The sequence below is a fragment of the Aeromonas sp. 602396 genome (assembly GCF_049173735.1).
Classification (GTDB): domain Bacteria; phylum Pseudomonadota; class Gammaproteobacteria; order Enterobacterales; family Aeromonadaceae; genus Aeromonas; species Aeromonas veronii_A.
In genome coordinates this window covers 1-57,671 of sequence record NZ_JAAKSD010000010.1, presented here as the reverse complement: position 1 = coordinate 57,671, position 57,671 = coordinate 1, and the positions used below count along the sequence as shown (strand labels likewise).

General features: G+C 55.6%; 45 protein-coding genes, 3 tRNA genes and 2 pseudogenes (1 of these 50 running past the window's edge). 25 read left to right on the top strand and 25 right to left on the bottom strand.

What is annotated here, in order from left to right:
• The 11 genes from G5229_RS13070 to pspA all read right to left on the bottom strand — a co-directional run.
• Nucleotides 1-215: the start of a gamma-aminobutyraldehyde dehydrogenase gene (locus G5229_RS13070; RefSeq protein WP_325793800.1), read on the bottom strand. Its footprint begins 1,216 nt before the window's first position; only the first 215 of its 1,431 coding nucleotides appear in the window; its start codon is at nt 213-215; its stop codon lies off the left edge, out of view.
• Between the two features lie 29 nt (nt 216-244).
• Nucleotides 245-1,072 (bottom strand): ABC transporter permease, encoded by an 828-nt coding sequence (locus G5229_RS13065; protein ID WP_005352644.1) that lies wholly within the window; start codon nt 1,070-1,072, stop codon nt 245-247.
• Nucleotides 1,073-1,107: 35 nt separating this feature from the next.
• Entirely contained in the window at nt 1,108-2,076 is a 969-nt protein-coding gene (locus tag G5229_RS13060; protein WP_421209249.1) for an ABC transporter permease, read from the bottom strand.
• Complete coding sequence (locus G5229_RS13055; RefSeq protein WP_368209312.1) at nt 2,073-3,086, bottom strand: ABC transporter ATP-binding protein; 1,014 nt, start codon at nt 3,084-3,086, stop codon at nt 2,073-2,075. The genes G5229_RS13060 and G5229_RS13055 overlap by 4 nt, the downstream gene beginning before the upstream one ends.
• A gap of 90 nt (nt 3,087-3,176) precedes the next feature.
• Nucleotides 3,177-4,322: an ABC transporter substrate-binding protein gene (locus tag G5229_RS13050; protein WP_139735155.1), complete on the bottom strand. Its 1,146-nt coding sequence runs from the start codon at nt 4,320-4,322 to the stop codon at nt 3,177-3,179.
• A gap of 197 nt (nt 4,323-4,519) precedes the next feature.
• The gene (locus G5229_RS13045; protein WP_042083334.1) at nt 4,520-5,443 is read right to left on the bottom strand and encodes a LysR family transcriptional regulator; all 924 of its coding nucleotides are present in this window, start codon (nt 5,441-5,443) and stop codon (nt 4,520-4,522) included.
• A 190-nt stretch (nt 5,444-5,633) separates the two neighbouring features.
• On the bottom strand, nt 5,634-6,665 hold the full coding sequence (locus G5229_RS13040; RefSeq protein ID WP_139740384.1) for a YcjF family protein: 1,032 nt from the start codon (nt 6,663-6,665) through the stop codon (nt 5,634-5,636).
• A gap of 65 nt (nt 6,666-6,730) precedes the next feature.
• Nucleotides 6,731-8,137, bottom strand: coding sequence for a YcjX family protein (locus tag G5229_RS13035; protein WP_204479488.1), 1,407 nt, complete (start codon nt 8,135-8,137; stop codon nt 6,731-6,733).
• Nucleotides 8,138-8,282: 145 nt separating this feature from the next.
• Nucleotides 8,283-8,687: an envelope stress response membrane protein PspC gene (pspC, locus tag G5229_RS13030; protein WP_005333670.1), complete on the bottom strand. Its 405-nt coding sequence runs from the start codon at nt 8,685-8,687 to the stop codon at nt 8,283-8,285.
• On the bottom strand, nt 8,684-8,920 hold the full coding sequence (gene pspB, locus G5229_RS13025) for an envelope stress response membrane protein PspB (protein WP_005333672.1): 237 nt from the start codon (nt 8,918-8,920) through the stop codon (nt 8,684-8,686). The genes pspC and pspB overlap by 4 nt, the downstream gene beginning before the upstream one ends.
• 3 nt (nt 8,921-8,923) lie before the next feature.
• A complete protein-coding gene (pspA, locus tag G5229_RS13020) occupies nt 8,924-9,610 on the bottom strand; it encodes a phage shock protein PspA (RefSeq protein WP_005361184.1) in 687 nt (228 codons plus the stop codon).
• Nucleotides 9,611-9,806: 196 nt separating this feature from the next.
• Here pspA and pspF point away from each other — a divergent pair, with 196 nt between their 5' ends.
• The 6 genes from pspF to G5229_RS12990 all read left to right on the top strand — a co-directional run bounded on the left by pspF (nt 9,807) and on the right by G5229_RS12990 (nt 16,248).
• Nucleotides 9,807-10,835, top strand: a complete 1,029-nt coding sequence (pspF, locus tag G5229_RS13015; protein ID WP_201939609.1) for a phage shock protein operon transcriptional activator — start codon at nt 9,807-9,809, stop codon at nt 10,833-10,835.
• 108 nt (nt 10,836-10,943) lie between these two features.
• Nucleotides 10,944-12,539, top strand: a complete 1,596-nt coding sequence (sapA, locus tag G5229_RS13010) for an ABC transporter substrate-binding protein SapA (RefSeq protein ID WP_421209290.1) — start codon at nt 10,944-10,946, stop codon at nt 12,537-12,539.
• A 2-nt stretch (nt 12,540-12,541) separates the two neighbouring features.
• A complete protein-coding gene (locus G5229_RS13005; RefSeq protein WP_158109240.1) occupies nt 12,542-13,501 on the top strand; it encodes an ABC transporter permease in 960 nt (319 codons plus the stop codon).
• 35 nt (nt 13,502-13,536) lie between these two features.
• The gene (locus tag G5229_RS13000; RefSeq protein WP_216953434.1) at nt 13,537-14,430 is read left to right on the top strand and encodes an ABC transporter permease subunit; all 894 of its coding nucleotides are present in this window, start codon (nt 13,537-13,539) and stop codon (nt 14,428-14,430) included.
• A complete protein-coding gene (locus G5229_RS12995) occupies nt 14,430-15,428 on the top strand; it encodes an oligopeptide/dipeptide ABC transporter ATP-binding protein (RefSeq protein WP_227342654.1) in 999 nt (332 codons plus the stop codon). The genes G5229_RS13000 and G5229_RS12995 overlap by 1 nt, the downstream gene beginning before the upstream one ends.
• 34 nt (nt 15,429-15,462) lie before the next feature.
• The gene (locus G5229_RS12990) at nt 15,463-16,248 is read left to right on the top strand and encodes an ATP-binding cassette domain-containing protein (RefSeq protein ID WP_421209248.1); all 786 of its coding nucleotides are present in this window, start codon (nt 15,463-15,465) and stop codon (nt 16,246-16,248) included.
• A gap of 104 nt (nt 16,249-16,352) precedes the next feature.
• Here the strand turns inward: G5229_RS12990 and htpG are convergent, their stop codons facing one another.
• Nucleotides 16,353-18,266 (bottom strand): molecular chaperone HtpG, encoded by a 1,914-nt coding sequence (gene htpG, locus G5229_RS12985; protein WP_139746660.1) that lies wholly within the window; start codon nt 18,264-18,266, stop codon nt 16,353-16,355.
• A 165-nt stretch (nt 18,267-18,431) separates the two neighbouring features.
• Nucleotides 18,432-19,034 (bottom strand): recombination mediator RecR, encoded by a 603-nt coding sequence (gene recR, locus G5229_RS12980; protein ID WP_019444931.1) that lies wholly within the window; start codon nt 19,032-19,034, stop codon nt 18,432-18,434.
• 214 nt (nt 19,035-19,248) lie between these two features.
• Between recR and G5229_RS12975 the strand changes: the two genes are divergently transcribed.
• Entirely contained in the window at nt 19,249-19,974 is a 726-nt protein-coding gene (locus tag G5229_RS12975) for a DUF2982 domain-containing protein (RefSeq protein ID WP_266134807.1), read from the top strand.
• A gap of 468 nt (nt 19,975-20,442) precedes the next feature.
• Complete coding sequence (locus G5229_RS12970) at nt 20,443-21,474, top strand: LacI family DNA-binding transcriptional regulator (RefSeq protein ID WP_266134806.1); 1,032 nt, start codon at nt 20,443-20,445, stop codon at nt 21,472-21,474.
• 145 nt (nt 21,475-21,619) lie between these two features.
• Here G5229_RS12970 and G5229_RS12965 read toward each other — a convergent pair whose 3' ends face one another.
• The 3 genes from G5229_RS12965 to G5229_RS12955 form a co-directional block, all read right to left on the bottom strand.
• Complete coding sequence (locus tag G5229_RS12965) at nt 21,620-22,039, bottom strand: GNAT family N-acetyltransferase (protein WP_227342647.1); 420 nt, start codon at nt 22,037-22,039, stop codon at nt 21,620-21,622.
• Nucleotides 22,040-22,135: 96 nt separating this feature from the next.
• Nucleotides 22,136-24,157, bottom strand: a complete 2,022-nt coding sequence (locus G5229_RS12960) for an alpha-glucosidase (protein WP_266134805.1) — start codon at nt 24,155-24,157, stop codon at nt 22,136-22,138.
• Between the two features lie 103 nt (nt 24,158-24,260).
• Complete coding sequence (locus G5229_RS12955; protein ID WP_227342643.1) at nt 24,261-24,464, bottom strand: hypothetical protein; 204 nt, start codon at nt 24,462-24,464, stop codon at nt 24,261-24,263.
• On the opposite strand from G5229_RS12955, the gene G5229_RS12950 reads away from it, so the two are divergent.
• From G5229_RS12950 to G5229_RS12910, 9 genes are all read left to right on the top strand, one after another.
• On the top strand, nt 24,447-25,835 hold the full coding sequence (locus G5229_RS12950; protein ID WP_041234289.1) for a glycoside-pentoside-hexuronide (GPH):cation symporter: 1,389 nt from the start codon (nt 24,447-24,449) through the stop codon (nt 25,833-25,835). The genes G5229_RS12955 and G5229_RS12950 overlap by 18 nt on opposite strands.
• Before the next feature lie 62 nt (nt 25,836-25,897).
• Nucleotides 25,898-27,355, top strand: a complete 1,458-nt coding sequence (locus G5229_RS12945) for a glycoside-pentoside-hexuronide (GPH):cation symporter (RefSeq protein WP_421209247.1) — start codon at nt 25,898-25,900, stop codon at nt 27,353-27,355.
• A gap of 64 nt (nt 27,356-27,419) precedes the next feature.
• Nucleotides 27,420-29,174 (top strand): L-arabinonate dehydratase, encoded by a 1,755-nt coding sequence (gene araD, locus G5229_RS12940; protein ID WP_421209246.1) that lies wholly within the window; start codon nt 27,420-27,422, stop codon nt 29,172-29,174.
• A gap of 11 nt (nt 29,175-29,185) precedes the next feature.
• A complete protein-coding gene (locus G5229_RS12935) occupies nt 29,186-29,974 on the top strand; it encodes an HpcH/HpaI aldolase family protein (RefSeq protein WP_216978945.1) in 789 nt (262 codons plus the stop codon).
• Complete coding sequence (locus G5229_RS12930) at nt 29,974-30,867, top strand: aldose 1-epimerase (protein WP_421209245.1); 894 nt, start codon at nt 29,974-29,976, stop codon at nt 30,865-30,867. Before G5229_RS12935 ends, G5229_RS12930 begins: the two co-directional genes overlap by 1 nt.
• Entirely contained in the window at nt 30,860-31,747 is an 888-nt protein-coding gene (locus G5229_RS12925) for an SMP-30/gluconolactonase/LRE family protein (RefSeq protein ID WP_421209244.1), read from the top strand. Before G5229_RS12930 ends, G5229_RS12925 begins: the two co-directional genes overlap by 8 nt.
• Nucleotides 31,744-32,610, top strand: a complete 867-nt coding sequence (locus tag G5229_RS12920) for an NAD(P)-dependent oxidoreductase (protein ID WP_421209243.1) — start codon at nt 31,744-31,746, stop codon at nt 32,608-32,610. The genes G5229_RS12925 and G5229_RS12920 overlap by 4 nt, the downstream gene beginning before the upstream one ends.
• A 95-nt stretch (nt 32,611-32,705) precedes the next feature.
• Complete coding sequence (gene ompL / locus G5229_RS12915) at nt 32,706-33,395, top strand: porin OmpL (protein ID WP_421209242.1); 690 nt, start codon at nt 32,706-32,708, stop codon at nt 33,393-33,395.
• Nucleotides 33,396-33,437: 42 nt separating this feature from the next.
• Entirely contained in the window at nt 33,438-34,205 is a 768-nt protein-coding gene (locus G5229_RS12910; RefSeq protein ID WP_266134800.1) for an SDR family NAD(P)-dependent oxidoreductase, read from the top strand.
• A 360-nt stretch (nt 34,206-34,565) separates the two neighbouring features.
• On the opposite strand, the gene G5229_RS12905 is transcribed toward G5229_RS12910, so the two are convergent.
• Together G5229_RS12905 and dauA are read right to left on the bottom strand one after the other, a co-directional pair.
• Nucleotides 34,566-34,653 (bottom strand) — tRNA-Ser (locus G5229_RS12905).
• Nucleotides 34,654-34,836: 183 nt separating this feature from the next.
• Nucleotides 34,837-36,573 (bottom strand): C4-dicarboxylic acid transporter DauA, encoded by a 1,737-nt coding sequence (dauA, locus tag G5229_RS12900; RefSeq protein ID WP_421209241.1) that lies wholly within the window; start codon nt 36,571-36,573, stop codon nt 34,837-34,839.
• Between the two features lie 487 nt (nt 36,574-37,060).
• On the opposite strand from dauA, the gene G5229_RS12895 reads away from it, so the two are divergent.
• Together G5229_RS12895 and G5229_RS12890 are read left to right on the top strand one after the other, a co-directional pair.
• Nucleotides 37,061-37,136, top strand: a tRNA-Asn gene (locus tag G5229_RS12895).
• A 2-nt stretch (nt 37,137-37,138) separates the two neighbouring features.
• Nucleotides 37,139-37,214 (top strand) — tRNA-Asn (locus G5229_RS12890).
• Between the two features lie 202 nt (nt 37,215-37,416).
• Here the strand turns inward: G5229_RS12890 and G5229_RS12885 are convergent.
• The 3 genes and pseudogenes from G5229_RS12885 to umuD form a co-directional block, all read right to left on the bottom strand.
• A pseudogene (locus tag G5229_RS12885) lies at nt 37,417-37,473 on the bottom strand (DUF4113 domain-containing protein); the annotation flags it as partial.
• Complete coding sequence (gene umuC, locus G5229_RS12880; RefSeq protein ID WP_421209240.1) at nt 37,474-38,676, bottom strand: translesion error-prone DNA polymerase V subunit UmuC; 1,203 nt, start codon at nt 38,674-38,676, stop codon at nt 37,474-37,476. It abuts the pseudogene before it with no gap.
• Nucleotides 38,657-39,099, bottom strand: a pseudogene (gene umuD / locus G5229_RS12875) (translesion error-prone DNA polymerase V autoproteolytic subunit). The gene umuC and the pseudogene umuD overlap by 20 nt, the downstream one beginning before the upstream one ends.
• 359 nt (nt 39,100-39,458) lie before the next feature.
• On the opposite strand from umuD, the gene G5229_RS12870 reads away from it, so the two are divergent.
• The 6 genes from G5229_RS12870 (at nt 39,459) to dndE (ending at nt 47,138) form a co-directional block, all read left to right on the top strand.
• Complete coding sequence (locus tag G5229_RS12870; protein WP_279485670.1) at nt 39,459-39,908, top strand: hypothetical protein; 450 nt, start codon at nt 39,459-39,461, stop codon at nt 39,906-39,908.
• Nucleotides 39,908-41,932: a DNA phosphorothioation-associated putative methyltransferase gene (locus G5229_RS12865; protein WP_421209239.1), complete on the top strand. Its 2,025-nt coding sequence runs from the start codon at nt 39,908-39,910 to the stop codon at nt 41,930-41,932. The genes G5229_RS12870 and G5229_RS12865 overlap by 1 nt, the downstream gene beginning before the upstream one ends.
• Before the next feature lie 134 nt (nt 41,933-42,066).
• Nucleotides 42,067-43,152: a DNA sulfur modification protein DndB gene (gene dndB / locus G5229_RS12860; protein ID WP_041209432.1), complete on the top strand. Its 1,086-nt coding sequence runs from the start codon at nt 42,067-42,069 to the stop codon at nt 43,150-43,152.
• The gene (gene dndC, locus G5229_RS12855; RefSeq protein ID WP_421209238.1) at nt 43,149-44,783 is read left to right on the top strand and encodes a DNA phosphorothioation system sulfurtransferase DndC; all 1,635 of its coding nucleotides are present in this window, start codon (nt 43,149-43,151) and stop codon (nt 44,781-44,783) included. Before dndB ends, dndC begins: the two co-directional genes overlap by 4 nt.
• Nucleotides 44,773-46,791, top strand: coding sequence for a DNA sulfur modification protein DndD (dndD, locus tag G5229_RS12850; protein WP_216979221.1), 2,019 nt, complete (start codon nt 44,773-44,775; stop codon nt 46,789-46,791). Before dndC ends, dndD begins: the two co-directional genes overlap by 11 nt.
• Nucleotides 46,791-47,138 (top strand): DNA sulfur modification protein DndE, encoded by a 348-nt coding sequence (gene dndE / locus G5229_RS12845; protein ID WP_216979222.1) that lies wholly within the window; start codon nt 46,791-46,793, stop codon nt 47,136-47,138. Before dndD ends, dndE begins: the two co-directional genes overlap by 1 nt.
• Before the next feature lie 308 nt (nt 47,139-47,446).
• Here the strand turns inward: dndE and G5229_RS12840 are convergent, their stop codons facing one another.
• Genes G5229_RS12840 through dptF form a run of 4 tightly spaced genes read right to left on the bottom strand, consistent with a single transcriptional unit; the run spans nt 47,447 to nt 57,253 of the window.
• Nucleotides 47,447-49,195, bottom strand: coding sequence for a DUF262 domain-containing protein (locus G5229_RS12840; protein WP_421209237.1), 1,749 nt, complete (start codon nt 49,193-49,195; stop codon nt 47,447-47,449).
• A 15-nt stretch (nt 49,196-49,210) separates the two neighbouring features.
• Nucleotides 49,211-54,322, bottom strand: coding sequence for a DNA phosphorothioation-dependent restriction protein DptH (gene dptH, locus G5229_RS12835; RefSeq protein ID WP_421209236.1), 5,112 nt, complete (start codon nt 54,320-54,322; stop codon nt 49,211-49,213).
• On the bottom strand, nt 54,303-55,631 hold the full coding sequence (dptG, locus tag G5229_RS12830) for a DNA phosphorothioation-dependent restriction protein DptG (RefSeq protein ID WP_421209235.1): 1,329 nt from the start codon (nt 55,629-55,631) through the stop codon (nt 54,303-54,305). Before dptG ends, dptH begins: the two co-directional genes overlap by 20 nt.
• A 2-nt stretch (nt 55,632-55,633) precedes the next feature.
• The gene (gene dptF, locus G5229_RS12825) at nt 55,634-57,253 is read right to left on the bottom strand and encodes a DNA phosphorothioation-dependent restriction protein DptF (protein ID WP_421209234.1); all 1,620 of its coding nucleotides are present in this window, start codon (nt 57,251-57,253) and stop codon (nt 55,634-55,636) included.
• Between the last annotated feature and the right edge of the window lie 418 nt (nt 57,254-57,671).

Sequence of the window (57,671 nt, the reverse complement as noted above, 5' to 3'; positions counted from 1 at the left end):
AGACGCAGCAGCAGGTTGCTGCGGCTTGCCGGGGTGGTGCGGCTCCACTGGGCGAAGGCGCGCTGGGCACCGTTCACCGCCCGGTTCACCTGTTCGAACGAGGCTTCGGGCACGGCGGCGATCTGTTCGCCGTTGGCCGGGTTGAGAATGGGTTCGGCCTGCCCCTCGCCGGTCACAAACTGGCCATCAATCAAGAGTTGGGTAGAGAGTTTCATGGTTGCATCCTTGCGCACGCGTTGAGTCATCATTTGCCACTGCCAGCGACATCATGGGTGTCGCGAGTGAGGTAGTAGGCAAGCAAAATAGGGATAGTGGTGAAGGCCACTATGATGAGGGCCACCACGTTGGTGACCGGCCTGTCACGGGGACGGATCAGCTCCTGATACATCCAGATGGGCAGGGTGGTCTGCTGGCCCGCCGTAAAGGTGGTGACGATCACTTCGTCAAAACTCAGGGCAAAGGCCAGCATGCCCCCCGCCAGCAGCGCCGTGGCCAGATTGGGCAGGATCACGTAGCGCAGGGTCTGGAAGCCGTCTGCCCCGAGATCCATCGACGCCTCGATGAGGCTCTGGTTGGTGCGGCGAAAACGGGCCAGCGCATTGTTGTAGACCACCACCACACAGAAGGTGGCGTGGCCGATAACGATGGTCCAGAAGCTGAACGGGATCTCCATCAAGCCGTAGGCAGAGCGCAGCGCGATACCGGTGACGATACCGGGCAGCGCGATGGGCAGCACCAGCAGCAGTGACACCACCTCCTGACCGAAGAAGCGGCTGCGAGCAATGGCCCCTGCTGCCAAGGTGCCGAGGATCATGGCCGCCAGTGTCGCCAGCCCCGCGACCTCCAGTGACAGCTGGATGGCACGCCACACATCGGGGCGATTGAGGGTCACCTCGAACCACTTGAGGGTGAGCCCGGGGGGCGGAAACTGGTAACTCTTGCTCTCGCTGGTGAAGGCGTAGAGGAAGATAAACAGAATGGGAAAGTGCAGGAACAGAAGGCCACCGATGGCGGCGTACTTGAGCAGCCCCGAAGGGCGCTCTCCCTGACGGCTCACTGAGCTAGCTGACATGACGGCCTCCTTGCTGCCGGTTCAAAGCGATTGATTCAAAGCGCATCAAAAGCCCCCAGTCTTTTCGCAATCGCCAGATAGATGGCGATGATAAGGATCGGCACCAGCGAGAAGGCGGCGGCAAAGGGCAGATTGCCCGCCGTTCCCTGCTGCATGTAGACCACCTGACCGATATACATGGTCGAGTTGCCGATGATGCCGGGGATGATGTAATCACCGAGGGTCAGCGAGAAGGTGAAAATGGAGCCCGCCACCACACCGGGCAACGCCAGCGGCAGGATCAGGTTGCGAAAGGTCTGGGCGGGTGTCGCCCCCAGATCGCTGCTCGCCTCCAAGAGGGATCGCGGTATACGCTCCACCGCCGCCTGAATGGGCAGGATCATGAAGGGCAGCCAGACATAGACGAACACGATAAAGGTGCCGAGCCGCGAGAAGGAGAGCGACGGGCCACCTATCACCGGCAAGGAGAGGATGGCATCGAGCAGCCACTCCAGCCCCATGCTGTCGGCCAGCCAGCTCACTACCCCCTCCTTGGCCAAAACAAGCTTCCAGGCGTAGACCCGCACCAGATAGCTGGACCAGAGCGGCAGCATGATCCCTACATAGAACAGCGCCCGGGTCTTGCCACTGGTGTAGCGTGCCATGTAGTAGGCCACCGGAAAACCGAGCAGGGCACAGGCCAGGGTCACCAGCAGCGACATGCCGACGGTGCGGCCGATCACATCCAGATTCTCCGGTCGCAGCAGGGCGACGAAGTTTTGCAGGCCCAGCTCGTGGCGCACCTGACCGCTGAACTCGTCCAGCCCGAACAGAGAGTTGGAGAGCAGCATCAGCAAGGAGCCGACATAGATGATGCCGAGCCACAGCAGCGGCGGCCCCAGCAGGATCGCCAGCAGCAGGCCGGGTCGACCATAGAGCAGGGTCGAGAGGCGCCGCAGCGGCCTGAAACGGGCAGGTTCGGGCTGATGGTTCATGGCAAGACTCGCACTGTGAGGGGTACTCATGGCAGAGCCCCTTGATGGGCGGCGCTCAGGCGATGGATGGCCTGCTCCGGCCAGCTGAGGCTGACCCTGCTGCCACGGGCCAGACGGGCCTGCCCCTCATTGGGGTGGTTGACGATGATCTCGAGCTGCTCCCCGAGATCAACCCGATAACGGACGAAGGGGCCCAGATACTCCACCTCGCGGATCTCTCCCGACCAGCCCGGCGCACCCGCCTCAGCGAGCCGGATCCGCTCCGGGCGCACCATCATCTGGCTGCCGTCACCGCACAGCCGTCTGGCCTGCTCCCCTTCGAACAGATTGACGGTGCCGACAAAGCGGGCCACAAACGGCGTCGCCGGAGCGTCGTAGATGGTATCGGGGGCGGCTATCTGCTCAATCTTGCCCTGACTGAAGATGCAGATCCGGTCGCTCATGGAGAGCGCCTCCTGCTGATCGTGGGTGACGAAGATAAAGGTGATGCCCAACTGGCGTTGCAGCGCCTTGAGCTCAAGCTGCATCTGCTCGCGCAGTTTGAGATCGAGGGCCCCCAGCGGCTCGTCCAGCAGCAGGATGCGTGGCTGGTTGATAAGCGCCCGGGCGATGGCGATGCGCTGGCGCTGGCCGCCGGAGAGCTGGCTCGGGCGGCGCTTGCCGACCCCGGGCAGTCGCACCAGCTCCAGCATCTCGTCCACCTTGCGGTAACGCTGTGCCTTGGCGACCCCCTTGAGCATCAGGCCATAGCCGATGTTGTCGCGCACATCCATGTTGGGAAACAGGGCATAGTCCTGAAACACGGTGTTGAGGTTGCGATCATAGGGCGGCACGGTGGAGCAGGGTTCGCCAAACAGGCGGATCTCCCCGTCACTCGGGTACTCGAAGCCCGCGATCATCCGCAGGCAAGTGGTCTTGCCGGAACCGCTCGGCCCCAGCAGGGTAAAGAATTCCCCGGAGGGGATCTGGAAAGAGATGTCATCGACCGCCTTCACCTCGCCATAGTGGCGGCTGACCCGGTCAAATTGTACGGCGTTCATGGGGCGTCCTTGTCTGTGCTGGGATGGGCCGGACTCCTGTCCGGCCCGCTTGATTATCCGCTCTCGGCAGTCATGCAGAGTCGGAGCGCCTTAGCGACCGCCCAGAATGGCGATATAGTCGGAGACCCAGCGGTAATAGGGCACGCAAGTTCCCTGGCTCTTGCACTGGGAGACCGGAGTGCGCCAGAAGCGAACCCGATCGAAGTTGTCGATACCGTTGGTTTTGCACCCGGTCGGGCCCAGCAGGGCATTGCCTTCGCAGGCGGCAGGCACTACAGGCACCGAGCCAAACCAGGCGGCGAGATCCCCCTGCAGCTTGTTGCTCAGGGAGTGCTCCAGCCACTTGTAAGCGCAGGTGAGGTTCTTGGCATCGCTGTGCACCATGCTGGTATCGGCCCAACCGGTCACTCCCTCTTTCGGCACAGTGGTGGCGATGGGCTGCTTGTCGGCAATCAGGGCATTGGCCTGGAACGGCCAGGAGCCTGACGCAACCACCCCTTCGTTCTTGAAGTCATCGATCTGGACGAAGGCATCATGCCAGTAGCGTCCCACCAGCTGGCGCTGCGTGCGCAGCAGATCGAGGGAGGCCTTGTACTGCTCCTCGTTCAGCTCGTAAGGGTCTTTGATGCCCAGGGCGGGCTGATGGGTCATCAGATAGAGGGCGGCATCGGCGATGTGGATCGGGCCGTCAAAGGCCTGCACCCGCCCCTTGTTGGACTTGCCATCCGCCAGGATCTGCTCCTCGAACACCACGTTCCAGGAGTCCGGTGCCTTGGGGAACACCTTGGTGTTGTACATCAGGATATTGCCGCCCCACTGGTAGGGCACGCCATAGTGCTTGCCATCCACAGTGTGCCAGGGGGCATTTTGCAGCCGGGGATCAATCTTGCTGTAACTCGGGATGAGCGCCAGATTGAGCGCCTGCACCTTGCCACCGGCAATCAGACGCAGACTGGCATCGCCGGAGGCGGTCACCAGATCGAAGCCCCCCTCGTTCATCAACGCCACCATCTCGTCCGAGGTGGCCGCCGTTTTGACGTTCACCTTGCAGCCGGTCTCTTTCTCGAAGCCGGTCACCCAGTCGTAGTTCTTGTCGGTCTCGCCACGCTCAACGTAGCCAGCCCAGGCCACGATATTGAGCTGGCCTTCACCCTTGCCGAGCTCGGTCGGGGCAGCCTGGGTCTGGCCTGCCAGCAGCGCCGGAACAAGAGCCAGCATCAGAGGGGTCAATTTCATCATGCACTCCTTGCATTGTGTTGACTTGCATCAGGTGAAGGAACGCCACCATAGGCGTTAACATCCTGTTAACCAGCAATGAGCTTAGGGGAGTGGCAATACGATGAATATTTCAATTTTTGGTGGCTCAGGTATCAGCTAAATCGATATCGAGTGCAGATGAATCTGATTTTTGGTGGCTACCCCGCAAGAGATGGCTAGCGAGGGAGCGCCTGACGGGCCCGCAACCGGCTCTGATCCCGCGCAATATCGATAAATTCCCGCGCCGTCCAATCCAGCCGAGAGCCACGGCGCCACACCAGCCCGATATCGATGGCGGGAATGGGCTCCTTGATGGAGCGCGCCTCGACCCGCTCCTGCTCCAGCGACCAAGGGCGATAGGCAAAATCGGGCAGCAGGGCGACCCCGAGCTGACTCGCCACCAGACTGCGCACCGCCTCCACCGACGCGGTGCGCAGTACGATGCGGGGGGAGATGCCGTAGCGGCGCAGGCCGCCACCGATGATCTGATCGAGCTGATCGGCGGTCAGCGAGATCATCGGCTCCTCCCCCAGCGCGGTGAGCGAGAGGGTCGACTCGGCGCAGAGCGGGTGGTTGGCGGCCAGCCAGAGCCGCAGCGGCGAACGGGTCAGCAACTCGGTATCAAACGCCTCTTGCCGGATGGTGCGGTTGGTCATCAGGATCCCCACATCCACCTCGCCGTTGACGATCTGGTGCTCCAGAAAAGGCTGTTCATCCTCCTTCACCTCGATCTGTACCGCCGGAAAGGCACGGCGAAAGCGGCCAAGCGCCTCTGAGAGGTAGTAACCCGCCACCAAGGTGGTCACGCCGATGGTGAGTCGCCCCTGATCCTGCTGGGCCACCGCTTTGAGGGAGTGGCTCGCCTCGGTCATGGCGCCGAGAATGCGGCGGGCGTGGAGCAAAAACTGGTGCCCCTGAGTGGTGAGGGTGACGCCGCGCGGATTGCGCTCGAATAGCGGGGCGCCGAGCTCGGTCTCCAGCTCGCGAATGGCGCTGGTGACCGCCGACTGGGAGATATGCAACTCGGCGGCGGCACGACTCACTGAGAAGCTGTCGGCCACGGCCACAAAATAACGGATCTGGCGAAAGGTAAAGTTCATCGGGCATCCTTGCCGATTGGTACTATTGGTGTGATTGGTAAGATTGACTGCCAGCTTAACCGTAAACGGGCGTCTCGCCAAAACCGGGCACTGCTGCCAACTCAATGATCTGCCGATTAAAACCATGCCCCTGCGGCTTGGCGAGCACGACAGGGGCATGGGTCATCGCAGCAAGGTGCAGACAGGGCTATCAGGATTTGTTGAGATACCCCGCCAGCTGGCCGATCAGCCGCTTGCGCAGCTCGCCGAGTTTGGGTTTCTCGTCCGCACACCAGGGCAGCGGGCGGCACGCCTCTATGGTGCGCAGGCCAAGGCGAGCGGTGAGCAGCCCGGCCCCCACCCCTTGTGCGGCGCGGGCAGAGAGCTTGGCGGCAAACTCGGCGCCCAGCAAGTCCATCCCCACCTCGGTCACCAGCTCGGTGGCACCGGCGTAGAGCATGTTGCGAAACACCTGACGAATAAGGCGAATACGGCTCCAGTAGCCAAGTTCGATGGCATAGACATCGGCGATATCTTCGATCATCCGCAGGTTGCGCCACAGCATCAGCATCATGTCGACGGTGGCGAGCGGGCTGAGCGCCACCAGCACGGCGGCCTCCCCCGACCATTTGGCCACCCGCGCCTGCGCCAGCTTGTCGCGTTCGCTCAATACCAGCTGACTGTAAAGGGTCAGCACCTCCCGATCGCTGTGGCTCTCGTCGAGCTGGGCCAGCCAGGTTTGATACCCCTCGCGCCCCTTGTCGCCACTTTTGACCGCCAACCCTTCGCAAAAGGCCTGCCCCTGCCCGACTCCCTGATGGGCCAGCAGATCTTCTGCCCGCGAGCGCACATCCTGGCGCCGCTTGAGGGTGCGCAGCCGCAGCCACTCGCGCCCCACCACGCTGGCGGTCCCCGCCGCCACCAGCGCCGAGGCCGCCAGCCAGGCGCTGCCCCAGAGCGGGGTGGTGAGGAATTGATCGTAAAGAAAGGCGCCATACTGGCCCAACGAGAGCAGACCGACTGCCCCAAGCCCCCAAGCCAGCAGCCGATGGCGGCGGCGCGGTTTGCTGACGAGGGCGCTCTCCACCTCGGTGAACTCGTCCAGCTCGTCGAGGCGCTCGAAGCTCGCCTCCTCCAGCCGCTGGGCCGGTGCGGGCGGTCGCTCGTCACTGGCCACCGTCAAGGCTGGCTCAAGGATCACCTTGCCCTGCAACGGTGGCCGCTCTTTTATCTGATCGTTCATCGCCTTATTCTCCTGAAAACAGTCTCCTGCGGGCGGCGCAGGAAACAAACCCGAGCCGCACACCGTTATTCGAGGTGATCCCCGAGCAGAAACTCCAGCGCCGCATCGAGCCGGATATGGGGCAGCGCCTGATGGGCGCTCATGGGCATGGGGCGAAACGCCTGAAAATCAAAGCCCTGACTGTTCCACCACTGCGCGGGCGGAATATGGGGCGGCACTTCACCCGGGAACAGCAGCAGCGGCTCACCGCTCAGACTGGTGCCGCGGATGGCGGGGAACTCGCGGCCATTGGCCACCCCCTTGCCCACTTCGGTCGCCTTGATGGCGGCAAGCGCCAAGCACTCAGTGGTGATCCCCTCAAAACGGGCTTGGCCGCGGCCGCTGCGCACCAGATGCTGCAGCAGTGAGACCATGGGCGCATGTTGTTCGGGGGTGACGTGATCGGCCTTGCTCGCCACAAACAGCAGCTTGTCGATACGGGGCGAGAAGAGTCGCCGCCACCAGTTGCTCTTGCCGTAGGCAAAGCTCTCCATGATGCGGGCGATGGCCTGCTGCATATCGCCAAAGCTGGCTGCCCCTGCGTTAAGCGGCTGCAGGCAATCCACCAGCACGATCTGGCGATCAAAGCCGGCAAAGTGCTGCTCATAAAAACCCTGCACCAGATGCTGTTTGTACTGCTCGAAGCGCTGCTTGAGAGTGGCGTAAAGAGTGCCATCGGCGGGATCGCTGGCAGGCATCTCCCACACCCAGGGGACAAATTGCAGCATGGGGGCACCGGCATACTCCCCCGGCAACACGAAGCGACCGGGTTGAATAAGGTGCAATCCCAGCTCCTGTTTGCAGGCATGCAGATAGGTGGTGTAGCGCTCGGCCAGCTCAGCCACCGGCCGCTCTTCGAAGCGCTGATCGACCTGCCACCCGGGTGTCAGCCAGCTGGCGGCAAGTGCCTGCAGCTCTGGGCGACGAAGCTGCTCGCGCACCTGTTCGCTCCACTGCTCGTAGCTCATCTCAAGGAGCGGCAAGTCGAGCAGCCACTCCCCGGGGTAGTCCACCAGATCCACGTAGAGGGTGGAGATCTCCCCCAGATGCTTGCGCAGAGGATGACGGGTGCGATAGCGAATTTCGAGACGCACTTCGGCCACGCCGCGGGTGGGCTCGGGCCAGGCTGGTGGAACGCCAAACAGGGAGTCGAGGCCACGTTCGTAGGCAAAGGTGGGAATGTGGGCATTGAGCTGCGGCACCCGGCGGGCGCCGAGGATACGCCCCTGACGCAGGGCATCCCACAACGGCAAACGGCCGTCGATGGCCGCGTGTTCCAGCTGGTTGACCAGTGCCGTGATAAAGGCGGTCTTGCCGCTGCGAGAGAGGCCGGTCACCGCCAGCCGGATATGGCGATCCCGCACCCGGTTCACCACGTCGTTCGCCTTGTGTTGCAGGCGAGTCAACTTCTGTTCCAGTTTATTGAGTATCAAGGCTTGATCCGTTCTCCCTTGGTGGTTGCATCCGGCGTGATTGGCCGTGCGAGAGGTCGACCGCTTATCCACGTCTGGATAGTTGTCGTCGATGGTGGATCATCACAGAAGATTCCACCATCGACATTGAGTGTTTTGGCAAGCACTACAGCTTGCGAAACTCCCGCTGCAGGGTGAACTCCCTGGAGGTCACCAGCTTCTCGATCCGCTGAACTCTGGGCTCCAGCGCGTCAAGTTCCTGCGCGATGCGGCCCAGCGCCTGATGAGGGGTGATCCCCGCCTGCCAGCTGCGCGCTTTCATCCGCACCTCGGCAAAGTCGGCATCCTCTTGCGAGTAGAGGGTGACCGGCTTTTTATCGAGCAGGAACCAGGCAGCGATATAGGCGGTGAAGGTGATGAAACCGGCGAAGATAAGGCCACTGATGGCGAGCAGCCGCACGATCCAGGTCTCCACCCCGAAATACTCTGCCAAACCGGCACAGATCCCGGCTATCTTGCCGCGCTGGGGATCGCGATAGAGGTTACGCCCTTCACGACTGACACTGCTCATACCTTGTTCCTCCAACCGGGTACTTCCGCGTCCAGAATCGACTCCAGCGCGCCCACTCGCTCCTGCATCTTCTCGGTGCGAGCCAGCAGCCCTTGCAGCTGTTCCCGCTCGCTATCGGCAAGACCGGCGCCAATCCGCCCCTTGGCACGATAGTGCAGCACCAGCCAGATGGGGGCCACCACCACCATGAAGACCACCATGGGAACCATCAATACGCCCAGCAGATCTTCCATCTGTTACTCCCCCTGTTTGCCTTCGCTTTTGCTGTCGCCCTGACCCAGCTTCTGGCGCATGGCTTCCAGCTCACGGCTTATCTGATCGTCCACTTCCAGCTCGGCAAACTGCTGCGCCAGCGCCTTGTCGGACTGACCCAGATCGGCGCGCGCTTCCATTTCGTCGATGCGACGCTCCATCCGCTCAAACTTGCTCACCACAGCCTGGCTCTCGCCACGGGCTACCTGGCTCTGCACATTGAGACGGCTGCTGGCCGCTTCGGTGCGAATGGCCATCGCCTTTTGACGGGCGCGGGCATCTTCCAGCTTGGCTTCGAGCTGGCGGATCTCCTCACCCAGCTTCTCGATACCGCTGTCGACCGCTTGCTGCTCGCGGTAGAGGGTCTCTGACAACTCGGTCTGTTTCTTCTTCTCGATAAGGGCGGCGCGGGCCAGATCTTCACGCCCTTTGGTCAGGGCCAGCTCGGCCTTGGCTTGCCACTCGTCGACCCGCTCCTGATGACGGGCGACCTGACGACCAATCTCTTTCTGGCTGGCGAGGAAGCGGGCCAGATTGGAACGTTCCTTGACCAGCTCGTCCTCCATCTCCTGGATGATCAGGCGCACCATTTTCTGGGGATCTTCTGCCTTGTCGAGCAGAGCCGTCAGGTTGGAATTGATGATGTCGGCCAGACGGGAAAAAATACTCATGATTGCACTCCTGTTATTGGCATGGCGTTGTTTCTCCATTGACAATGGCAACTTGTGTGCCAATCTGGAACAAAATTTAACTTGTTGATTTATATGGGGCAGAATAGCCGAATTGCAAGATGCCTCGCGCAAGAGATGATTAAAATCACCAACTTTTGGTAAGATTGACCAGCTTTTACAACTGACAGGGATCACTATGACCACGGCCACGGAAAGCCTGCTGGGGGAATCCAACGCATTTCTCGAGATCATTGAGCAGGCCTCACGGCTCGCCCCGCTGCGCAAACCCGTGCTGATCATCGGTGAGCGGGGGACGGGCAAGGAGCTGATCGCCCACCGCCTACATTATCTCTCGGCGCGCTGGGATCAAAGCTTTGTCACCATCAACTGCGCCACCCTGAGCGAGAGCCTGCTGGAGACCGAGCTGTTCGGTCACGAAGCGGGATCGTTTACCGGCGCCGCCAAGCGCCACCAAGGCCGCTTCGAGCGGGCCGATGGCGGCACCCTGTTCCTTGACGAGCTGGCCACCACCAGCGCCCGGGTGCAGGAGAAGCTGCTGCGAGTCATCGAGTATGGCGAGTTCGAGCGGGTGGGTGGGGCCAAGCCCCTCAAGGTGGATGTGCGACTGGTCTGCGCCACCAACGAGGATCTCCCTGCGCTGGCCGACAAGGGGCAGTTTCGCCACGATCTGCTCGACCGGCTCGCGTTTGATGTGATCACCCTCCCCCCCTTGCGGGAGCGGCGGGAAGATATCCTGATGCTGGCGGAGCACTTCGCCCACACCATGACCCGGGAGCTGGGCTATCCGCTGTTTGCCGGTTTCTCGCGCAAGGCAACCCAGCTGCTGCTGGATTACCACTGGCCGGGCAACGTGCGGGAGCTGAAGAACGTGGTGGAGCGAAGTATCTATCGTCAGGGCAATCCCCAGCTGCCGCTCTCGACCCTGGTGCTCAACCCGTTTGATTCCCCCTGGCGACCACAGGTCACGCAACCTGCGCAAGAGGCCCGAAGCGAGGTACAATCTGCATCCCCCCTCGCCTTACCGCTCGATCTCAAGCAGGCGGTGGCGGAGTACGAGATTAATTTACTCAAGCAAGCAATGCAGCAATCCCAGTATAATCAGCGCAAAGCCGCTCAACTGCTGGCCTTAAGCTATCACCAGTTCCGTGGCATGCTACGCAAATATCAGCTGCTGGATGGCGATAACGATGCAGAACAAGAGTGAAGGAGCGCGGTTGATGCCGACTCCAGCAACACGCCAGCCTTCGCGCTGGCACATTTGTATCAAAACGTGCGTACAAAACCCCTATAAGAACATGGTTCAACAATGAGAATGCTCACACCCTTGCTGCTGGGTATGCTGGTGCTGGTCACCGGCTGCCAGAAGCAACCCGAGGCCTCCAAAACCGGACTCATCTATTGTGCTGAGGGATCCCCCCTCTCCTTCAATCCCCATGTTTCCAACTCCGGGGTGACACTGGATGCCAGTGCCCGTCCGCTCTACGACCGCCTGCTGGAGGTGAACCCCAACACCCTGGCGCTGGAGCCGGCGCTCGCCACCAACTGGCATGTCAGCGAGGATGGCCTCACCTATACCCTGACCCTGCGCAAGGGGGTGACGTTTCACCATACCCCCTGGTTCAAGCCCACCCGCACTTTCAATGCCGATGACGTGGTCTTCACCTATGCCCGCCAGCTGGACGAGCAGCACCCCTATCATCAGGTTTCCGGCGGCGATTACCCCTACTTCTACAGCTTGGGGCAAGATCTGCTGATCAAGCGGGTGAGCAAGAAGGGGCCGCAGACGGTAGTGTTCGAGCTGAACCAGCCAAACGCCTCCTTCCTCGCCACCCTGGCCAGCGACTATGCGGTGATCCTCTCCGCCGAATACGCCGAGCAGATGTTGCAGGCGGGCACGCCAGCCCTGCTGGATAGCCGCCCCATCGGCACCGGGCCGTTCAGCTTCAAGGAGTATCGCCACAACGAGTTCATTCGCTATCTGCGCCACCCCGGCTACTGGGGCGGCGATGCCAAGATTGAACAGCTGGTCTACGACATCACCCCCAAATCCGCCAAACGGCTGGCCAAGCTGCTGACCGGCGAGTGCGACGTGATGAGCACCCCTTCCGCCAGCCAGCTCTCGGTGATCAAGCAAAATCCGGCGCTGAGCCTCTCGGTCCAGTCGGGGATGAACGTGGCCTTTTTGGCCCTCAATACCCGCAAGCCGCCATTCAACAACGTCAAGGTGCGTCAGGCCATTGCCAGCGCCATCAACATCGACAACCTGTTGCAGGCGGTCTATTTCGATACCGGCCTGCCCGCCAACAGCCTGCTGCCGACCCTCTCATGGGGGTACAACCCCAGCCTGCCCGAGCGCAAACCCGACCTGAAACGGGCGCGCCAGCTGCTCAAGGAGGCGGGTCTGGAGAAAGGGTTCGAGATGCAGGTGCTGGTACAGCCAGACGCCCGCCCCTACAACCCGGATGCGGTCAAGACCGCCCAGCTGATCCGCAGCGATCTGGCCAAGGTCGGGATCAAGCTCAAGATCGTGCAACGGGAGTGGCCGGTGATCGAAGGCCGCCTCACCAAGGGGCAGTACGACAGCCTGCTCTCCGGATGGATTGCCGACAACGCCGATCCGGACAACTTCTTCCGCCAGCTGCTGAGCTGCTCGGCAGTGGAGCGCGGCAACAACTACAGCCGCTGGTGTAGCCCGGCCTTCGATCAGCTGCTGGATGATGCGGTCACCACGCCCCAGCTCTCGTTCCGGCTGCGTAACTACTACTATGCCCAGACCCTGCTTAACGAACAGCTGCCGCTGATCCCGCTGGCACACGCCTTGCGTACCCAGGTCAGCCGCAGCGACATCGAGGGGCTGACGCTGATGCCCTTTGGCGGCACCTCCTTCAACCAGGCTCACAGGGAGTAAGCATGCTTCTATACACCTTGCGCCGCATCAACCTGCTGCTCATCACCCTGCTGGCGCTGACCTTTGTCGCCTATCTGCTGGACTATCGGCTGATCGGCAATCAGCTCAGCTTCTGGAGCGGCTATCCCGACTTCCTGCGCCGCATTTTCGCAGGTGACCTGGGGCTCTCCAGCGTCTCCGGGCTACCGGTGCTGGACGAGATCCGCCACTACTTCCCGGCGACCCTGATCCTCTGTCTGGCGGCGTTCGCCATCTCATTGCTGGTGGGCATTCCTCTCGGCACCCTGGCGGCCCTGTCCCAGGGCAAGACGCTGGATCTCTCCATCATGGCTGCCGGTCTTATCGGCTATGCGGTGCCGGTGTTCTGGCTGGCGCTGCTGGTGGTAATGCTCTTTTCGCTGGATCTCGGCTGGTTGCCAGCCTCCGGGCAGATCAGCCTGCTCTACGACGTGCCCCCCATCACGGGCATCGCGGTGATCGATGTGCTGCTCAGCAACGAACCCTGGCGGCAAGCGGCGCTGCACGATGCCCTGCGCCACCTCATTCTCCCATCACTGGTGCTGGCGGTGGTGCCCACCACCGAGGTGATCCGCCATGTGCGCAGCTCCCTCATCGACGTGATGAAGCAGAACTACATCAAGGCGGCGGCGAGCCGGGGCCTTTCCAAGGCGCAGATCGTCTGGCGCCATGGTCTGAAGAACGCCCTGCCGCCGGTACTGCCGCTGCTGGGTCTGCAACTGGGTAGCGTGCTCACCTCCGCCATGATCACCGAGGTGGTGTTCGAGTGGCACGGGATCGGCCGCTGGCTCATCAGCAGCATCGCCCTGCAGGATTACGCCGCCATTCGCGGCGCGACTCTGGTGGTGGCCAGTTTCGTGATCCTGACCAGCGTCAGCACCGAGTTGCTGACCACCCTTATCTATCCGGCACGGCGCAAAGAGTTGTATGCCAAACAAGATTGAACGCGCTCATGGCGTGACCAGGAGCCAGGTATCCTATGCAAGATAAATCGAACATCTATCCCGAGCTCAAGATCCTCTCGCCCCTTGAGCAGACGTGGGCCTCCTACAGCCGCAATCCGTTGGCGATGGCGGGGCTCTGGTGCTTTTTGCTGTTGCTGCTCATCACGCTGGTGGGGCCGCTGGTCGTCCCCTACGGCATCGATGAACAGCACACCGACAAGCTGCTGCTCGCCCCCTCGTGGGCGGCGACCGGCAACATCGACTACTTCCTCGGCACCGATGATTTGGGGCGCGACATGCTCTCCCGGCTGGTGGTGGGGGCACGTCTCACCTTCGGCTGTGCCCTTGTCGTGGTGGTGATCGCCATGGTGGTGGGCTCCGCCATCGGCATACTCGGCGGCATGAGCAAGGGGCTGAAATCGAGCGTGCTGCACCACCTGCTCGATACCCTGCTCTCCATCCCCTCCCTGCTGATGGCCATCATCATGGTTGCCATTCTGGGGCCGGGCCTTGGCAATACCCTGATTGCCATTACGCTCGCTTTGATCCCGCCCTTTATCCGGGCCACCTATAACGCAGTGCATGCCGAGATGCAGAAGGAGTACATCATTGCCAGTCGGCTCGATGGCTCGCCCCCCTTCAGGATCATGCGGCTGGCTATTTTGCCCAATATCGTCGAGACCCTGGTGGCCCAGACCACCCGCACCTTGTCGGCGGCCATTCTCGATATCTCGGCGGTCGGGTTTCTCGGTCTCGGCGCCCAGTCTCCCCAACCTGAGTGGGGCACCATGCTGGCCGATTCGAGCGATCTTATCTATCTCGCACCCTGGACCGTCACTTTGCCGGGCATGGCTATCCTGTTCAGCGTGCTGGCCACCAACCTGGTTGGTGAAGGCATCCGCGAAGCACTCAAAGAGGGGAATGACTGATGCCGCTGCTCGATATTCGCAATCTCACCATCGAGATCGACACACCGCAAGGCAAGGTCAAGGCGGTGGACAAGGTGAGCCTGACCCTGACCGAGGGGGAGATCCGCGGTCTGGTGGGTGAATCCGGCTCAGGTAAAAGTCTGATCGCCAAGGTGATCGTCGGCATCGAGAAGGACAACTGGACGGTACGTGCCGACCGGATGCGCTTCAACGACATGGATCTGCTGAGCATGCCTCCCAAGGAGCGCCGTCGCATCATGGGTCGCGAGATCGCCATGATCTTCCAGGACCCCATCAGCTGTCTCGACCCCTCCGAGGAGATCGGCACCCAGCTGGAAGAGGCAATCCCGACCGATTCGTTCGAGGGGCAATTCTGGCAACGCTTCCAGTGGCGCAAGAAGAAGGCCATCGCCCTGCTGCACCGGGTCGGCGTCAAGGATCACCGCAAGGTGATGCGCGCCTATCCCCATGAGCTGTCGGATGGCATGTGCCAGAAGGTGATGATCGCCATGGCCATTGCCAACCAGCCGCGTCTGCTGGTAGCCGACGAGCCCACCAGCGCCATGGAGTCCACCACCCACTCCCAGATCCTGCGACTCCTGGACAAGATGAACAAGCTGGGCAATACCACCATCCTGATCATCAGTAACGACATCGCCGCCATCGCCAACCTGACCGATACCATCAACGTGATGTACTGCGGCCAGATGGTGGAAGTGGGCACCCGGGAGCAGATCCTTGAGACCCCGCATCACCCCTATACCGATGCCCTGCTCAAATCGATCCCCGACTTTGACAAGCTGGTGCGCCACAAGTCGCGCCTCGAGACCCTGCCCGGCGTCATCCCGCCACTGCAACACCTGCCCATCGGCTGCCGTCTGGGGCCGCGCTGCCCCTACGCCCAGAAGCAGTGCGTGCAGACTCCTTTGATGAACAAGATCAAGGGCCATCAGTTCAGCTGTCACTTCCCGCTGAACATGGAGGAGCCGAAAAAATGATGACCGTTAATGCCCCCATGAAGGAGCCCCGCTTGTGATCGAGCCATCCCTGTTGCAGGTCAGAGGCCTTAGCAAAACCTACCAGAACCGTACCGGTCTGTTTCGTCGTCAGGCAGTAGAGGCGATCAAGCCCCTCTCGTTCGATCTCGAAGTGGGCCAGACCCTCGCCATCGTCGGCGAAGCTGGCTCCGGCAAGAGTACCCTCGCCCGCATTCTAGCCGGCATGATCGAACCCACCAGCGGCGACATCGCCATCGACGGCCAACTGATGGTGCATGGCGATTACCAGACTCGCTGCAAACTGCTGCGGATGATTTTTCAGGATCCCAACACCTCGCTGAACCGCAAGATCCGGGTCGGCCAGATCCTGGAAACCCCGCTGCGTCTCAACACCGAGATGACCGAGGAGGAGCGCCGTGAGAAGGTGGTGCAAACCCTGCGCATGGTGGGGATGCTGCCGGACCACGCCCTGTTCTATCCGCAGATGCTCTCCTCCGGTCAGCAACAGCGGGTGGCGCTGGCACGCGCGCTGATCCTCAACCCCAAGATAGTGGTGGCCGATGAGGCGCTCTCCACCCTGGATATCTCGGTACGCTCCCAGATCATCAATCTGCTGCTGGATATGCAGGAGACCATGGGACTGAGTTATGTGCTGGTAGCCAACGATCTGGGCATCGTCAGCCATATCAGCGACGAGGTGCTGGTAATGCACGAAGGTCGGGTGGTGGAGCGCGGCAAGACTCTCAAGGTGTTTGCCGATCCCCAGCATGAGGTGACTCGCCGTCTCATCCAGAACTACAACAACGAATACCGCAAATAGAGAGGCGCTGGCCGCTCCCTTGCCGCTGTGTTTCGCCGAGCTCACTCGGCGAGATCAAAAAAGCCCACTGCATGCAGTGGGCTTTCTGTTACCGGCGTTGCTGCTTAGGCTTGCAGCAGCAGACGGTTGATACGGGAGACGAAGCTCGCCGGATCGTTCAGCCCGCCCTGCTCGGCCAGCTGGGCCTGTTCGTGCAGCAGGGTGACCCACTCACCGAACAGAGCCTCGTCTTCAATGGTGTCGAGTTTCTTCACCAGCGCATGGTCGGGGTTGAGCTCCAGAATGTACTTCTGCTCCGGTACCGGCTGGCCGGCCGCACGCATGAGCTTGATCATCTGGGTGCTCATACCGTAGGCGTCAGTGACGATGCAAGAGGGTGAATCGGTCAGACGGTGAGTGACACGCACCTCTTTCACTGCATCGCCCAGGCTCTTCTTGACCCGCTCCACCAGACCGGCGTTAGCTTTTTCGGCCTCTTCCTGCGCCTGCTTGGAGGCTTCATCTTCCAGATCGCCGAGATCCAGTTCGCCACGGGTGACGGAGATGAGCTGCTTGCCGTCGAACTCGGTCAGGTGGCTCATCAGCCACTCGTCCACTCGCTCCCACATCAGCAGCACTTCGACACCCTTCTTGCGGAAGATCTCGAGATGCGGGCTGTTCTTGGCAGCGGCATAGGAGTCGGCGGTGATGTAGTAAATCTTCTGCTGACCTTCCTTCATGCGGCCAACGTAATCCTCGAGAGAGACTGTCTGGGCTTCGCCCTCGCCAGCGGTGCTGGCAAAGCGCAGGAGCTTCGCGATCTCTTCGCGGTTGGCGTAATCCTCGGCCGGGCCCTCTTTGAGCACGTTACCGAACTCTTTCCAGAACTTGGCGTACTTCTCGGCATCGTCTTTCGCCAGCTTGGAGAGCATGGTCAGGACGCGCTTGGAGCAAGCCTTGCGCAGGGAGGCGGTCACCTTGTTGTCCTGCAGGATTTCACGGCTAACGTTGAGCGGCAGATCGTTGGAGTCCAGCACCCCTTTGACAAAGCGCAGGTAAGTCGGCATAAACTGCTCGGCGTCGTCCATGATAAAGACGCGCTGTACGTAGAGCTTCAGACCGTGCTTCTGCTCGCGGTTATAGAGGTCAAACGGTGCGCGGGCCGGTACGTAGAGCAGGCTGGTATACTCCTGCGCCCCTTCCACCCGGTTGTGACCCCACAGAAGCGGGTCTTCAAAGTCGTGGGCGACGTGCTTGTAGAACTCCTGATACTCCTCGTCCTTGATATCTTTCGGGTTACGGGTCCACAGTGCAGTCGCGCGGTTGACCTGCTCCCACTCGCCCGGGGTGCCGACGATGGTCTCACCATCCTCTTCCCGATCCGGGGTACCCTCTTTGTACATTTCCACCGGCACGCTGATGTGGTCGGAGTATTTGCTCACCACGGAGCGCAGACGCCAGTCGTCGAGGAACTCGTCCTCTTCGGCACGCAGGTGCAGGATAACATCGGTACCGCGACCCTCTTTGGTCACGTCAGCCACGGTGAAGGAGCCTTCCCCTTCCGATTCCCACTGTACGCCCTGCTCCGGCGCGGTGCCGGCGGCGCGGGAGACCACGGTCACCTTGTCGGCCACGATAAAGGCGGAGTAGAAACCGACCCCGAACTGACCGATCAGCTGGGAATCCTTACCCTGATCGCCGGAGAGGTTTTTGAAGAATTCGGCGGTGCCGGACTTGGCGATGGTACCCAGATGCTCGATCACCTGATCACGGGTCATACCGATCCCGTTATCGGAGATGGTCAGGGTACGCTTCTCTTTGTCCACCACCAGGCGCACACGCAACTGGCCGTCGTTTTCAAACAAAGAGGCATCGGAAAGCGCCTTGAAGCGCAGCTTGTCCGCCGCATCGGATGCGTTGGAGATCAGCTCGCGCAGGAATACTTCTTTGTTGGAGTAGAGGCTGTGAGCCATCAGGCTCAGCAGTTGTTTGACTTCAGTCTGAAAGCCGTGGGTTTCGGCATGAACACTTTGGGTCATGGACCAATCCTCAGAAACATCGGGTTGAACATATGCCCAACCTAGATGGGGACGGCCAATCAAATATCAAGGGGGCGAATGTGCAATCCTGCTCATTCGCCCCCTTTTTCCATTCAACTGCCGATTTTCTGATCAAGCCGCAATGATACAGCCCTATCCCGCCCCTTATTTGAGGCGCTGACGCCCCATCAGGGAGTGGGAGAGCGTGGTGCCATCCACCAGCTCCAGCTCTCCGCCCACCGGCACACCGTGGGCGATGCGGCTCACCTCTACCCCGGCAGCACGGGCCATATCAGCGATATACCAGGCGGTAGCATCCCCCTCGATGGTGGGATTAGTAGCGAGGATCAGCTCACTGATGTGCTCTTCCTTCAGACGGCGCTCGAGAATATCGAGCCCCAGCTCCTCCGGGCCGATGCCGTCCAGCGGCGACAGATGGCCCATCAGCACAAAGTAACGACCGGAAAACTGACCGGTCTGCTCGATGGCCGCCACGTCCGCCGGGCTCTCCACCACGCAGAGCAGGCCATTCTCTTCCCGCTTGGGATTGGCGCAGATATCGCAGCGATCGTTCTCGGTAAAGGTGCGACAGTGGCTGCAGTGACCAATCTCGGTCAGGGCGCGAGAGAGCAGCTGGGCCAGACGCAAACCGCCGCTGCGCTCACGCTCGAGCAGGGTAAAAGCCATCCGCTGGGCAGACTTGGGCCCCACCCCCGGCAATACCTGCAGGGCTTTCATCATCTCATCGAGCAGGGGACTGAACTTCATAACACTCCTTACACGGGCCTGCCCCTCGCCACCACCAGGGCCACGACGGGTCAGCAAAACAGGATAACGCCAATGGCGCAGGACTATACCCGAGCCGGCCCATGACTGCCATTTGCTTTGCTGGCCAGCGCAAAAACGCGGCGCTTATACTTGGTCAAAGACAAACGGGTGGTGTAATAAAAGATCGCTCCCCTCATCAGGACAAGGAGGTTAAATGGAGACACAACATATAAAGCCTCTGGTCCGCCGAAACGGACTAACCCTGATCTGGGCCGGGGGGCTCATCACCAGCCTGATGCTATTACTACTCTGGTTGCTTGTGGAAGGCCCGGTGCTCCCGGCCTATATATTGTTGCTACTGAGTGGCATGATGATAACCTTGATAGGCTGGTTCAAGCTCAATGAGCCCCCGATCAGCCTATCCCTATGCCAGCACTCCCTCCACTATCACCACAAATATGGCGGCTGGGCACTGAAGTGGCACAACATCCAGCGTATCGATCAACCCAGAATCCATGTTGGTTGGGATCTCCAGCCCCTGCCCTATATCGGTTTCAAGATAAAACAGTATGACGAGTTTCTGACACTGATCACTCCCAGACTGGCCGTGCATCTGTTGACAGAGCAGCGCCCTGTGTTGCTGCATGCCCTGCATAATGAGCAGCTCCATGGGCAGCCAGTGCATACAAATGACCCCTTACAAGGCATCGACTGGCTGGAGGAGAGTCACTTTTGCTCCCCGCAAGGGCTGCACTACGATGGCGCATTGGCCATGCTGGCTCAACGGATGATTCGCATGCGCCACTTGCTCGGTTATGACCTGTTGATCCCGGTAGGCAGCCTGGATCGGGAACCGGATGATTTCCTCAAACTGCTGCGCCAATACAGGCAGGAGGCGATCGTCTCTCCACTACCTTCATCAGAGCCACACGCTCAATAACCCCCCTGCCAAGTGGTTGTCGCTACGTCCCAGGCACTAAACGGTGAGCTATCCAACGCGGTTGTAACACCCATTAGACGATTGCAGAGAGTGCTGATGAGAACTACCGATTCCCATAACACTAAATACTCATACCCTGAAGTAACCACCCTTCACCATGTGGTGCGGTGTTTATTTGAACAGTTAACTGCCATGGGTCATGGCAGTTAAAGAGGCTCATTTTTCGACATTGGATGCCAAAACGCTCAAGCGCTCTTGGCAACACGTTTTTATTTGTAATGGCTAACCAAAATCTAATTACCATACAAGTAACCCGAATTGCCGACGCACCTCCTACAGCGAATCATCACTTTTATTTAAGCCTTATTTTTTATACACTTAAATACATGTCGGGAGATTATTGGATGGCTTTTCCCTCAGATAACGAAGGATGTCGAGCCGAGTAAAACCAATCAGGAAGCAGAACACGTGTCCTCGAGAAGCAAACAAACCGTCAAGCTTGATGATGTCGCGGCCCTGGCCAAGGTGTCCCCCTCGACAGTCTCACTTTATGTACGTCATCCAGACAAGGTAAAAGCCAATACCGGCCATAAAATTCAGCGTGCCATTGATGAATTGGGTTATGTGCACAACAAAATTGCCAGTCAGTTTACTGCCGGGCGAAGCTCGGCAATGGCAATTATCGTTCCTTCCATTTCCAATATTACCTTTAGTACCTTTGTCCAGCAGATTGAACATATCGTGAGTGATGCAGGTTTTCAGCTCTATATCGCATCTCATGATCACTCAATGGAAAAAGAGGAGCAGCAGATCCGCTCCATTTTACAATGGTCTCCTGCCGCCATAACCCTCACTGGCGCGAAGCACAGTGATACTACGATTCGTATGCTGGAGCACAGTGCGGTGCCTGTGGTTCAAGCATGGCAAATCGGTGAAGCCAGTCCGTTTGTCGCGCAGGTCGGTATAGATCATTTTCAGGTGGGTTACGATGCCGCATCTTACCTGATACGCTCCGGCTGCCATAAAATTGCCTATTTCACGACCCGTTTTAACGATGACGTGCGTGCGCAGAGCCGCTACAGCGGCTTTTGCCAGGCACTTGAGACGGCGGGTATGGATCCCTTGTTGGTCGAAATCCCTTACAGCGACAATATTTACCCCGCCGCACGCGAACTACTCATCAAGACACTGCTCAAAGAGCGCAAACTCGACGGCATTTTTGCATCAAACGATACCATTGGTACTGCATTGCTGATGGAGGCGATTGCACGCAATATCCCGGTACCAGAGCAACTATCTATCATCGGGTTTGGCGATTTTCCAGGCAGCGGCTATCTGGCCCCCGTGACCTTGTCCAGTATCAATATCAATATTCACTCTGTTGCCAGCCAAGCTGCATCTATGATGTTGCGGATGGCTCGCGATCCCGATTATAAAGGCGAGATCATTGATGCAGGATTTGACTTGATCCCCAGACAGAGTACCCGGTTTGTTTTGTGACCAAGCCAATATAGTCACACCATGAACCATCACAAAACCATGGCCTTGATAAATAGCCCATAAAGATAAATGCCCCCCATGTATCTACCAGAACACTATCCATTGCGTCAGATATTTTTAAGCAGGGCACCAGTCACTGCCAGCGCTACAAGGTTTTGGTTAAGTAATATCGCTGATGAAACACCGGGCACTTTTCCAACGTCATCACGACGGAATAACCCCTCGCTTGGTAAAAAGGCTTTGCTTGAAAACTAAAAGTATCGAGCTGTGAAAAACGGCAGCCGCGCTCTAGGGCAGCCTGCTCCATTGCTGCCAATAACCGGCCTCCTACACCGCGCCCCCGCAGACTGCGGGCCACCCACAGATACTCGATATAGAGCCAGTTGCCGTAGGTATGGCCGCTGCATCCTCCGGCACGACGTTGCTGCTCATCCTGATAGAAGATGGCAAGTGGGCGACGTATCTGTTCACCGACAAACTCACGATTGGTTTTGATCAGGTTGTCTCGTAAAAAATCTATGTCGTCCTGGCTGGGGTTTTGCACAACGTCAAGAGTGTCAATCATGCTGCTCTGCTCCTCTGTTGAAACATAATGGCCGTGAACATTGTCACGGCCATGGGTTATCCGGGTCGCATCCTCTATAGCGAACGCCGGTGCGATTTACGCCAGATCCTTTAGCTCGGCAAACAGCGAAGCCCAGGGACTTTTGGCACGATAGAACACCGGGGGCTGGCCAATCGGTGCAGGCAGAGTGACCCGCTGGCCCCCTGTAAAGCGCTGGCCGCTCCAGACATGCGTCCACTGCTCACCTGCAGGCAGGTAAGTTGTCCACTCACGCACATCCCCTTGGTGAACCGGTGCCACCAGCAACTCTGACCCATAGAGGTATTGATCCTGTATGACGTAGACCTCGGGATCATGTTCAAAATGCAGCATCATGGCACGTTGAACCGGATACCCTTTCTCAGCCGCTTCATCCACCAGGCTACGTAAGTAAGGAGTCAGGTGGCAATAAACTCGGGTCATCCGGGCAAAATGCGCCAACGTGCTGCCATCCTGGTCAAACTGGAAGTTCTCATCAGGGCGGTTACCTTCGTGGGTACGCATGACTGGGGTAAAGGCAGCCATTTCAACCCAGCGGTCAAACAGCTCCTTGGTTCGACGGTTGCCAAACAGTGAGGTGTAGCCACCGATATCCGAGTGGTGATACGCGTTCCCCAACATACCGGAGGAGAGCGCCCCCGAGATCACCGTGACCAGACCGTCGTGACGGCTGAAATCGACACATTGATCGCCTGCCCACAGTAGCGGGCAGTATTGCTGCACCCCAGTGTAACCGGCTCGCATAAAGAAAAGGGCATCACCGGTTTGGCCGTTCATCGCGATCGCTTCTGCGTTGCACTGGGCCCACAGAGTCGGCCAGGCATTGTGCATCAGCTTGGCATCGACACCGTTGTGCAGGTAGATGTTATCGGTCGGCAGGTACTCGCCAAAGTCAGCCATCCACCCCTTGATCCCCATGTCCAGCATGTTTTTACGCAGCACGGTATCACGGAACCAGGCCATGGCGTCTGGATTGGTAAAGTCGATACAGCCGCAATAGAATTCGCCAAAGTCGACCAGCGCAACCTGACCATCCTTGTCCAGCGCCATATAGCCGAGCTCTTTGGCGATCGGAAACAGCTTGCCATCTTCACACAGGTAGGGGTTGACGTAGGCCATGAACTCGATGCCCTGGTCATTGAGCTCCTTGATCCTGGCGGGCAGATTGGGGTAGCGATCCTGATGGTGCTGCCAATCCCAGTCCCAGAACAGGCGCTTGCCAAACGAGGTGACCCGCAAGCCGCACCAGTCTTCACTCCACAAACCCGAAACCTTGATACCATGGTCAAGGGCGTTTTCCAGACGACTGAAGGTATTGACCTCTCCCCCCTTCAGACCAAGGATCGCCCCCTTGTAAACCCACTCAGGCAACCTGGGCTGGCGGCCAAACCGGGCGGACAGTTTTTCGATAATGCCCAGATAGCTCTCTGCGGTGCGCAACTCGATGGCCTGCGGGATCGCCCACACTTGCAGCTCATGAAACCCTTCGTGACGAAAATCGAAATCGGCATAAGCGGTGGTGTCGATATGGCAGCTGTATTTACGAGAGGAGACAAACGTGGGTTGCGGATAGTTGGTGTGGTAGTAATCCCCACCGGCTTTGCCCATCACATCGGCTTTCCATTTGATCTCGCTGTGGGGATGGCGACCAACACCGGGCTCTGAGGTCCACAACGGAAAGTGACGGCCACGCAAATCAAAATAGGACATCTGCTCGCCACAACCCCAGACATGCTCTTTACGTTCGGCCGGCAATCTGACCCAAAAGCGGTTATATGCCTCGTCCAGTATGGTCGGATAAAGCATCACATCATCGCCATCACACACCACAGCCACCTGTAGCAAAGCCGGGGTCAAGGCATTCGGGGCAAAAACGAACAGGTTGTTGTCAACCTGTTCGATATGAGTCAATGCGACGCGAGACTCGATGTAGTCTTCGATGTCAAAGTTGCCGCGATAAATTTCCATTTTTTCCCGGCCCTTGCCTATATAAAACGCTGGGGCATCCGCTTGATGAGAAAATAACAACTGCTGCTGGTGCTGAATCGTTAACGCCTGTGACGAAAATTCGAGTTGCATTGCATAAGCTCCTGTTTAGTCGGGCCATCCCCGCTTGCTCGCAAACACAATAATAGCGCTACGATTTCATTTCAATCGCGTAAAACCCAAACAGCGATCTCGATCACCAATCAACACCCGCCACATGAAAACGTTTAGCTCGCTTGCAAGCACTATTTGTAAGAGAATCCTTAACCACCAGCGCAATCTCTCGATCTGGATCCCACTTTTCAACAATCACACTTGCGCCAATAATCGCATCGCTACGATTATTGGGCTGCCGGATGGATTCCACACTATGGAGAATAAAATGGTTGTTCAGGCGCATATCGAAAGCAGACTGCCTTTTAGGGAAAAACTTGCCTATGGCGTCGGCGATTTTGGTTACAACTTTGTATTGAATATCACCACCCTCTACCTGCTTAAATTTCTGACCGATGTAGCAGGTATCAATGCGGCGTGGGCAGGCGTCATCTTTTTGGTGGCGAAAGTGTTCACCGGCTTCACCGACCTGGGCACCGGCATTTTCCTCGACACCCGCAAGAGCTTCGGACCTCGCGGCAAGTTTCGTCCGATGCTGCTCTGGACCATAGTGCCCCTGTTTGTCTGCAATATGTTGCTGTTTTGCAATTTTGAGCTCGACAGCGAGACCAAGACCACCCTGTTCATCGTCTGCTTTATGGCCTTTGGCCTGTTCTTTAGCTTGGGCAATGCCAGCTATGGCGCCATGGTGCCCTCTATGACCAAAAATGTTCAGGATCGCGCAGAGCTGGCAGCATGGCGTCAGGGCGGAGCCAACACCGGCCTGTTGTTAGCCACCGTCGGTTTCATGCCCATCGCCATGTTGTTTGAATCCCAGGAGACCGGCTACATGGTGGCAGCCCTGGCCTACACCTCGGTCGGCTTGGCGGCGGTGCTCTTTTGCTACCTCAACGTCAAAGAACACCACACCATCATAGGTAATGACCCTGACCAGATAGTCGAGAAGCCCACCATCAAGGAGGGGCTCAAGGCGGTACTCAAGAACAACCAGTTGCTGGTGCTGGCAGTAGCCAACCTGCTGACCCTCTCCGCATTCAACGTCAAACTCACCGTGCAGGTCTTCTACGCCCAGTACATTCTGGGTGATGTCTCCATGGTCTCTTACATGAGCTTTGTCAGCATGGGGTGCATCTACCTCGGGGTGTTGTCTGTGCCTGCGCTGGTACGCCGCTTTGGCAAAAAACCTGTCTATCTGGCCGGATTGTGCCTGTGGATCTCCGGCGACATTGCCAACTACCTGTTCGGTGGCACCGTCATGAGTTACGTGCTGTTCACCTCGCTGGCGTTCTTTGGCACCTCTTTCGTCAACAGCCTTAACTGGGCGTTTGTCTCAGATACCGTTGAGTACGGTGAGTGGAAAACCGGTACCCGTACCGAAGGCTTGGTCTACTGCGGCATGACCTTCTTTAGAAAGTGTTCGCAAGCTATCGCAGGGTTCGTCCCCGGGTTTGCTCTGGCACTGGTTGGCTACATGCCCAATGTGGAGCAAACCGATGCCGCCAAAGCCGGGATCACCGGACTGATTTTCATCTACCCGGCAAGCCTGGCCATCGTAACGGCACTGGTGATGGCCCTCTTCTACACCCTCAACGAGCAGCGCTATCAAGAGATCATCGCCAGCCTTGGTGCCCGCCGTGTGGCGACCACCCAAAGCTGACTCTCATGCAACTGGCAGCGGCGTGCTGGCCACGCTGTTGCTCTCTTCAAGGATGTGATCCCATGACATATCGCAATGTGGCAAGTGACCGTCTGGCATGGCAGGAAAAGATGGCCTACGGAGTGGGTGATCTCGGCTATAACTTCCTGCTCAACTGCACAACTCTCTATTTGCTGATCTTCCTGACCGATGTGGCAGCCATTCCGGCAGCATGGGCCGGAGCAATCTTTCTGGTTTCGAAGTTCTTTACCGCCTGCACCGATCTGGTGACCGGCAGCGTGCTGGATAATCGTTCCGAGCTCGGCCCCAGAGGTAAATTTCGCCCCTTCCTGCTCTGGACCATAGTGCCACTGGCTCTTATCAACACCGCCCTGTTTACCAGCGTTGAGCTCCCGGTCATCGCTAAAACAGTACTGTTTACCCTGCTGTTCATGATGTTTGGTGCCTTTTACAGTTTTGGCAATGCCTCCTATGGCGCCATGGTCCCGGCCCTCACCAAGCGACTCCAGGACCGAGCCGAGCTCGCCGCCTGGCGCCAGGGAGGAGCCAATACCGGATTACTGCTCTGCTCGGTGGGGTTCATGCCGCTGGTATTGCTGTTTGACAAACCACAGGTCGGCTATAGCGTTGCGGTACTGATTTATTCGGTCATGGGGGCTGCAGCAGTACTCTTTTGCTACAGCAGAGTTCGTGAACGCCATGTGCTGCCATCGGTTGTCAACGAATCGGGGTTTTCGGCAGTACAAACCAACGCACGGGCCGTGCTGGCAAACCGTCCGCTGGGCATCCTGGCGCTGGCCAATCTGCTGACGCTAGCAGCGTTCAACACCAAGCTGATTGTTCAGGTTTTTTACGCCCAATATGTGATTGGCGACGTATCGATGATCGCCTACATGAGCTTCATCAGCATAGGGTGTATCTACCTGGGTGTATTGCTGGTCCCCTTTGCCGTGCACCGTTTTAGCAAACTGCCTGTCTATCTGGCCGGCATTGGCGTGTGGATATGCGGTGACCTGCTCAACTACCTCTACAGCGAGAGTGCTCTCGATTACATCCTCTTCACCTCCCTGGCCCTGTGGGGATCCGCTTTCGTCAACAGTCTCAACTGGGCGTTCATCTCTGACACCGTCGAGTATGGGGAATGGAAAACCGGCATCCGCACAGAAGGGCTGGTCTACTGCAGTCTGACCTTCTGCCGCAAATGTTCGGCCGCGCTTGCGGGCCTCATTCCCGGGCTGGTGCTGGCATGGTCAGACTATGTTCCCAACGCGACGCAAAGCACCGAGACCCAAAGCAGCATCGCCAATCTGATGTTTCTCTACCCGATCTGTGTCCTGATTTGCGCTGCTGCCTTGATGTTGCTGTTCTACCCGCTCACTGATGCTCGCTATCAACAGATCGTCCGGGAGCTGGCACAACGCCATGCCCTTGCTTCTCCCCGGAAACCCCATCACCGAATGAGTGAACAATCTACTCCATCGCCTGACACCCCCCCTCTTCGTGCGGGTCAGAATGGCTGAATTTAACATGCTGTTTTTATTGAATTAATCCTTAACCAAATCAGACAAAGAGAGCGCTATTCCTATGTCATTCAACAGTGAAAACCTGGCCAAGCTCGATATCTCGGCGCTGCGTAGCCAACGCTGGTATGCCCCCGACACCATCCGAGCCTTCGCCCATCGTCAACGCAGTCAGCAAAGTGGCTTGAACCGCGACGAATTCATGGGCAAGCCAGTGATCGGGATCATCAATACCTGGAGTGAAATGAGCCCCTGCCATAGCCACCTGCGTGAGCGCGCCGAGGCCGTCAAGCGAGCCGTCTGGGCCGCGGGAGGCTACCCCGTTGAATTGCCCGCGCTGTCGGTCGGGGAAGTATTGGTCAAGCCGACCACCATGCTCTATCGCAACTTTCTGGCGATGGAGGCAGAAGAGCTGCTGCGCCAGCATCCTATCGATGGGGCCGTGCTGCTCGGCGGTTGCGACAAATCCACGCCAGCCCTGCTGATGGGTGCCATTTCGATGGACTTGCCGGTGATCTTCTGCCCCGCCGGCCCCATGTCGAGCGGCAAATGGCGCGGCCATGTCACCGGTGCCGGTACCCATACCAAGAAGTTCTGGGACCAATTGCGCTTGGGGGCCATTACCCAGCATGACTGGATCGAGCTGGAGGGGGCGATGACTCGCTCCATCGGCACCTGCAATACCATGGGCACAGCATCCACCATGACCTCCATCGCCGATGCCATGGGCTTTATGTTGCCGGGGGCCAGCTCCATCCCCGCCGCTGACTCGCGACACGTCCAGATGGCAGCCCAATGCGGCCAAATCATCGTCGACATGGTGTGGCATGATCACAAACCTTCCCGCTGGCTGACCCGAGCCAACTTCCTCAATGGCGTAGTGGCCTACATGGCGCTCGGCGGCTCCACCAATGCCGCGATCCACATGATTGCGATGGCCAACCGGGCGGGCATCAACCTCACTCTGGAAGACATGGAGTCGATGGCACGGGAAGTCCCTGTGCTGGCCAATCTGTTTCCCTCTGGTGATCAGTTGATGGAGGAGTTCTTCTTCGCCGGCGGTCTGATGGCCCAGCTGAAAAAGGTGGAGTCATTCCTCCACCTCGATGCGATCGGGGTCACCAATCGTCCCGTTGCACAGTGGATTGCCAACGCGACCTGTTATGACGACAACGTGATCCGCTCGCTAGATAACCCTGTGGTACCGCTCTCCCGTGGATGTGCATTGACAGTATTGCGCGGCAATCTGTGTCCCAACGGGGCTGTGATGAAATCATCTGCCGCCAAACCCGAACTGCGCCACCACAAGGGCCCTGCCATCGTCTTCGACAGCCATCAAGAGCTCTCGGATCGCATCGATGACCCCGCCCTGGAGGTAACCAAGGAATCAGTGATTATCCTGCGCAATGCCGGCCCGGTCGGCGCGCCGGGCATGCCGGAGTGGGGCAACCTGCCGATCCCGAAAAAGCTGCTGCAACAAGGCGTCACCGACATGGTGCGGATTAGTGATGCCCGCATGTCCGGTACTCACTATGGCGCCTGTATCCTGCACGTTGCCCCTGAAGCGGCCATTGGTGGCCCACTGGCACTGGTACGTACCGGTGACCTCATCGAGCTCGATATCGCCAATGGCCGCCTCAACATGCTGGTCAGTGATGAAGAGCTGGCCGAGCGCCGCCGCACGCTCAAACCGGTACACAAAGTTTATGAACGCTCTTATGCCGCACTCTATCAACAACATGTGACCCAGGCCGATCAGGGCTGTGACTTCGATTTCCTCCAGGCTGGCAGCAAAGTGCCCGAGCCCCCGATTTTCTAAAGGAGCAAACAATGAATCCGTTCAAACTTGCGATTACTCAAGGTCCACGCCCACTGGGCACCTGGATGATGACTGGCAGCGATACGGTGGCGGAAGCCATGGCGACTGTCGGTTTCGATTTCTTGGTGCTGGACCAGGAACATGTGCCGGTCGATAGCCTGGATGCGATCCGTATCGATCGCGCCATTCGTGCCAGCAACCCGGCCACCACCCCACTCTACCGCCTGGCCTGGAACGACACTGTGTTGATCAAACGGGCGCTTGATGGCGGTGCAACGTCGCTGATGGTGCCGTTTGTCAACAGTGCAGCAGAAGCCCGCAAAGCGGTAGAGGCGGCCTACTACCCTCCCCTAGGCAAACGCGGCTTTGCCGCGGTGCATCGTGCGTCCGGTTACGGTGCCGAACCCGAATTCGTGCGTAAAGCCCGGGAAGAGCTCTGCCTTATCCTGCAAATTGAGACCCCTGACGCCATTGATGCCATGGAAGAGATGGCCATTGAAGGAGTGACCGGCTTCTTTATCGGCCCCGGCGATATGAGCGCAGCCATGGGCCATATTGGCAATCCCTCTCACCCCGAGGTGCAAGCCAAGATCCGTGAAGGGCTGGAGAAGTGCCAGCGCTTGGGATTGCCTTGCGGGATCGTCGGTGGCAACCCCGAGCTGGTGAACAAATATCAAGAGATGGGTTTTAGCTTCGTGGCGCTCGGCTCCGACATGAGTTACCTGCTGGCTCGCGCCCGTGAACAGCTCGCCGCGATCCGGGGGGAACGTCTGAGCATATCCGGTGGCGAGGTTTACTGATGAAGAGGCTTCACCGCCAAAGCGGCCCGCTTGATCTGGAGCTCATCCCCGAGCTTGGTGGCGCTATCGGCAAACTGACCTGGCATGGCAGGGAGATCTTGCGCTCCCTGCCCGATGGTCAGAACGTCACAGTCAACCAGGGGGGCTGTTTTCCCCTGGTACCTTACTCCAACCGTATTGCTCATGGACGGTTTCACTTCGCCGGATATGATTACGCCCTGCTGCGTAACTTTGGCGATCATCCCCACTCAATTCATGGCAACGGCTGGCAGCAGCCATGGCAAGAAGGGGATGCAGATGATGACTCTGTCGTGCTGACCCTGCACCATGACGCACAGGGAGCATCCGCGGCGCAATGGCCCTGGCCTTATCGGGCAACTCAGCGCTTCACCCTGCAAGAGAATGCGCTGCATATCATACTCACTTACCACAATCTGGCCGATCACGCTGTCCCGGCTGGGCTGGGCTTTCACCCCTATTTTCCCCGTGCGGCGCACGCCGAGATCCAGTTCGACGCAGGCGGTGTGGTACTCAACGACCACAAGTCCCTGCCCACTGGTCTCGCGCCACTACCGACCCAATGGAACTATCGCACTTGGCGCAAACCTGAACCCGCCAGTGTCGATAACTGCTTCCATCACTGGAGTGGCTGTGCACGGGTGCGCTGGCCAGATGAGAAGCTGATGGTGACCCTGAGCTCACCCGATGCGCCTCACGCCATCCTGTTTCTGCCGCCCGCCGATCGTGACTTCATCGCCATCGAGCCGGTTTCTCATATCAATGATGCCATCAACAACGGTGGCTTTGGTGACACTGCGCTGGCCATGGCCACTGTGCCAGCCAATGGGCAGTTGCAGATCTCCATGCTGCTTGAGGTTTCTCACTATGCCTAATCCTGCTCTGCTACTTGCCGACTACCGCGGCCATCTGCCCGAGTGCCCGACCTGGAGCACTGATGAACAGGCGCTCTACTGGACCGATATTCTCGAGCGTTGCCTGCACCGCTATCACCCCGAAAGCGGCGCCATGACGACAATCCCCTTCCCCGAAGAAGTGGGCTGTTTTGCCCTGCGCGAACAGGGTGGCTTTATCGCAGCGATGCGCACCGGGATCTATCTGTGTGATCAACACGGGCAAATTGAGCGTAAAGTCGCCGATAATCCCAATAACCCAGCGCTGGCCCGTTTTAATGATGGCGGTACCGATCAGGCGGGTCGTTTCTATGCGGGCACTTACTGGAGCCCACGAGATTACAACGGCGCCCTGCTATGCCGGGTTGATGCCGAGCTGCAGATGTCGGTGATCCAGTGCGACATTCTGGGAGCCAATGGCTTGGCATTCAGCCCAGACATGCGCTGGATGTACACCACTGATACCCCCAACCGCCGCCTTTATCGCACTCCGTTGGCCCGCGACGGTTCACTCGGTCAACGGCAACTGCTGCGCGAGTTTGCAGCCCGCGCCGACGAAGGGCGCCCGGATGGGGCTGCAATCGATGTCGAAGGATGCTACTGGAGCGCCCTGTTTGATGGCCATCGTATCGCCCGCTTCTCTGCAGAGGGGGTATTGCTGGCCGAATATCCCTTGCCAGTACGTTGCCCCACCATGGTCTGTTTTGGTGGTGAGGACATGAAGACCCTCTTCATCACTACCACTCGCGAAAATATGGACGTCGCCGAACTGGCAGCACGTCCGCTCTCAGGTGCGCTGTTCAGCATGCGTGTTGACATCGCCGGTCTTGCTAAACCCACATTTAAGGAAAACAACGGATGAAAACTATCGGCTTTATCGGTCTTGGTCTGATGGGCGAAGCGATGTCAAAGAACATCGTCAAAAAATTTGATGGCAATGTGTTGGCATTCGATATCAATCTGGAGGCTGTCGCCCGTGTGGTCGATGCAGGGGCCATCGCCTCCCCTTCCATTGCCAGGTTGGCAGCCGATGCGGATGTGATCATCTCCATGGTACCGCGCTCCGAACACGTCAAAGCGGTCTATACCGAACTGCTGCCACACCTTGGCCCCGGCAAGATCACCATCGACATGTCCACCATTGACCCGGCCGTGTCAATCGCCTTATCCCGCCAGGTAGCAGAAACCGGTGCCGTGATGCTCGATGCGCCCGTGGTCAAATCGGTCCCTGCCGCCGTGGCTGCCGAGCTCGGGATCTACATAGGTGGCGACCTGTCCGCCTACAAAAAGGTCAAGCCGTTGCTGGCCATGATGGGCAGCAACCAGATCCACCTAGGGGGCAACGGCCGTGGTTTGATCATGAAGGTGCTGCACAACACCTTGGTCGCCCAAATTCAGAACAGTGTCAACGAAATGCTGGCCACCGCCGATCATTTCGGCATCGATAAAGAGAGCTTCAACACCGCCGTCTCTTACGGTGGCGGCAGCAACTTCTATCTGACCAGCAAGATAGGTGCCCTGATCGCCGAGAACTACAACACTGTCTTCTCGCTGGAGAACATGGCCAAAGATATCGGCATTATGAAGAACCTCATGGACGAAGAAGCGCTGACCCTGCCCGGAGTCGAATTGGTGAATAACATTTACCAGCAAGGCCTGAATAACGGTTTGGGCAGTGAGGATTTCTGTGCCACTTATAAGTTGGTAAAGCAAAACATTCAATAGCCGGCTGATAAAAACCATCGCATGAGGTAATTAATTTACCTCATGCCAATCGCTGCACGATTTAATATCAATTTACCATTGGCGAGTCAATCACTATGCGTATCCACCCCAAAATATGCTTAATCCCTCTTATATGCTGCAACGCAGCTTTCGCGGGCGGTTATTTTGAAAGCCGTGAGGCATTTAACTTTGCTACCGACCAAAATGAGTTATTGTTGCGACTCGGCTATAACTGGGAATCTGGTGCGGGTATTATGGCCAGCAATGCGTATAATACCGATAAACTAGACAAGCTAAAGCACAGTTATAACGAAATTGAAGGGTGGTATCCGCTATTAAATTTAACCACCAAACTCTCGGTCAATGCCGGTGGTTTGGTTAACTCCTCTAGCTCTGGCTCTGGTGGCTCTGCGTATCTGGATGGAAAGTACAACTTTACCGATAACTTTTCCGTTATTGCACGATACCGTTACAATCATCAAAATTATCTAACTACGGATCTTGATGGTTATGGCGATAATAACGATACCAATGAATACGCACTGTATATTATCAATAAAATAACGCCAGCTTTGACCCATACTTTTGAATCGCACTATTTTTCTCGCGTTAACAATTTCAACAGTGCTAATGGGAAAGATCATCACTGGGAGCTAACCAGTCAAACCCGCTATCGAATCAATCCACAATGGATGCCTTATCTGGAATTACAGTGGTACGATAGAAATATTGCCTATGATGCAGAGGCATACCGGATCCGTATTGGTGTTAAATACTTTTTCTAATGTTGCCAGATGAATTCAATCTATGACTCACGGAGAGCAGTTATGAACTATTCCCAGCAAGTACAATATCACTCTATTGCCGGCAAGGTCGCCGTTATTACAGGTGGCGCCAGTGGCATTGGCGAAGAGTTGGTGCGCGCATTTGTCAGCCAAGGAGCCAAAGTCGCCTTCCTCGATTTTGATAAATCAGCAGGCGAAGCACTCGCGCATGAGCTCGGCTGCCTGTTTCTGTTTTGCGATGTCACCGACCTGACTCTGCTCAAAGCGTGTTTTACGACCATTGAACAACAGCTGGGCAGTGTCGATATCCTGATCAACAACGCGGGCAGCGATGATCACCATAAAATTGAGGATCTGACCGAGGAGTATTTCGAAAACCGCATCAATATCAATCTGCGTCACCAGTTGTTTGCGATCCAAGCCGTGCTGCCAGGCATGGAGCAAAAAGGGAGCGGCAGCATCATCAATATGGGCTCCATCAACTGGATGCGGGGCCGCCCCGGGAGAGTCTGCTACTCCCTGTCAAAAGCCGCCATCCATGGTTTTACCCGTACCCTGGCGCAGGAGTTGGGCGCGAGAGGCATTCGGGTTAACAGCCTGGTACCAGGCGCAATCCGCACCCCCAAACAGGATGCGATGTGGGCGCAACTCGACCCTGCCGCGGTGAACCAGTTTGTCGAACTGCAAGCTCTCAAATTCCGTCTCGATGGCTCACATTGTGCTCGCATGGCCCTCTTCCTGGGTTCTGACGAATCCAATGGCTGTACCGGCCAAGACTTCATTGTTGATGCAGGGCTTACTCTGAACTAGGGCTCTGTCCCAAGGCTGTCTGCTTGAAATGATGAGGTTTGAGCAATATCTGGCTGGCATGGCATTCAACCATGCCGGGCAATCCAGAAGAGGCAAATGCTGCAGATATTGCTTGTTTTTATAGATACGCGCTTGGCTAGATGGGACAGGTCTCGATGCAAATGGGGAAAACGCCATTAATCCGAGCAAGAGTGGTCTCCATGACCCTCTCTTACATCTGAGGGTACCGGAAGAAGATCCCACCATCTTCAGAATGATGCGATCAACTGATATGCAAACCACCAACAGTTGAGATAGTCGGGGCGCATAATAAATCATGCATAAAGAAAAACCCCTGCTCTAAAGCAGGGGTTTACTGTTTGGCGGTGAGGGAGGGATTCGAACCCTCGATACGTTGCCGTATACACACTTTCCAGGCGTGCTCCTTCAGCCACTCGGACACCTCACCAAATTTTGGTCTGTGGTTTAACGTGTTCAGCCAACACGGTATTCGCTGCGCTGTTGCGCTGGAACGGGGCGTAATGTAAGGGATACGATGGCTTTTGGTCAATGCAATTTTTTACTTTTTGCGTTCGTTTGCTCAATATCCGAACCAAGTGACCAAAAATATGCCGTTTCGTATCCCTTTCAATCAATTTACTGCCGCTTCGTGCAAATGTTCACCTTTGAGCGCCTCTTCCAGCGAACCGTAGAATTCCAGCTTGCCGGGCTGCGGCCGCACCTTGGCACGGGCCAGGGTCTTGAGCGGTTGGAACTGCAACTCGGCCACCCGCAACTCGACCCCGGCTTTGGCCATCTGCTTGCCAAAGTGGAGGAAGGCAGACAGGCCGCCCGCATCGAGGATGGAAACCGCCTCCATCTGCAACACCAGCACCTGGTGCCCTTTCACTTGCGCTTCCAGCTCGGCAAAGACCCGTTCGGCCGCGGCAAAGAAGAGCGGGCCGTTGATCTTGTAGAGCAGGCCGTTGTCCGGCACCTCGTGGGCATAGCGCTTGTGCTCGGCCAAATCGTGCAGTTTGGTCATCTTGGCGATTTCACGCATAAAGAGCAGGGAGGCCAGGATCACCCCGAAGGTGATGGCGATGACCATGTCGAAAATGACGGTGAGTGACAGGCAGACCAGCAGCACCAGCACATCGGATTTGGGCGCGCGACGGATCAGCTCCACCACCTTGTGCGCTTCACTCATGTTCCAGGCCACGATGAGCAGCAAGGCAGCCATGGCCGAGAGCGGCAACCAGGAGAGCCAGGGGGCCAGCACCAGAATGGCGGCCAGCACCACCAGCGCATGGACGATCCCCGAGATGGGGGACGTAGCACCGGCACGCACGTTGGCGGCAGAGCGAGCGATAGCGGCGGTAGCGGTAATGCCGCCAAAGAAGGGGGCGAAGATGTTGCCAAGCCCCTGCCCCACCAGCTCGGCGTTGGAGCTGTGTTTGCGACCGGTCATGCCATCGAGCACCACGGCGCAGAGCAGCGACTCGATCGCCCCCAGCATTGCCATGGAGAAGGCGGCAGGCAGCAGCCGCTCAACAGCCGCCAGGTTCCATTCAACTGGCAAACCATCCGGTCCGGGCAAGGCCCAGGGCATCACCAGGGTCGGCACGATGGGCGGGATCCCCATCCCTTGAGTGCCATCGGCCAGGGTATAGCTGAACTTGCTGCCGATGGTGGCCACATCCACCCCAAAGTAATGGAGGCCAAAACCCAGACCTACCCCGACCAGCACTGCGGGCAGGTGGCCAGGCACCGGCAGACGCAGGCGCGGCCAGAGCAGCAGCACGGCCAGCGTTGCGACCCCCACCAGGGTATCGCCCCACTGCCAGCTTGGCAGGGCGGCGGCCAGCGCTTCGACCTTGCCCAGATAGGTTTCCGGCATCTCGGGCACGCTTAGGCCAAAGAAGTCCTTGATCTGCAAGGTGGCGATCACGATGGCGATACCACCGGTAAAGCCCAGCGTCACTGACGGGGGAATGTACTCGATAAGGCGGCCAAGACGGGCCATCCCCATCGCCACCAGAAAGAGGCCGGAGATGAGCGTCGCCATCAACAGACCACCGACCCCGAACTGCTGGGCGACAGGATAGAGGATCACCACAAAGGCAGCGGTCGGGCCGGAGATGGAGTAGCGGGAGCCACCGGTCACGGCGATCACGATTCCGGCAATGATGGCGGTATAGAGACCGTGTTGCGGCGGCACACCGCTGGCAATGGCCAGTGCCATGGCGAGCGGGATGGCGATGATGCCCACCGTCACACCGGCGATAAGATCACGGCCGAAGCGGGCCATGCTATAGGGTTCATCAATACAGGACTGGCGTAAGGCTATGGCGAGCTTCACGCTATTTAAAGAGGCTTGCTTGTGCATGTATATCGTAATACCAGAAGAGGGAGATAAAGGCCGGAGAGATCCGGCGCCCGATCATCATCAAGGGCCGGCAGGGCTGTCGACGCGGCGATGGTATCCTGCGTAACCTTACTCCAGACGGGTCATTTTTTCGATGGGCAGGATCAATGAAAAGCACTCTGCCCCATGATTTGGCCCATTTACCGCCAAATCGCCGATCTTGACTCCAGCTCTCCCCCTTTTAGCCACAAAGATTACCATTTGAGCCTCACCTGGTTACCAGCACGTTCGCGACATCATGCTGTCATCATCAGGTTGATGCGAACCGAACCAATGCCCCCTGCGCCGGTTGGGGGGAGCGATGGCAAGGGACTGATTGTGCTGAAAATAAACCGCAAAGCGCAACTTTTGGGCAAACAATCCGAAAATCCGGTTTTCGAGAAATTCGCGGGTTGACACCCGCCGCCCTGGTCATTAATATTCGCCCCGTCTTAACGAGACAGGCAATTCCTCCTTAGTTCAGTCGGTAGAACGGCGGACTGTTAATCCGTATGTCACTGGTTCAAGTCCAGTAGGAGGAGCCAATTCCCTCGTAGTTCAGTCGGTAGAACGGCGGACTGTTAATCCGTATGTCACAGGTTCAAGTCCTGTCGAGGGAGCCACATTTGAAGCCCAGTTTTCGAGCTGGGCTTTTTCATACCCATCTCTCCATTGTTTCAAGCTGAGCCAGCTACCCCTCACCGCTTGCTCTGCCACATTCCCCTCGCAGTGAACGATCCACTCTCCCTGTTTTCTCTCAACTCAAATTCGACTAACTTCCAAAACGTCCTACTACAGCCAAGTAGCGGCCTCATTGTGCCTTGGTTACCTCGCCACCGGCAGGTCCTCCCAGCGGGTGGTGTAGCAGGGACTCAGGTGCTCTTATCGCATCATCCACTCAGGCGACCCCGTGCCTTGGCTGGCAAAGCCTACTCGCCCCAATCCCTTGGCTTTGATCTGGTCCATCACTGCCATCAGCGCATCTGATTGAGCGGAGGACGGGGCAAACAGGTCGGCCTGTTGCTGCCCCTTGGGGGTGAACTCACTCAGCATGACGCCCCCCTTCTGATAACGGTAACCGTCGCGCCAAATCTGCGGTAACAGCACGTTCACTTGCTGCAGCAGCAACCGGGTATCATCGCTAGGGCAGACCAGCCGAACGCCAGCCTGCTCACTGTAGTAAGGGGCTCGTTCATCAAAGGGGATGGTTCGCACAAACAGGTGCACCCGCTGGCAACACATCCCCTCGGCCCGCAGCTTCTCGGCTGCGCGAGCCATAAAGCCTGACAACGCTTGGGCCATTTCTCCACGGTCAGTCACGCGCTCACCAAAGGAACGGCTCGAGAGGATCTGCAGCTTCGCCGCCGGTTCAACGGTCAGCTCTGCGCAAGGCAGGCCACGCAGCTCCTGTACGATCCGCTCAACCACCACGCCGTATTGGGCGCATAACCCTTTGGCGTCGCTAGCCACTAGGTCAGCAACGGTGTTGATGCCTTGTGCCACCAACTTGGCGCCCAAGCGCCGTCCTATGCCCCACACCTCGTCCACCGGGGTGATAGCCATCAGCCGGGCACGGCGCAGCTCGTCACGCAAGTCCACGACGCCGCCCGTGGCAGGCCACTTCTTGGCTGCATAGTTGGCCAGATTGGCGAGGGTCTTTGTGGGGCCAATCCCGACCCCTACCGTGAGGCCGGTCCACTGCCACACTCGCTGCCGGATCTGTTGTCCATAGGCTGTCAGGTCCCCGGCAAACGACTCCGACAGTGACAGGAATGCTTCATCAATGGAGTAGACCTCCAGCTCGGGGGCCATGGTCTCCAACGTGCTCATCACCCTGCCAGACATGTCTCCATAGAGTGCGTAGTTGAAGCTGAATGCCACACCGCCATGCGCCTCGAACTGCTCGCGGATCTTGAAGTAGGGCCCGGCCATCTTGATGCCCATCGCCTTGGCCTCGGGGCTGCGTGACACCACGCATCCATCGTTGTTGGAGAGCACCACGATCGGGCGGCCACGCAGCTCAGGGCGAAACAACCGCTCACAGCTGGCGTAGAAGTTGTTTACATCAACGAGCGCTATAGCCATCACGCTGCCTCAGATTGCCAATCACATGGGTGACCACTCCGAACAGTTCTAGGGAGAGGCTCATGCAAGGGTCGATAGGCGCGAACGCCGGATTGGCTGGCAACAGCCGCAACCTCGGCTTGAGCTGCAAGGTCTTGACCGTGAAGCCGCCATCGAGTAGTGCAATCACCACATCACCATGGCGCGGGGTGAGGCTCTTATCGACCACCAGCAAGTCACCGGGAAAGATGCCGACCCCGGTCATGCTCTCCCCCTCGGCACGCAGATAGAAGGTTGCTGCAGGGTGGCCACGCAGTGGGTGTTGAGGTCCAACTTCCCTTCCAGATAGTCGCTGGCTGGGCTGGGAAAGCCGCAAGAGGCGCGGTGCAAGAACAGCGGGATGGTCACCTCGGCGGGTGATGGGTCTGGGGTTAACAGCTTCATGGCAAAACACCTGTATTTATATACAGCCATTATAGCGCACCACCTTTGAACCAGCGCAAGTCCTCATCCACAGATGCATGAATCACACGCACACTCACAGTTCCAATGCTTCCACCAACAAAAGGGCATAGCAGGAAAAGCTCACCGCGTGCTAATTTTTGCTTTCTGGCTAGGAACCCCACAGATAATACCGTCAAGGCAGAATGTGGTTTCCCAGCCTAACGTGGCATGTTCATTCCCATTTGTGATAGCTGTTAGGGGGCATCTCCATAGATATAAAGGAATCCTGCAGCCAACATTTCACCTTCGAGATGCTGTTTCACTGTGGTGAAACTTGGCAACGCATCCAATGCACAAACTTGCCTGAACAAACCGAGAGCTGGCTGGCCTACCGTGAACTGGCAACGCATATTCTCGATCCGCTGGTAGAAACATTTGGTCACCCATTGCTGACCTATGGGTTTTGTGGGGTAACACTGCGCAAAGCTATTCTTTCCAACGCCTCCCCCGGTATAGCCCCCACACTGGACCAACATGCGGCCTGTGAACTCAATCAGCGAGGAAGCGTTATCTGTCCTCGGCAAGGGGCCGCGGTTGATCTGATATACCCAGGGAAGAACAGCTATCAGGTAGCCCTTTGGTTGGCGCAACACACCCCGTTTGATCGTCTCTATCTCTATGGCCCAGACCGGCCACTGCATATCAGCTATGGGCCCGAGCAAAACCGCGCCTTGGTCGAACTCACCACTCACCATGAAAGACGAATGCCCAAGCGGCTGACACTCACCCAACTCAAAGGAATGTGCTGATGCTGACCCCCGAGCGCTTCACGCAACTGGTCGCTGCCCTGCCATACAAAAAAGTGCTGCCCGACGCGGTCTATCTGCACAAAGAGACCCTGGCCACAACCACCCCACAGCTCTACCGCTTTGTCTGTGCGGTGGCACAAGCGCTCAAACTGCCGGAGTGTGAATGGGATCTGGTGAAGTTGGCAAAGCAGGACTTTAGGCTGTCCCTGCTCAGCTACCCCACCTTCTTCGAAGAGGCCTACCCCAGCCTCAAGCAGAGCGTGACCGTTGATCTGGCCAAACTAAGCCATACCATTACCCGCTACGACAACCAGGATAATCCCCCCATTCTGCATCGCAAAGAGTTCATGCTGACCCCCGATCACCCACAGGCAGAGAGCTGTCGCCAGATCACCCAAGAGGGGGAGTTGGCGGGACTTTACGATCATCCCCGCATGATTGGCTTCAAAGCATCGTGGGAGCGGCTTATCGCAAGGCATGGATACCAACTGGTTGATGGGCGCCTGTTTCGCACCTCCGCCCTGCCGCCCGAAGAGGGGGGCCCACAAATTGATCGCCATAAAACCGCGTTGGTTCGCCATGAACTCTCAGCCCCCATGAAGATGCTGGCACGCCATGGTTATCTCAACGGCGACTATGCGCTGTTTGATTACGGTTGCGGCCGGGGGGATGACCTGCGGGAGCTGGAAGCACACGGTATTGACGCGCTGGGCTGGGACCCGAACTTTCGTCCGGATGGCGAGAAGGTGATCTCCCATCTGGTCAATCTCGGTTTTGTGATCAACGTGATTGAGGATCAAGATGAGCGAATGGAGGCGCTGCTCGGCGCCTGGGAGCTGACCCAAACCCTGCTGGTCGTCTCGGCCATGCTGGCCAACGACAGCTTTATTGCCCAGTTCACCCCTTATAAAGATGGCGTTATCACCTCGCGCAACACCTTTCAGCGCTACTACAACCAAAGCGAGCTCAAGCACTACATAGACAGAACATTGGATGAAAATGCCATCGCCGTGGGGCCAGGCATCTTCTATGTGTTCAAAGACAAGCTCGAAGAGCAGCGCTTTTTGGCACAACGTCAACGCCGAAACCACAGCTGGCAACAGCTGACCTCGCCCACGCCCAACCATCAGGCCGCAGCAGCACTACTGATCACTCGCCATCAACCGCTGTTTGAAGCCTTCTGGCAGCGGGCGCTGACCCTTGGCCGAATTCCAGCCACTGACGAGTTTGAACAAAGCGACGAGTTAAGAGAGATAGCAGGCAGTCATCGCAAAGCCATGACCCTGCTTGGCCAGCATTTTGACCTTGCCCAGTTAAAGCAGGCCGAGCTGGAGCGGCAGCAAGATTTGCTGGTCTACCTGGCACTCAACCTGTTTGGCAAACGCCAAACCTATACCCACTACCCCAGCGAGCTGCAGCGGGATATCAAAGCCTTTTTCGGTGGCAACCCGCAGGCACAGCAGGCCGCCAAAGCACTGCTCTACCAGATTGCGGATATCGCCCTCATCAACCAGGCCTGCGAGCTGGCCCATCAACAGCTCCCCAACAGCCTGCTCTATCCCAGCCATTCACTGCTGCTGCACAAATGCTTTATTGCGCAATTACCGCCGCTGCTGCGTGTTTACCTGGGGGCGGCCTGCCAGCTCTACGGTGACTTGACCGATATCGACGTGATCAAGCTGCACATCCGCTCCGGCAAGGTGAGCCTGATGGGGTATGACGACTTCAGCAAGCCCATTCCTTATCTAGTGGAGCGAGTGAAGATCAAGATGGCCGAGCAGGAGGTCGACTTCTTTGACTACATCAATGAGCAGACTCAGCCACCACTGCTCAACAAAAGCTATCTGATGGCACCGGATGATCCGAGCTTCAAGGCACAACGAGCGTTGGAGCAAAGATTGAGCAAACTGCTTGGGATGGACCTGGAAACAGAGCATCACTTGAGTCGCCAACAATATGAATCAGCTCTCAAAGAGCAAAAAAGGCGAATTTCAGGCTTTCGTATTTGTAGCGTAAAAGAGTAAAATCAGCGCCCCAAAATAACGTAAAAACTACTTATTCCTCGCTAAAACCTAATCCACAGTCTTATAACAACATGTGATTACGTTAATTTTGACGTAAATCTAGACTTGAATCAGGACTAGCCAGGAGCATCATCATGAACCACTTCGACGCTGACTACTGCTACTCATTCCCCGCAGTGCGTGGGATACAAGCCGGTCGCCCCTTCTATATCGCTACCTGCCCGATGCGCATCATCCCCAAAATTTTCAACTTCGATGAGAGCGAAGTCCCCCCTGAATTGCGGGCTCAACGCACATTGAACAAATCTCGGATCCCGGAAATGGTGCGATACCTCTTGGAGAATCCCAAGGATTACGTATTCTCTGCCTTGACTGCGTCAATTGCTGTTGACGTCGAGTTTGCTGAACACCCCGGCTCCAACAACCTGGGCACTTTACGAGTGCCCATGGATGCACAGATCCTGATCAACGATGGTCAGCACCGCCGTAAAGCTATCGAAGAGGCGTTGGTAGAGCGCCCCGAACTGGGTCAGGACAACATCCCTGTCTTGTTCTTTGTCGATGAAGGGTTAACCCGAAGCCAGCAAATGTTTGCTGATCTCAACAAGTACGCGGTCAAACCCAGTCCGTCACTGTCAACGCTCTATGACCATAGAGATCAAGGCTCTGAGCTTGCTCGCCATTTGGCTACTAGCATGGAGCCCTTCGTCGGGCTTACTGAGATGGAAAAGTCGAGCATCTCCCAGCTCTCCAGCAAGCTCTTCACCTTAAGTAGCATCAAGCAGGCAACTCGGGCCCTACTGGGCAAGGGGCCTAAAGAGGGCTGCACAGATGAAGAGGCCAAGCTTGCTGCTCTCTATTGGAAAGCGGTCTACGACCAGATGCCGGATTGGCAGATGGCCAGTCGCAAAGAAGTATCGCCAGCCCAACTCCGGCAGGAGTATGTCCATGCTCACGGCGTCGGCCTGCAAGCTCTCGGTATGCTCGGCCGCTTTTTGATAAGCGAGCATCCTGATACCTGGCAAGCAGACCTTGGTAAGCTCAAGACCATTGATTGGCGCAAAACCAACCCGGAATGGATTCGCAGAACCATGTCACATGGCAAGCTAAGCAAATCCACCACAGCGCTCCAGCTTACCTGTAACGCCCTTAAAACATCACTCAACCTTCCCCTCACCCCCGAGGAGAAGGTACTTGAAGCTCAGGTTGTCTCTCAATGAACCCCTTGATTCAGGCCCATGATCTGGCCGATTACGAAGATTTCATCAATACCGAGCCCTTTGCCGGCCGCCCACTGGCCGAGTATGTAGCTGAAGTACAACGTATCTACTGCGCTGACAAACGACCCTGGGTCATTGGTTATAGCGGAGGTAAAGACTCTTCTGCTGTGCTGACGCTGGTCTATCTGGCACTGCTGGGGTTACCGCCCGAAATGCGCCACAAAGATGTCTTTGTCGTGTCATCAGACACCCTGGTCGAGACCCCTGTTGTCGTCGATTTGATCATTCGGACCATGGATCAAATCGAAAAGGGCGCCAAACGCGATGCGTTACCCATTACCTCTCACCCTGTCGTACCCAAAACCCATGAGACGTTTTGGGTAAACCTGCTCGGCAAAGGCTACCCTGCCCCGACTCGCAGCTTTCGCTGGTGTACCGAGCGAATGAAGATCAACCCGGTCAGTGACTTTATCAAAGACAAGGTCAGCCAGTTTGAAGAGGTGATCGTTGTGCTCGGCTCTCGCAGCAGCGAGAGTGCTTCCCGTGCCCAGGTCATTGCCAAGCACAAGATTGATGGAACCCGTCTTGCCCGCCATACCACGCTGGCTAATGCCTTCATCTACACCCCTATCGACACTTGGGATGTTGAGGATGTCTGGAAACTGCTGCGCGGCGCCTTCAAATACGCGCCAGATGATGTGGAGGAGTGGGAAAATCCCTGGGGCGGCAATAACCGCCCGCTCTGGACTCTTTATATGGACTCCTCAGGTCAGGGTGAGTGTCCATTGGTCATTGATGACAGCACCCCCTCTTGTGGTAATTCACGCTTTGGGTGTTGGACCTGTACCGTGGTCACCAAAGACCGAGCCATGGAGAGCCTGATCCAAAACGGCGAAGACTGGATGATCCCCCTGCTCAAGTTTCGTAATCAGCTAGCTCTGACCACAGACCCTGCGCAAAAAGATACCTACCGTAACTACAAGCGCCGCACCGGCAAGGTGAGCTACCAATATGCCAAAGAGGGTGAAGAGCTTAGCGCAGAACGCAAGCACGTCCCCGGCCCTTATTGGCTGAAATACCGCCAAGAGTGGCTTAAAGAGCTGCTCGAGATGGAACGTGACCTCAACCTGCGTGGCCACACCATTACTCTGATCACCAAGCCGGAGCTGCATGCGATTCGCCAAGAGTGGTTAACTGACCCTAACGAACCGGATTGGAATGACTCACTGCCAGCTATATATCGGGAAGTGTATGGCGAAGACCTCGACTGGCTAATCGACGATCAGTCACGCTTTAACGCCAGCGATGCTGAGCTGCTGGCACAACTAAGCCAGGGCTATGATGTCGAGCCCGAGATGGTGATGAAGCTGATAGAGCTCGAAATATCCCTTGAAGGGCTTAGCCGCCGCCAAGGCGTCTTCGCCAAAATAGGAACCATCCTGAAACAGGATTGGGGCAGCCTCGAAGCCATAGAGCAGAAACAGGCACAATTACAAAAGCGCAATGAGCGCGATCTCTATCAAGAAGAAGTGGAACAAATTGAACAGTCGCTTGCTGAATTGCAAAAGCAATTGGCACAAGCCGACGATATGGCAGCACTGTTTAGTGAGGCAGTAAAAAATGATCATTAAGAAGTTGGTCTTGCATAACTTTCGTGTATTTCGTGGTCACCACGAAATAGAGCTGACCCCACAAAAACGCGAATATGAGCGACATGATAGGCCTATCGTGCTGTTTGGTGGCCTCAACGGCGCAGGCAAAACGTCGATTTTGTCAGCCATCCGTTTAGCACTATATGGACGTCTGGCCTTTGATAACCTCATCCACAATCAGGACTATATTGACCAACTTACTGCACTGATCCATAACGGCGTCAGCGTCTCTCAGCAACCTAAAGATGCCTCGATTGAACTCGTGTTTACCTATAACCAAGGGGGCACTGAGTCTGAATTTACCGTTATTCGCAGCTGGAATCGCAATAAAAAAGATAGGCTAAAACTGCTGCAAAACGGGGTCGAGCTGGACGAGCTTAACTATGAGCAGTGCCAGGGTTTTCTCAATGAGTTAATCCCGCACGGTATTGCTGATCTCTTCTTTTTTGATGGCGAGAAGATAGCCTCATTGGCAGAAGATGAATCGGGCAAGATTCTGCAGACCGCGGTACGCCGCCTGCTGGGCCTTGACCTGATCGCCAAACTGCGCACCGACCTTGGCATCTATTTAAAGCAGCAAGGAGCCAAAGAGCTGGGTACCCAACAACAGCACAAATTAGCCGAGCTGGAGCAGAATAAAAAGCAGTTTGCCAAACAGGCCGAGCATTATCGATTTGAAGCTGACTTGGTGATGGCAAGGATTGGCCTGATTACCCAGGATATTCAGAAATATGAAGCCATGCTGGCAGCACAAGGTGGTGCATTTGCACGGACAAAAAATCAGGAGCAGCAGAAAGTTGCTGAACTGGTAAAAGAAAAAGAACAGCTTGAAAAGAGTCTGCGCCATGAATGTGATGGCTCCCTCCCCTTTGCACTGGCCCCCAACACCATGGCCAAACTGCAGCAACAGCTGGCCAAAGAAATAGAGATAAAAAGGGCTCGCAGCTTTTCCCAAGAGCTCCATATTTTTCTCGAACAGCTTAAAGCCAATATCGGCTTTAAAGGTAAAGAGACGCTGGCCATCACAACCCAGGCGATCGAAGAGCAGCTTGACAGCTTTATGGCCAACAAGCCGCAAGGTGAAGTCCTCTTTGATATCTCGGAGCGCGAGACTCACATCGTCATCGCGACAATCAGTGAGGATTGCCAACGGGCTTGGAACAAATTTGATGCACAGCGTCGTAAATTGGCCAAGGTTGAACATCAACTGGAACAAGCCGCCAGCAATATTGAGCGAGCACCGGATGATGAGCAGCTGATGGATATCTTCCAAACCCTGCGAGAGATGGACAATCAACGGCAAGAAGAGCGCCACAAATACAAGGCTCTGCTGGAACAAGCCAAGCAAGCGGTAATGAGTCAACTGGATTGCGCCCGCCAGATCCAGAAATTGCACGATAAAGCCAGAGAACAATATGGTGCTGTGAGTGCAGTGCAATATGCCAATGAGACCATCAGTTTGCTGGATGAATACAGCGATGTATTGACCCAGGCCCGGGTTAAAACGCTGGAGCAGAATTTTGAAGTGGCCTACCGAAAATTGGCTAGAAAAGAAGATCTGCAGATTAAGGCCAGGATCAATCCTCACACCTTTGATGTGGAGCTGGTAGACGAAGCTGGGATTGCTATCAATAGAAAGTCGCTCTCTGCCGGTGAGAAGCAAATTTATGCCATCGCGATCCTGGAAGCCTTGGCTAAAACATCTGGTAGACAACTGCCGGTCATTATTGATACCCCGCTGGGGCGCCTTGACTCACATCATAGAGACAAGCTGATTCATCACTACTTCCCCTATGCCAGTCATCAGGTGATATTACTGTCGACTGATACCGAAGTGGATGAACGCTATTTTGCCAGTGCTCTTGCTGATGATATCTCTCATGCCTATCAGATCCGCTTTGATGCGCTGACCAAGTCATCAAAACTGACCAAGGGCTATTTCTGGAAAGAGAGTCCTGTCCAAGTGCAAGCCAAGGAGGTTTGTTAATGCTCCCGAATCGCATGCAGCTTACCCGCCAAACGGAAGAGCAGCTTAAACGACTTAAAGCCAATACAGGGATCACGCCCAATGTGGCCGCACGTCTGGCTTTTTTCCGCTCAGTGGAAACTGATTTTCGCTACCACCCTGATCATAAAAAGCTGGATGGCAACCTGGTACTCGACAAAATCACCTGGCTGGGAGAAACACTGGTTGTTACCGAGCTCACCCTCCAGATGATTTATCCTGACCTGGATCATAAAGAGTGGATAAAAGCCTGGGCTGCTCATGTGGAAGATGGTATAGCTTCACTACGTAATCACCGTAGTCTAAGCGATTTTACCAAAGCCATATGACTGAAAAAAAACGTAAAAATCTTCCATGGACGGAAGATGAATACAGATTAGCCTTGATTGTTTATCAGGATCTTAAGCGTTGTGGAGAGAAAATTAGTGCTAGCAACCCCAAAGTTGTTGCACTTAGTCAACTACTCCAAGTACTCGATATCTATCCAAGATCAGAGAGAGGCGAAAATTTCCGGGAGCCTGATGGTGTCAGGTCCCGGATTTCATATTTTAAGCGAATGGATGATGGTGAATCATATAGTGATCGAGAAATGCAGTTTCAAGTATGGAAAAAATATTACAAGTCGGGATTATGATATTTATAGCATCCATATTTTTGGTGCTGCATTTGCGATCATCTCACCTCTTTCCACGATCCAGGCAACACTCCACATTTGTCCGCTGTTAAATTTTTCATATATTTTCTTGGTTTCTGGGAATACAGAGCCCTTATATTCGATGACTTTATCAATGAAAACTTTATTTTTTATTGATTGATTTATAGATTTATTTAACAGAGTCATATTACCAATGCAATAGATGAAGTCATTTATTTGCGTCCCTTCAGAAGGATGAAAAACCCCCTCTTTTTTCCATAATTCAGGCTGTTGTGGAATAACATGTTCTAAATGTACTTCGGAATAATTAGGGATTGACTCACCATTAGCATGCCAAATATAGAATTTTGATAGAATATATTTTGCCAGCTGGTTATCTTGAGTTTTGAATTTTTTCATCGCCTCAATAAATGCGTCATCACCGATTTTATCTTTATGAGCATAGAAGGGCATTAACACATCATTAAGTGTAGCTTCTTCTTTTTTCATCTCTCGGATAACAGAGTCAAATACCTTTTTTGCACCACCGACAGAATAATCGCCAATTGTGATCCATCTAAAGAGAAATGAAAGACTAACCCGAGTTATTTCCTCTAAAAATTCCGGTCTATTATTTATAGTGTACATAATTAATGGGTAGCAGGTAGTGTACTTCATTGTATTTATTTCACCACAGAACCCAAGATACTTTTCTTTATTATGCTTACATTCAGGAAAAGCAAGATTTTCTGCTGCATATTCTGAAAATTGACTCGCTTTCTCTAACAAATCGCCTGAAAATGAATCAACATCTATATTCTTACTATCAATATATTTGCTAATATACTTGTAGAGTTCTTTCTTAGTTGTATTTATGCCTCTTATTGCCTCCCAATACACTCGAAGAAAATCCACAGGTGATAAACGACTAGACTCAACTAGATTTATCATGTCATCCCAATTTGCAAGCAATCGATCACTCTGCTCTTCATCACCAGCAGACTTCATCAATATTTTGTTTTTAACTAAATCCGATACACTTAAATCCATCCCTTTTGAATTCAATGACTCAAATAATAAAAATGCGTCATAGTCTGTCTTCACTTCTATAGTTATGAACTTTAATTTCTTAACCATATGAACAAGCAGACTATTTAGCTTAGAGATCGCGTCATCTCCAGTAATAGTATCTTTAATTAAAGAAAAGAATGTTTTCTTTGTTTTAATCAATCGTTTATCTGATTTGTTAATTCTTAATTGCTCATCACTATGAAGAACATCGTCTAAGTTTCTTACTATATGCTGAAAGCATACATTATCTTTCTTATTTAATTTTAGGAAATAATTATCAGGTTCACTCGCCTCTCTAAGTCTATTGATCGCAATAGTCGTAATTCTGTTGGCCTTTTCGAGATTTTCCTTATTTCTTGGTGTGTCTTTAAATATTTCTGGATAGCTAGGAAATGCTTTTGATATTGACACAATGACGGCAAATAAAATTGAAAAAGTAGCTAATCGTTGTTGACCATCCACTATGTCAAATAAATCATCTTTAGTATCATTTTTTTTAAGAACTATCGTTCCCATAAAATATTCAGAAGACTGATCATGAGCATTATTAAGATCAACCCAAAGAGTTTCCACCTCATTTGGAGACCAAGAATAATCTCGTTGATAATCAGGAACAACATAACTAGTCTCAAGACCAGATAGGATTTTTTCAAGATTTTTACTTTCAGGTATTATTTCCATTTTTCACACCAAATATTAATTATTAATTATTTCCCAAAACGCTCTATCCCGCATCATAGATACCTTTTTATCTCCATCTATATAGAGACTAAAATGCTTATCCAGTTTGCGGATGGTTTCCATTAATTGTTCTTGCTCGGTCTTATCATCTTTATTAAAGATGGCCTTGATATCGGCATTCTTGATCTCGGCGACGCGATGCACCACCCAGGTCAAAATATAAGAGCCGTAGTTGTTTTCCCCGGTTTTAAAGTGGCTCAAGTCCTGGGTTGAGAGGATCACCCCTACCCCATACTCGCGCCCCTCTTTCAGGATCTTGCGCAGGCTGGGGAAGTCCTGCGACATAAAGTTGTCGGCCTCGTCGACCAGGATCATCTTGGTGATCTGGCGATAATCGCCGTTGACTTGCGGTTTGCCGCGCTTTTGCATCTGCGAATAGAAGAGATCCAGCGTCAGGGCTACCACCAGGTTCTGGATCTGGGGTGAGTAGCCCGCCAGCTCGATCACTGTCACCCCATCGAGCAACTCATACAGGGAGCTCACCTTATCCGGCATGGTTTCAAAGATCTCGTAAGTGACCAGCGAGTCGAGCGCTGCATAGAGAGAGTCTTCTTCTACCTTCTCCTGTTCAAGATAGAGATCCCATACCTGGGCCAAGGTTGGCGCAGGCCTTGACCAGGTGCTGGCGTCAGACCTGCTGATCCCCGCCAGCTCATACGCATCGAGGATCAACTTGCGCAGCCGCAGCTGCTGCTTGGGCCCGAGGCCAAAGGCTTTGGCCAGGGTCTCGGCAAACCCGGTCGCGGTATGCACCGGCAGCATCGGCATATCGCCATAGAGCGAGAGCGGATTGTACGGCAGGCGATACAACCGCAGCCGCTTGCTCTGGTTTGCCTCGCTAAAAGCATCATCCACATAGTCAGATTTGTAATCGAAGATCAGCAGGCCGATCCGTGCTCCCTCGACGTTGTTGTCCTGCTGGCGCATCAGCTGGGTGATCAGCGATTTGGTAAACTGGGTTTTGCCGGTGCCCATGGTGCCTATGATGCCGGTATTGGTATTCATAAAGCGGGCAGTATTGGTGGGCTCCCAATAGAGCGGCGTTTGCCGCAGCGCCTCGTGGCCAAACAGGATACGCATGGGTTCTGTCGGCTTGCCGGTCAGTCCCGTTTCCACCGCTACTGGGGTAACCGGGTCGGTGTTTTGGGTATCTGTGGCTGCTTCCACTGGCGCCATATCCACCGCCTGATTGCCCCCTTCTGTTGGCTGCGGTTGAGAGCTGTATTCAGGCTCCGCCGCCTCTTCTCTGGGCCCCAGCAGATATTGTTTGTCTACATGGCACAGGGTCACCAACTCATCAAGCGCAGGGGCGCTACAAGCCTGAATAAGGCTACCCAGCAAGGCATAGGGCAGTTCAACCTGCAATACGCCCCGCTCGGTCATCTGGTAGTGAGGCACAAAGAAGCTGTCGTTTTCGATATGGGCGACCACAAAGCCTTCGGGATAGTCGGGCACGCTGGCCAGGGTATATTCCCCTTTGAGCCACCACTCCCGCTCGGTCAGCAGCGGTGCAAGCTGCGCTGGCTGCATCACCTGATAGAGGCAAAGCTTGTCGACCTGCATCAGCACCTGGCGAATAAAGAGACCACGGTAGAGCCGTGCGGCCAGAGTGTTGGGGCCAAGTACTTCTTCCATCAGGTAACGTTTAAGCTCCAGCGCCTGTTGCCCGGCATAGGCAAAGTCAGGTCTGACACCGGTCTTGACCTCCAGAGGCAACAGATAGAGTTGCTTGCCCTTGAAGCCGACAAAGAGCACGTCATCGGAAATGGCCCCTTTGCGATACCCATGCACCTGACGGGAGAACTCGCTGTCGCTCATCTTGAGGCCAACATTGCCAGAGACGCGGATCATCTCGGCCACGGAGAGGGGAACCCAGCAGATATCGGATTGCCGCAACAGGGCCGAGACAAACTTGTAAGCACCGATGATGCCGTTCTTTTCTTTGCGCTCCTTGTCGTTGGCCGTGAGCATCTTGAGCAGCCACTCGCCGTTGAAGGCATTGAATTCGGAGAGCAGCGTCTCCCCTTGTCCGTGACCCTCTTTTTGCAGCAAGCGTTTAAAGAGGTCTACCTGCTTGGTCACCGTGATGGCGTCATAACCGGCCGCACTGGTGTATTGATCCGAGTAGTGGATCAGCACCACATCCTGCTGACTGGTAAAGAAATCTAGAGTCACCTTGGGATCGATGATGGTGGTCCACAGTGCGCTGTCATAAGAGCGGGTCAGCAGTGCCTTGAAATCAGCACTGACCGCCAGCCCCAGGCTGGTTTCCAGATACTGGGCATTGCTCTGGCTGGCCGGTTGCCACAGGTTGCCCAACAGGCGGGCCACCCGCAGCGACTGCACCCCTTGATAGGGCACGCCACGCAAACCAAAGGCGGTGAAATAGGCCGCCCCTTTAGTTTCGGCCGCTTCCCCGGCGATCAAACCATCACACAACACACCACTCAGTGCCTCATCGGTATTGATGGGATGGCACTCTACCGGCTCCTGGTTGCGGAAGAACGCCAGATGGGCATAGGCAAACTGCTCGCGCTCATTTGGCAGGGTGAACTTGCTGTAGGTCAAACGGCTGCGGATAAGGTCGATCAACATATCGGCCTCAGCACGCAGCGCAGTGGTGTTCAAGCCAAGCCAGGCTTTCAGCTCGTCATAAGCGGCCGTTTCGGCAAAGCGGTCGAAGTCATTGAATTGCAACCGCTCATCGTAGAAGTTCACATGAATGGCGATCGCCTGCTCTTTGTGCAGCTTGAAGTGTTCGATCAAACCGAGGAAGAGCTCTGCCGCACTCGCCTGATTGATGGCATTGACGATCAGGGTGCTCTTGGCCCCGGCACTGAACAGCCGGGAATAGGCCTGGGTAAACTCGGCCAGTTTGTCGCGCACCAGACGCTTGATGTAGCTGTAGCTCTCCTGCTTTTGTGGCACCACGTCGAGCCAGAAGCTATTCTCCCGCACCGGCAGCAAATGGGCGTAACCAGAGTCATTGTCATAGACGAAAGGCAGCAAGCCAGATGCAACCAGGCGCTCGCGGGTCACCTCTGGCAATTCGGCAAAAGAGCTGACGCCATCTTCATCGCGATCGGCTTTTATTTCGGCCACCAATTGCAGGTGATAGGCAAGTACCAAGGGGTGCAGCGGGCTTAGGCGTTGCCACTCATCCTGGCGGCACAGGCCAATGCGCATCAACTGTTTGTGCTCGAGCGCCAACACCGCATTGGTTGGTATCTCGCTTAGCGCCGCTTCGTAGGCATCCAGCACCCGCTGTACGAGGGCGCAATAGCTATCGCCCCAGGCCACCAGGCTCGGCAATGTTTTCTTGTGTTGCAGATAGTCAAACAGGGCGGCATAAGCGCCATGTAAATCAGGGAACCTTGCACTAATCGCCGCAAGTGGCATTGGTTCGGCAGTCAGACCGATATACAAGGCCCGTTCATCAACCATCCGTGCTTCGAGGTTCAGCAGCTGCTGGCGGATCCCGACCACACCACTTTCGCTGTTATCGAAAATGATCTTGCCTTTGGCCCGCAGATACTCGGCATTACGGTCATCTCTGAGCAGCTTGGCGAAACGATCCCGGTCAAACAGCAGCGGAACGCAAATACTCTCATCGGCGGCCGGGCCTTCAATATTGATGGGTAAGCGACGCTCGCCATTGACCAGCTCAAACTGGATCTGTTCGCTCTGCTCGGCCAGCGCATCAAAGTTCACCCAGCCACAGGCGCTGCAGTCCACTTCGCCCTCATCGTCAACCAGATGCATGATGGCGTCTTGCTCTGGGTTGACCTTGAACTTGTTCTCTTCCAGCAGCAGGGTCAGCCACTTCTTGCCCGCATCAACTCGGAAGCAGTGCAGCAACTCATCGAAATAGAAATCTCCCTGCTCTACCACTAGACAGCGGAACTTGTACTCTTCGGAGCGGTTATCGCGTTTAAGCTCAAGGCTAAAAAAGGTGGGTTCTCCCGTGACGGGCAAGGTCACCGTCGCCCAGCAGCGTTTACCACCGACACGGCTGACAGAATAAGTGACCGCATTTTTGAGCGACCCATTGTGCATCAGTTTGAACTGGCTCTCGTCCAGATCATTACCGATGAAGGTAAAAGAGAGGCTGAGGGTTTTCTCCCCCGGCGGGAGCTGGATCAGCAGGCTCAGGTCGCGTTGTCCCGCCTTGCTCTGGCTTTTGGCTCTTTGTTGCAGTGAGCCACTGTCAACGGCCACCTCTTCCAATAGCAACTTTTGCGCTTTGTTGGCTTCAATCTCTTTGAGGTAGGCCTCGAATTCCAGATCACGCCAGCTCTCATCCTGGAAATGCTGGCGGATAAACTTGGCGCTGAACTCTTTCAGGACACTCTCGAGCTGATCGAGATCATAATGCTCAACCGCATCTTCAATCTCGCGTCGCAGCTTGCGGTTTGCTTGGAGCCGCTTGCTGATCTGAGCCTTCTTGCCGCTCCAGCTCCGAATGACCGGGTCATTGAATAGCTGGAGCTCATCAAACTTGAGTTCCCCATCTTGATCAAGTGCACTGAACAGAGGAGCAAAACCAAATACAGTCGCCCCCTCTTCGGTGATGAGGGCTAGTTGCTCTTCAAGCAGGCAGGCTGACAGCTCCTTGTTACTGCTGCCAACATCTATTAGTGCGCCAAGCTGCTGCGAGAGACTATCCGGATGCCAGACAGCACCGGGCGCCCCCAAATCAAGCGCACTGTTGATCAGGGTATCCAGCATGCTGTTGTGGATAATGAGCAGGGCTGCTTTTTCAAATTCTGCACTGCGCCCTGCGACCAGATCACGCAAACGGGAGATGTAGTTTTCGGTAAATCCCGGAGCCTCACCATGCAATACAGGTAAAACCCGCACGCCATTGCACTCTATGTATGGCAGGTCAATGCCATCAGCCGTAGCCAGCGTATTTGTGGCAGCAAAGGTCACCAGTGACTGATAGAGCACCAGACCGTTTTCTGCACTGGGGGATTTGAACTGGTAACGAGAGCCCGGCTCAATGTCGGCACTGACCCACTCGATAAAACGTTCGGCCAGAAAGTGCTCAAAGGGTCTTGCGGACATATACGGCGTCTCCACTATCACTCATTCGTTCTACATTGCCCATGCGCTCATAGAAGCTGACCAGTTGCTGCAATGACTGGTTATCAAGATAAAAACCGCGCTGCTCGAAGCCTTTACGCAGATCGTGCAGGCGCAGCTTGTCGGCCTTGCCGATGGTGAGATTGGTCAACAGCAACAGCTGATCCTGATTCAGCACCAGGGTACGGCCAGCGGCCCCCCGGGCCTGAATAAAATCACTGAGCAGCTTCTCTTCCAGCTCTTTGACATATTTCTTGTTCACACCGCCACGGGAGGTATTGGCATCACGGAATTGCTCCAGAGCCAACTCTTTAAGCTGCTCAAAGGCTTCTGCCACGCTGTTTGTGAGAGGTCGTACAGACTGCAATTTACGGATTTCTCTAAAGGCCTGCAGATAGTTGTTCAAATCTTCCAGCAACTGAGTCTGGTCAGTACATTCCGTGGCATCGCGATAAACCTGCCAGAGCGGTCTTTTCTTGGTATCCCCTGGCAACTGGAGCACGTCAAGGGCGGAAAGCAGCGGGAAAACCCGCTCGCTGGCAGCAGCCAGCAGCTTGTAGCCAGAGCGCTTTACCGATGTACGTTCAGAGCTGGCCTTTTCCGAATCGAGAATAAAGTAGAGGGGCTTGCTTTGGGGCTCATGTTGCCAGTCGGTCACATTCAGCGCCAGCTGAGCACAGTAAGCAAAGGCATACAGCCTGAGTGTGCCAGGCAAGGCTTGCAGCAGGTATTGGGGATGTGCAGCCAAAAAGCGAATATCTTCACGAAATACGGCATTCAAAAAAGGCAGATAAGGTTGCTCATCCTCATTTTTTACCAGGCTGCCGCTTTGCAGCCTGCCTTGCAAAACGGACAGCAGTTCTTGCTCGACAAAGTTGAGCTTGTCATCGAGCGCATCTTCCAGGAAGAAATCCCCCAACAGACCTGCAAACAATTTGCACAACCGCGTATCTGGTGCGCTGAGATCGGCTTGCCCACTCTTCTTACCTTTGGCCTTAAACAACAGGAACAGCGGTGAAATATGGAAGAGTGCATCATTTGAAAAATAGGCTCGCTCAAGCACCTGCCAAAAATCAGGATCGTCGAGCTTGCCTGCAAACCGGGCTTTGCACTCCTCCTTAAACTGCTCGAATTCATAGGCAGTCACCTGCTTGCGCAAGGACAGCCCCAGCACGACACCTGTCACGGTATCCCAGTCAAACTCATTGCCTTTGTTGCGAATGGGCCAGTAGTTGGTGAGCTTGTTTTTATCAACCGGAGCTAATCCGACAGGAATTGGATACAGAGACATGACTATCTGGTTCCTTCTACAGTGATCATGCCGTCATCCAAACCAAGACGGTAATGCTGATCACCTTCGTAATAATGAAGAACAGGGCTCTTTTTAGCGACAGCGCGGATTTGTTCAACCATCTCATCAAGCAACACGATGGCATTCTTGTCGTACTTGTTTGGCCGATAGCCGTTGTTGAGCTTGCAGATCAGCTCAAACAGATTGAGGTTGATTGCCATTGGTGCCAAGGGCTGGTCATCAACCTTCAGATAGGCGCTGAAATGATCGTGTTTCTCGACATGCTGACGCTGAATTGCGCTGTAATCAGCTTTCAGATCGACAGGTGCCGCGACATGACACTGGCCAAATTGACCAAGAGAAAGCTCTCGTTTTGACAACTCAGGGGCATTGCGGTTGGCATAAACAAAAATGGCCGGGATCAGCGCTTTCACATAGAAATTGCGCAAGGCCAGCTGGCTTCCACCCTCCCCAAGATACTGACTATGCTGCAGCCAGACAGTGGCATAGTGTTCAAGTACCTGCTCTTCAAAATCGACTTTGAATTGGTGATGGTAGTTATTGCCAAGCTCACAGTCCTTAAGCAGATAAAAAAGGCGCAGAAGGGATGCGGCTTGACCCGTTTTATCACGAGGCTCGTTGAATATGAGCCCAAGTTTTGCCAGCTCGACCATAAAGGCATCCAGCGCCTCATCCGGTAGATTCAGCTCATAACGCAGCACAAACTGGTCTACCGCTTGGGTATGAATCAAGGCCGGATCAAAGTCAGCAAGACGCAGGCTTAGCTCGCTGTCTTTAGCCAGAAACAGGTTGTCAAAGAGGTAATGCTCCCCGGCCAGAAGCTGATGCAACAGATCCAGCAAGGCGCGAGTCGTAATGAATTGATCCTTGATCAAACGGGTTTTGAACAGAGTGGTAATGATAATCTCTTGCACGTGCTCATTGGCCAGCAGCCTGAAATTGGCGATGAGGCGCATGTCGCGTTGGCGTTGCTCATCTGCAAGGGTAATAGCATGAAACAGATTGTCATCGGTTGGCTGAGTTAACCGCTTGAGCAGTTGACGCATAAAGCTTGAATAGCTGCCAGCGTCATCATTAAAACGAAATTTTGGATAGGACTCGAAATCCAGAAAGTGATATGCCCCTTGCGTTCTCTCGCCACTATCCAAAAAACGCTCTATCACGCCACGCAACTCACTGTGCCGCTCAGCCCCTTCTTTGGCAAAGTTGGCCAGCATACCGATATTGATACCAACCACCAGGGGTTGAGCCCCGTCTCCTGCACGATCAAAGAGTTCGTTTAGCGCATCGATTGCTGATTGATGAGGCGAAAAGCTATGGGTTGCATCCAGATGGAAGGTATATCTGTTTTTATATTGGTCATAGCTACGTGACAATATTTCAGATTTGCCATCACCACTACTGCCGCATAAAAACACACACTCACCAGGCTGCAATGAACGGAGGCACTTCTCAAAATCATCCTCGATTTCGGGTGTAACGTAGAGATAATCCTTGAGGTCATCAAACAGATCTCTCTGACGTTGTGTTGTCGTCTTGACCGAGAAGGAAGAAGATTTAGCCAAAACCCCGAGGGCCTTGCGAAGGGAGATTGTGCTCACGGTATAACCCTATCATTTCATATCTGACCGATACTAACTGATTGAATCATTGGGAGACTACAAGAAAGGATGAGTCTTTGTATGAATCCTTGACGTTCGTCAAATCTGAACTCACATTTGTTTTTATCTTATACAGGCACATAGTCCACTTATTCAGCTATTAGTCTAAATTTCCCTCAGCACAAATAGCATTACTCTTGAGATTTTCATGCCGTTTTTTCCCAAATCAACCTGTATGTCATTACCTCCTCTCTACCCCAGATGAACGCTACACTTGGTGCTTTCTAGCAGGCTGTAGTGGTCAACTAAATCCGGACACTTGGTTAGTGTCCCGTCCTGAAGGGACAAGGTGTGAAACGGACACAGCGCGATTACTCGCTGACTTTTAAACTGGCACTGGTCGAGCAGATTGAAAAAG

What these genes read in the sequence shown, in the direction of transcription:
- dptH (WP_421209236.1), bottom strand. Translation starts at nt 54,322, where the DNA reads ATGTCCGCAAGACCCTTTGAGCACTTTCTGGCCGAACGTTTTATCGAG.
- G5229_RS12955 (WP_227342643.1), bottom strand. Translation starts at nt 24,464, where the DNA reads ATGCGCCTGAACAACCATTTTATTCTCCATAGTGTGGAATCCATCCGG.
- G5229_RS13050 (WP_139735155.1), bottom strand. Translation starts at nt 4,322, where the DNA reads ATGAAATTGACCCCTCTGATGCTGGCTCTTGTTCCGGCGCTGCTGGCA.
- dauA (WP_421209241.1), bottom strand. Translation starts at nt 36,573, where the DNA reads ATGCACAAGCAAGCCTCTTTAAATAGCGTGAAGCTCGCCATAGCCTTA.
- G5229_RS13040 (WP_139740384.1), bottom strand. Translation starts at nt 6,665, where the DNA reads ATGAACGATCAGATAAAAGAGCGGCCACCGTTGCAGGGCAAGGTGATC.
- dndE (WP_216979222.1), top strand. Translation starts at nt 46,791, where the DNA reads ATGCTCCCGAATCGCATGCAGCTTACCCGCCAAACGGAAGAGCAGCTT.
- G5229_RS12925 (WP_421209244.1), top strand. Translation starts at nt 30,860, where the DNA reads ATGCCTAATCCTGCTCTGCTACTTGCCGACTACCGCGGCCATCTGCCC.
- G5229_RS13060 (WP_421209249.1), bottom strand. Translation starts at nt 2,076, where the DNA reads ATGAGTACCCCTCACAGTGCGAGTCTTGCCATGAACCATCAGCCCGAA.
- G5229_RS13000 (WP_216953434.1), top strand. Translation starts at nt 13,537, where the DNA reads ATGCAAGATAAATCGAACATCTATCCCGAGCTCAAGATCCTCTCGCCC.
- G5229_RS12960 (WP_266134805.1), bottom strand. Translation starts at nt 24,157, where the DNA reads ATGCAACTCGAATTTTCGTCACAGGCGTTAACGATTCAGCACCAGCAG.
- G5229_RS13055 (WP_368209312.1), bottom strand. Translation starts at nt 3,086, where the DNA reads ATGAACGCCGTACAATTTGACCGGGTCAGCCGCCACTATGGCGAGGTG.
- G5229_RS12945 (WP_421209247.1), top strand. Translation starts at nt 25,898, where the DNA reads ATGACATATCGCAATGTGGCAAGTGACCGTCTGGCATGGCAGGAAAAG.
- G5229_RS12950 (WP_041234289.1), top strand. Translation starts at nt 24,447, where the DNA reads ATGGTTGTTCAGGCGCATATCGAAAGCAGACTGCCTTTTAGGGAAAAA.
- ompL (WP_421209242.1), top strand. Translation starts at nt 32,706, where the DNA reads ATGCGTATCCACCCCAAAATATGCTTAATCCCTCTTATATGCTGCAAC.
- G5229_RS12910 (WP_266134800.1), top strand. Translation starts at nt 33,438, where the DNA reads ATGAACTATTCCCAGCAAGTACAATATCACTCTATTGCCGGCAAGGTC.
- pspC (WP_005333670.1), bottom strand. Translation starts at nt 8,687, where the DNA reads ATGAGCAGTGTCAGTCGTGAAGGGCGTAACCTCTATCGCGATCCCCAG.
- araD (WP_421209246.1), top strand. Translation starts at nt 27,420, where the DNA reads ATGTCATTCAACAGTGAAAACCTGGCCAAGCTCGATATCTCGGCGCTG.
- pspB (WP_005333672.1), bottom strand. Translation starts at nt 8,920, where the DNA reads ATGGAAGATCTGCTGGGCGTATTGATGGTTCCCATGGTGGTCTTCATG.
- pspF (WP_201939609.1), top strand. Translation starts at nt 9,807, where the DNA reads ATGACCACGGCCACGGAAAGCCTGCTGGGGGAATCCAACGCATTTCTC.
- G5229_RS13005 (WP_158109240.1), top strand. Translation starts at nt 12,542, where the DNA reads ATGCTTCTATACACCTTGCGCCGCATCAACCTGCTGCTCATCACCCTG.
- G5229_RS12865 (WP_421209239.1), top strand. Translation starts at nt 39,908, where the DNA reads ATGCTGACCCCCGAGCGCTTCACGCAACTGGTCGCTGCCCTGCCATAC.
- G5229_RS12840 (WP_421209237.1), bottom strand. Translation starts at nt 49,195, where the DNA reads ATGGAAATAATACCTGAAAGTAAAAATCTTGAAAAAATCCTATCTGGT.
- dptG (WP_421209235.1), bottom strand. Translation starts at nt 55,631, where the DNA reads ATGTCTCTGTATCCAATTCCTGTCGGATTAGCTCCGGTTGATAAAAAC.
- G5229_RS12935 (WP_216978945.1), top strand. Translation starts at nt 29,186, where the DNA reads ATGAATCCGTTCAAACTTGCGATTACTCAAGGTCCACGCCCACTGGGC.
- pspA (WP_005361184.1), bottom strand. Translation starts at nt 9,610, where the DNA reads ATGAGTATTTTTTCCCGTCTGGCCGACATCATCAATTCCAACCTGACG.
- G5229_RS12920 (WP_421209243.1), top strand. Translation starts at nt 31,744, where the DNA reads ATGAAAACTATCGGCTTTATCGGTCTTGGTCTGATGGGCGAAGCGATG.
- recR (WP_019444931.1), bottom strand. Translation starts at nt 19,034, where the DNA reads ATGAAGTTCAGTCCCCTGCTCGATGAGATGATGAAAGCCCTGCAGGTA.
- G5229_RS13065 (WP_005352644.1), bottom strand. Translation starts at nt 1,072, where the DNA reads ATGTCAGCTAGCTCAGTGAGCCGTCAGGGAGAGCGCCCTTCGGGGCTG.
- dndB (WP_041209432.1), top strand. Translation starts at nt 42,067, where the DNA reads ATGAACCACTTCGACGCTGACTACTGCTACTCATTCCCCGCAGTGCGT.
- dndD (WP_216979221.1), top strand. Translation starts at nt 44,773, where the DNA reads ATGATCATTAAGAAGTTGGTCTTGCATAACTTTCGTGTATTTCGTGGT.
- sapA (WP_421209290.1), top strand. Translation starts at nt 10,944, where the DNA reads ATGCTCACACCCTTGCTGCTGGGTATGCTGGTGCTGGTCACCGGCTGC.
- G5229_RS12965 (WP_227342647.1), bottom strand. Translation starts at nt 22,039, where the DNA reads ATGATTGACACTCTTGACGTTGTGCAAAACCCCAGCCAGGACGACATA.
- G5229_RS12995 (WP_227342654.1), top strand. Translation starts at nt 14,430, where the DNA reads ATGCCGCTGCTCGATATTCGCAATCTCACCATCGAGATCGACACACCG.
- G5229_RS12975 (WP_266134807.1), top strand. Translation starts at nt 19,249, where the DNA reads ATGGAGACACAACATATAAAGCCTCTGGTCCGCCGAAACGGACTAACC.
- G5229_RS13045 (WP_042083334.1), bottom strand. Translation starts at nt 5,443, where the DNA reads ATGAACTTTACCTTTCGCCAGATCCGTTATTTTGTGGCCGTGGCCGAC.
- G5229_RS12930 (WP_421209245.1), top strand. Translation starts at nt 29,974, where the DNA reads ATGAAGAGGCTTCACCGCCAAAGCGGCCCGCTTGATCTGGAGCTCATC.
- umuC (WP_421209240.1), bottom strand. Translation starts at nt 38,676, where the DNA reads ATGGCTATAGCGCTCGTTGATGTAAACAACTTCTACGCCAGCTGTGAG.
- htpG (WP_139746660.1), bottom strand. Translation starts at nt 18,266, where the DNA reads ATGACCCAAAGTGTTCATGCCGAAACCCACGGCTTTCAGACTGAAGTC.
- dndC (WP_421209238.1), top strand. Translation starts at nt 43,149, where the DNA reads ATGAACCCCTTGATTCAGGCCCATGATCTGGCCGATTACGAAGATTTC.